General features: G+C 49.8%; 53 protein-coding genes (1 of these 53 running past the window's edge). 28 read left to right on the top strand and 25 right to left on the bottom strand.

Translation table 11 applies throughout. The features are described from left to right. The coding region (locus tag A3844_RS33155; protein ID WP_208619398.1) for a hypothetical protein at positions 1-204 on the bottom strand (204 nt) is incomplete at its 3' end. Positions 205-524: 320 nt separating this feature from the next. Between A3844_RS33155 and A3844_RS20805 the strand changes: the two genes are divergently transcribed. Then, positions 525-935 carry a GNAT family N-acetyltransferase gene (locus A3844_RS20805; protein ID WP_074108355.1) on the top strand — a complete coding sequence of 137 codons (411 nt, stop codon included), beginning with the start codon at positions 525-527 and terminating at the stop codon, positions 933-935. Positions 936-1,121: 186 nt separating this feature from the next. Then, entirely contained in the window at positions 1,122-1,970 is an 849-nt protein-coding gene (locus A3844_RS20810) for a GNAT family N-acetyltransferase (protein WP_074108356.1), read from the top strand. Here A3844_RS20810 and A3844_RS20815 read toward each other — a convergent pair. Continuing rightward, positions 1,938-2,825 carry a helix-turn-helix transcriptional regulator gene (locus A3844_RS20815; protein ID WP_143192118.1) on the bottom strand — a complete coding sequence of 296 codons (888 nt, stop codon included), beginning with the start codon at positions 2,823-2,825 and terminating at the stop codon, positions 1,938-1,940. The two genes, A3844_RS20810 and A3844_RS20815, sit on opposite strands and share 33 nt — an antisense overlap. Positions 2,826-3,171: 346 nt before the next feature. Between A3844_RS20815 and A3844_RS20820 the strand changes: the two genes are divergently transcribed. From A3844_RS20820 to A3844_RS20835, 4 genes are all read left to right on the top strand, one after another. Further along, entirely contained in the window at positions 3,172-3,675 is a 504-nt protein-coding gene (locus tag A3844_RS20820; protein ID WP_074085883.1) for a sigma-70 family RNA polymerase sigma factor, read from the top strand. Further along, positions 3,668-4,858, top strand: a complete 1,191-nt coding sequence (locus A3844_RS20825; protein ID WP_074108357.1) for an anti-sigma factor — start codon at positions 3,668-3,670, stop codon at positions 4,856-4,858. Before A3844_RS20820 ends, A3844_RS20825 begins: the two co-directional genes overlap by 8 nt. 125 nt (positions 4,859-4,983) lie before the next feature. Then, positions 4,984-5,490: a metallophosphoesterase family protein gene (locus A3844_RS20830; protein WP_074100762.1), complete on the top strand. Its 507-nt coding sequence runs from the start codon at positions 4,984-4,986 to the stop codon at positions 5,488-5,490. A 34-nt stretch (positions 5,491-5,524) separates the two neighbouring features. Then, on the top strand, positions 5,525-6,238 hold the full coding sequence (locus A3844_RS20835) for an HAD family hydrolase (RefSeq protein ID WP_074108358.1): 714 nt from the start codon (positions 5,525-5,527) through the stop codon (positions 6,236-6,238). A 99-nt stretch (positions 6,239-6,337) separates the two neighbouring features. On the opposite strand, the gene A3844_RS20840 is transcribed toward A3844_RS20835, so the two are convergent. Further along, positions 6,338-7,447, bottom strand: a complete 1,110-nt coding sequence (locus A3844_RS20840; RefSeq protein WP_074108359.1) for an FAD:protein FMN transferase — start codon at positions 7,445-7,447, stop codon at positions 6,338-6,340. 249 nt (positions 7,448-7,696) lie between these two features. On the opposite strand from A3844_RS20840, the gene A3844_RS20845 reads away from it, so the two are divergent. After that, positions 7,697-8,269 (top strand): TetR/AcrR family transcriptional regulator, encoded by a 573-nt coding sequence (locus tag A3844_RS20845; RefSeq protein WP_074085878.1) that lies wholly within the window; start codon positions 7,697-7,699, stop codon positions 8,267-8,269. Positions 8,270-8,371: 102 nt separating this feature from the next. Then, the gene (locus A3844_RS20850) at positions 8,372-10,465 is read left to right on the top strand and encodes a YhgE/Pip family protein (RefSeq protein WP_074108360.1); all 2,094 of its coding nucleotides are present in this window, start codon (positions 8,372-8,374) and stop codon (positions 10,463-10,465) included. 119 nt (positions 10,466-10,584) lie between these two features. On the opposite strand, the gene A3844_RS20855 is transcribed toward A3844_RS20850, so the two are convergent. Then, complete coding sequence (locus tag A3844_RS20855) at positions 10,585-11,517, bottom strand: glycosyltransferase family 2 protein (RefSeq protein WP_074108361.1); 933 nt, start codon at positions 11,515-11,517, stop codon at positions 10,585-10,587. Between the two features lie 285 nt (positions 11,518-11,802). Between A3844_RS20855 and A3844_RS20860 the strand changes: the two genes are divergently transcribed. Together A3844_RS20860 and A3844_RS20865 are read left to right on the top strand one after the other, a co-directional pair. After that, positions 11,803-13,089 carry a glycosyltransferase family 4 protein gene (locus tag A3844_RS20860; protein ID WP_074108362.1) on the top strand — a complete coding sequence of 429 codons (1,287 nt, stop codon included), beginning with the start codon at positions 11,803-11,805 and terminating at the stop codon, positions 13,087-13,089. A gap of 239 nt (positions 13,090-13,328) precedes the next feature. Next, positions 13,329-14,051 carry a DsbA family oxidoreductase gene (locus tag A3844_RS20865; protein WP_074085874.1) on the top strand — a complete coding sequence of 241 codons (723 nt, stop codon included), beginning with the start codon at positions 13,329-13,331 and terminating at the stop codon, positions 14,049-14,051. Between the two features lie 154 nt (positions 14,052-14,205). Here A3844_RS20865 and A3844_RS20870 read toward each other — a convergent pair whose 3' ends face one another. The 9 genes from A3844_RS20870 to A3844_RS20910 form a co-directional block, all read right to left on the bottom strand. Beyond that, the gene (locus tag A3844_RS20870) at positions 14,206-15,786 is read right to left on the bottom strand and encodes an oleate hydratase (RefSeq protein WP_074085873.1); all 1,581 of its coding nucleotides are present in this window, start codon (positions 15,784-15,786) and stop codon (positions 14,206-14,208) included. Positions 15,787-15,936: 150 nt separating this feature from the next. Beyond that, complete coding sequence (gene dhaS, locus A3844_RS20875; protein WP_074108363.1) at positions 15,937-16,518, bottom strand: dihydroxyacetone kinase transcriptional activator DhaS; 582 nt, start codon at positions 16,516-16,518, stop codon at positions 15,937-15,939. Between the two features lie 59 nt (positions 16,519-16,577). Then, complete coding sequence (locus A3844_RS20880; RefSeq protein ID WP_074085871.1) at positions 16,578-16,973, bottom strand: hypothetical protein; 396 nt, start codon at positions 16,971-16,973, stop codon at positions 16,578-16,580. A 28-nt stretch (positions 16,974-17,001) separates the two neighbouring features. Beyond that, on the bottom strand, positions 17,002-17,517 hold the full coding sequence (locus tag A3844_RS20885) for a hypothetical protein (RefSeq protein WP_074108364.1): 516 nt from the start codon (positions 17,515-17,517) through the stop codon (positions 17,002-17,004). Positions 17,518-17,704: 187 nt separating this feature from the next. Further along, on the bottom strand, positions 17,705-18,730 hold the full coding sequence (locus tag A3844_RS20890; RefSeq protein ID WP_083606947.1) for an RluA family pseudouridine synthase: 1,026 nt from the start codon (positions 18,728-18,730) through the stop codon (positions 17,705-17,707). 106 nt (positions 18,731-18,836) lie between these two features. After that, positions 18,837-19,022 (bottom strand): CLC_0170 family protein, encoded by a 186-nt coding sequence (locus A3844_RS20895; protein ID WP_074108365.1) that lies wholly within the window; start codon positions 19,020-19,022, stop codon positions 18,837-18,839. A 17-nt stretch (positions 19,023-19,039) separates the two neighbouring features. Beyond that, positions 19,040-20,260 (bottom strand): Ger(x)C family spore germination protein, encoded by a 1,221-nt coding sequence (locus A3844_RS20900; protein ID WP_074108366.1) that lies wholly within the window; start codon positions 20,258-20,260, stop codon positions 19,040-19,042. After that, the gene (locus A3844_RS20905; RefSeq protein ID WP_074108367.1) at positions 20,257-21,354 is read right to left on the bottom strand and encodes a GerAB/ArcD/ProY family transporter; all 1,098 of its coding nucleotides are present in this window, start codon (positions 21,352-21,354) and stop codon (positions 20,257-20,259) included. Before A3844_RS20905 ends, A3844_RS20900 begins: the two co-directional genes overlap by 4 nt. Beyond that, positions 21,302-22,957 carry a spore germination protein gene (locus A3844_RS20910; protein WP_083606948.1) on the bottom strand — a complete coding sequence of 552 codons (1,656 nt, stop codon included), beginning with the start codon at positions 22,955-22,957 and terminating at the stop codon, positions 21,302-21,304. Before A3844_RS20910 ends, A3844_RS20905 begins: the two co-directional genes overlap by 53 nt. 110 nt (positions 22,958-23,067) lie before the next feature. Here A3844_RS20910 and recQ point away from each other — a divergent pair, with 110 nt between their 5' ends. Continuing rightward, entirely contained in the window at positions 23,068-24,903 is a 1,836-nt protein-coding gene (recQ, locus tag A3844_RS20915; protein WP_074108368.1) for a DNA helicase RecQ, read from the top strand. 15 nt (positions 24,904-24,918) lie between these two features. Further along, positions 24,919-26,874 (top strand): B12-binding domain-containing radical SAM protein, encoded by a 1,956-nt coding sequence (locus tag A3844_RS20920; RefSeq protein WP_074108369.1) that lies wholly within the window; start codon positions 24,919-24,921, stop codon positions 26,872-26,874. Between the two features lie 221 nt (positions 26,875-27,095). On the opposite strand, the gene A3844_RS33775 is transcribed toward A3844_RS20920, so the two are convergent. The 6 genes from A3844_RS33775 to mnmL form a co-directional block, all read right to left on the bottom strand. Continuing rightward, a complete protein-coding gene (locus tag A3844_RS33775) occupies positions 27,096-27,179 on the bottom strand; it encodes a putative holin-like toxin (protein WP_256701671.1) in 84 nt (27 codons plus the stop codon). A 170-nt stretch (positions 27,180-27,349) separates the two neighbouring features. Next, positions 27,350-28,312, bottom strand: a complete 963-nt coding sequence (locus tag A3844_RS20925; RefSeq protein ID WP_074085863.1) for an alpha/beta fold hydrolase — start codon at positions 28,310-28,312, stop codon at positions 27,350-27,352. A 125-nt stretch (positions 28,313-28,437) separates the two neighbouring features. Next, on the bottom strand, positions 28,438-29,406 hold the full coding sequence (locus tag A3844_RS20930) for a type I phosphomannose isomerase catalytic subunit (RefSeq protein ID WP_074108370.1): 969 nt from the start codon (positions 29,404-29,406) through the stop codon (positions 28,438-28,440). A 45-nt stretch (positions 29,407-29,451) separates the two neighbouring features. Beyond that, a complete protein-coding gene (locus tag A3844_RS20935) occupies positions 29,452-29,844 on the bottom strand; it encodes a VOC family protein (protein ID WP_074108371.1) in 393 nt (130 codons plus the stop codon). After that, positions 29,845-30,450: a tRNA 5-(aminomethyl)-2-thiouridylate-methyltransferase MnmM gene (gene mnmM / locus A3844_RS20940; RefSeq protein WP_074108372.1), complete on the bottom strand. Its 606-nt coding sequence runs from the start codon at positions 30,448-30,450 to the stop codon at positions 29,845-29,847. Next, entirely contained in the window at positions 30,450-31,406 is a 957-nt protein-coding gene (gene mnmL / locus A3844_RS20945; protein ID WP_074101569.1) for a tRNA modification radical SAM protein MnmL/YtqA, read from the bottom strand. Before mnmL ends, mnmM begins: the two co-directional genes overlap by 1 nt. A 312-nt stretch (positions 31,407-31,718) precedes the next feature. Between mnmL and A3844_RS20950 the strand changes: the two genes are divergently transcribed. Then, positions 31,719-31,901 (top strand): hypothetical protein, encoded by a 183-nt coding sequence (locus A3844_RS20950; protein ID WP_074085859.1) that lies wholly within the window; start codon positions 31,719-31,721, stop codon positions 31,899-31,901. A 247-nt stretch (positions 31,902-32,148) separates the two neighbouring features. Then, positions 32,149-32,865 carry a tRNA (guanosine(46)-N7)-methyltransferase TrmB gene (gene trmB, locus A3844_RS20955; protein ID WP_074108373.1) on the top strand — a complete coding sequence of 239 codons (717 nt, stop codon included), beginning with the start codon at positions 32,149-32,151 and terminating at the stop codon, positions 32,863-32,865. 136 nt (positions 32,866-33,001) lie between these two features. Here trmB and A3844_RS20960 read toward each other — a convergent pair whose 3' ends face one another. Beyond that, positions 33,002-34,117 carry an MGDG synthase family glycosyltransferase gene (locus A3844_RS20960; protein WP_074085857.1) on the bottom strand — a complete coding sequence of 372 codons (1,116 nt, stop codon included), beginning with the start codon at positions 34,115-34,117 and terminating at the stop codon, positions 33,002-33,004. A gap of 56 nt (positions 34,118-34,173) precedes the next feature. Further along, entirely contained in the window at positions 34,174-34,701 is a 528-nt protein-coding gene (locus A3844_RS20965) for a phosphatase PAP2 family protein (RefSeq protein WP_074085856.1), read from the bottom strand. A gap of 406 nt (positions 34,702-35,107) precedes the next feature. Between A3844_RS20965 and A3844_RS20970 the strand changes: the two genes are divergently transcribed. From A3844_RS20970 to rplT, 4 genes are all read left to right on the top strand, one after another. Further along, positions 35,108-36,349, top strand: a complete 1,242-nt coding sequence (locus tag A3844_RS20970; protein ID WP_074085855.1) for a glycosyltransferase family 2 protein — start codon at positions 35,108-35,110, stop codon at positions 36,347-36,349. A gap of 286 nt (positions 36,350-36,635) precedes the next feature. Beyond that, positions 36,636-37,133, top strand: coding sequence for a translation initiation factor IF-3 (gene infC, locus A3844_RS20975; protein WP_020427376.1), 498 nt, complete (start codon positions 36,636-36,638; stop codon positions 37,131-37,133). A 57-nt stretch (positions 37,134-37,190) separates the two neighbouring features. Then, entirely contained in the window at positions 37,191-37,391 is a 201-nt protein-coding gene (gene rpmI, locus A3844_RS20980) for a 50S ribosomal protein L35 (RefSeq protein WP_036696104.1), read from the top strand. Between the two features lie 32 nt (positions 37,392-37,423). Further along, positions 37,424-37,783, top strand: coding sequence for a 50S ribosomal protein L20 (rplT, locus tag A3844_RS20985; RefSeq protein ID WP_038587257.1), 360 nt, complete (start codon positions 37,424-37,426; stop codon positions 37,781-37,783). Between the two features lie 152 nt (positions 37,784-37,935). Here the strand turns inward: rplT and A3844_RS20990 are convergent, their stop codons facing one another. Next, positions 37,936-38,478 (bottom strand): acyl-CoA thioesterase, encoded by a 543-nt coding sequence (locus A3844_RS20990; RefSeq protein WP_074085853.1) that lies wholly within the window; start codon positions 38,476-38,478, stop codon positions 37,936-37,938. A gap of 301 nt (positions 38,479-38,779) precedes the next feature. On the opposite strand from A3844_RS20990, the gene A3844_RS20995 reads away from it, so the two are divergent. The 5 genes from A3844_RS20995 to A3844_RS21015 all read left to right on the top strand — a co-directional run bounded on the left by A3844_RS20995 (position 38,780) and on the right by A3844_RS21015 (position 44,216). Next, complete coding sequence (locus A3844_RS20995; RefSeq protein ID WP_074085852.1) at positions 38,780-39,856, top strand: BMP family lipoprotein; 1,077 nt, start codon at positions 38,780-38,782, stop codon at positions 39,854-39,856. 184 nt (positions 39,857-40,040) lie between these two features. Next, a complete protein-coding gene (locus A3844_RS21000) occupies positions 40,041-41,579 on the top strand; it encodes an ABC transporter ATP-binding protein (RefSeq protein ID WP_074085851.1) in 1,539 nt (512 codons plus the stop codon). Then, positions 41,572-42,648: an ABC transporter permease gene (locus A3844_RS21005; RefSeq protein ID WP_074108374.1), complete on the top strand. Its 1,077-nt coding sequence runs from the start codon at positions 41,572-41,574 to the stop codon at positions 42,646-42,648. Before A3844_RS21000 ends, A3844_RS21005 begins: the two co-directional genes overlap by 8 nt. Continuing rightward, entirely contained in the window at positions 42,649-43,599 is a 951-nt protein-coding gene (locus A3844_RS21010) for an ABC transporter permease (protein ID WP_074101559.1), read from the top strand. Between the two features lie 272 nt (positions 43,600-43,871). After that, a complete protein-coding gene (locus A3844_RS21015; protein ID WP_074085848.1) occupies positions 43,872-44,216 on the top strand; it encodes a hypothetical protein in 345 nt (114 codons plus the stop codon). On the opposite strand, the gene A3844_RS21020 is transcribed toward A3844_RS21015, so the two are convergent. Then, a complete protein-coding gene (locus A3844_RS21020) occupies positions 44,213-44,674 on the bottom strand; it encodes a GNAT family N-acetyltransferase (RefSeq protein ID WP_074085847.1) in 462 nt (153 codons plus the stop codon). The two genes, A3844_RS21015 and A3844_RS21020, sit on opposite strands and share 4 nt — an antisense overlap. A 586-nt stretch (positions 44,675-45,260) precedes the next feature. Between A3844_RS21020 and ilvB the strand changes: the two genes are divergently transcribed. From ilvB to A3844_RS21045, 5 genes are all read left to right on the top strand, one after another. After that, positions 45,261-47,009: a biosynthetic-type acetolactate synthase large subunit gene (gene ilvB / locus A3844_RS21025; RefSeq protein ID WP_074108375.1), complete on the top strand. Its 1,749-nt coding sequence runs from the start codon at positions 45,261-45,263 to the stop codon at positions 47,007-47,009. Continuing rightward, positions 47,006-47,494 (top strand): acetolactate synthase small subunit, encoded by a 489-nt coding sequence (gene ilvN, locus A3844_RS21030; protein ID WP_074085845.1) that lies wholly within the window; start codon positions 47,006-47,008, stop codon positions 47,492-47,494. Before ilvB ends, ilvN begins: the two co-directional genes overlap by 4 nt. A gap of 182 nt (positions 47,495-47,676) precedes the next feature. Then, positions 47,677-48,669, top strand: coding sequence for a ketol-acid reductoisomerase (ilvC, locus tag A3844_RS21035; RefSeq protein WP_074085844.1), 993 nt, complete (start codon positions 47,677-47,679; stop codon positions 48,667-48,669). Positions 48,670-48,783: 114 nt separating this feature from the next. Then, positions 48,784-50,325, top strand: a complete 1,542-nt coding sequence (locus A3844_RS21040) for a 2-isopropylmalate synthase (RefSeq protein ID WP_074108376.1) — start codon at positions 48,784-48,786, stop codon at positions 50,323-50,325. Between the two features lie 349 nt (positions 50,326-50,674). After that, entirely contained in the window at positions 50,675-54,355 is a 3,681-nt protein-coding gene (locus A3844_RS21045) for a collagen binding domain-containing protein (protein WP_074108377.1), read from the top strand. A gap of 121 nt (positions 54,356-54,476) precedes the next feature. Here the strand turns inward: A3844_RS21045 and A3844_RS21050 are convergent, their stop codons facing one another. Together A3844_RS21050 and A3844_RS21055 are read right to left on the bottom strand one after the other, a co-directional pair. Beyond that, complete coding sequence (locus A3844_RS21050) at positions 54,477-55,607, bottom strand: response regulator (protein WP_083606949.1); 1,131 nt, start codon at positions 55,605-55,607, stop codon at positions 54,477-54,479. Between the two features lie 19 nt (positions 55,608-55,626). After that, a protein-coding gene (locus A3844_RS21055; RefSeq protein WP_167374715.1) for a hybrid sensor histidine kinase/response regulator crosses the window boundary here: on the bottom strand, positions 55,627-57,671 show its 3' portion. 1,039 nt of this gene lie beyond the right edge of the window; the window shows 2,045 of its 3,084 coding nt (coding positions 1,040-3,084); its start codon lies beyond the right edge, outside the window; it ends in the stop codon at positions 55,627-55,629.

Raw genomic sequence — 57,671 nt, forward strand, 5'->3', positions numbered from 1 at the left:
TGTAAAGGAGCAAGAAACGGCGTCCACCTCCTGAGAGGCCGAACGAAGGAATGTAAGGGCAAAGACCCCGCGTGACATGGGAGGGTAAGCCGTCAGGAGACAGGTGTGGATATCCAAAGTGCGATCACAGAACGTATCCTTGGGTTGGGGATGAATCCCCCGCTCTCTATTCCCGCCACCGGCTTCACCAGAAAATAATGTCATCCTTACATGACTTCTCCAGCTCTCAATCTGTCTATGGCTGAAAATCTTAGAACGAGTGAGTAAACAAGAGTATTTATTAATTTATAGTGGGAGGACTATATAGGTAACTTCCCATTTACTTATTATACGTACTTCCCAATTACCTAAGTATTATGGTTTTGGCTGCTTTTACCGTGAATTGCAATTGGAGTTATGAAGGTAAGAGGACATTAAACTAACGGGCAGCATAGTTTAATTAAAGTCGTTATTTATTGTCCGTGCTTAACTGTGTTCTGTTAGAATGCCATTAGATACTAATGTGGCATAAAGGAGGAATAAAGTTGAGGATCGTTTTTGCAACTGACTCAGACTATGAATACATACGAAACCGTGACCCTCATATTTCAGAGAGCTTAATACTGTCAAAAATAAAGGGAAATGAGGTATACATTCTTCGTAATCCGGATGAAAGTAATATCGGATGGATGAGGTATGGATATTTTTGGGACAACACCCCTTTCCTGAACATGATTTGGGTTGATGAACAATATCGAGGCAAGGGGGTAGGAAAGCAAGTTGTCTTTTTTTGGGAAGAACAAATGATACAAAAAGGCTTCAATCTGGTTATGACGTCCACTCAGGCTGATGAAGGAGCCCAACATTTTTATAGAAAACTAGGCTACCAAGATGCAGGATGCTTAATACTTGATACACAACCTTTGGAAATACTCCTCACAAAAAACTTAATCTAACGGGAAACGATCGCTCAATAATACGTTATGTAAAATACACGCAAAGTAACTAAAAGAACGAAGTAAGTACAATGCCAGAATACTCACGCATTCAAACTTATTTGAAGGGTAATGAGAATAACTATAATAAAGTAATTGACCAAATAAAGAAAAGCCGAAACCACTGGAAGAGAGGAATGATAAAACATGATAGAACTAAAAACAAATGAGTACTACAAGATAAGTCATCTTATAGCTCATAAAGAAGAAGAATTTATTTTTGTCTTTGTTCAATCTGTTATTGATCTTAATCAAAGAGGAACGATATTCGTTAATAATTTTGACAATCCCACTGCCGGATTAGTTGCTTGTCGTGGGGGGAAGTATTATCTTTTTGGAGATGAAGAAGATCAAACTTTCAATCGCTCCTTGCTTGATTTTTTATCCAATCCCGATAACCACGCTAATTTTTATGATTTATATTTTTCTTCAAGTACTTGGCTCTCTATTATTAAAGCCCCATTGAATGACAATACAGTAGAGTTAAGAAGAACCCATTATATTTTTAGTGACACTACAACAGCCCCTGATGAACAACATGTTCAATCTGGAGCATTCCCTTTAACGAGAATTAATGAGAAGTTATATGAAAGATATGTAAAGGAAATTGATGATTCGTATGCCTTGCTTTGGGATTCAGCGGAGGTATATCTTGAAAGAGCATTTGGTTACTGTTTTTTGAATGAATCTGGTTTTGTAAGCGCATGTAACACCTTCTATTTGGGTGGAGGGTATATTGAACCAGACATAATTACACTTTCAGATTACAGGAAACAAGGTTTGGCTCTTACTCTGTGTCAGGAATTTATTAAACAAAGTAGGCAACGTAAGTTAATTCCTTATTGGGATTGTGATTCTGGTAATAATGCATCTAACCAGTTGGCTAGTAAATTAGGCTTTAATAAAGTTGGGGAAGTGCCGATATTATGGTGGCATGAAAACAAGCAAGTCATTTCAAATTATTTAATAAATTATAACTACAACAGTTTGGGGTAGTACCAGCGTAGCTGTCATCAGGGGCAAGGCCGCTTCAAGAAATTCCTTTAATTTGTGCTTTGTAGGCGTACCCGTGACAGGCGTATAGATACAGAAATGAAGGTCCGTATTGCCGTTCAGTCTGACGAAGGTGTTGATTTCAAACGCCAGCTCGCCTGCCCGATGGTTCAGGATGAACCGGCTCGCCTTTTTCTGCTGGATGTCGTGCAGCCGCCACAGGGTGCCGAATTCCTCGCATTCTTCTGCCAAACGTTCGACCGTATCCCTGAACCAAGCGTCACCTGTATGACGATCGTAATACGATCGAAACACCGCCACGGAGTTTGATGCAAATTCTCCCCAGTTCAAAATATGATTGCGGAAATACGGGTTCACGAAGAATATCCTTATGAGGACGCGTTCCTGGTCGGACATCGACTGAAAGTCGGTGATGATCTCACAAGCCGCCCGGTTCCACGCGAGCACTTCCGTTCTGTCATTGGCGATAAAAGCCGGGTAAGCCACTTGGTCGATAATGTCTTGCCACTCGGAATTTACACTATCCGTCCCCGGAGGAGGCACATCGGGCTTCTCCGAACTCCACAATTGGAGCAAATGCAGCCGTTCATCCGGGGATAATTGAAGCGCCCTTCCGATGCTTTCAATAACTTCCTTGGAAGCCGCCACCTCCCGCCCTTGCTCCAGCCATGTATAATAAGTGACACTCACTCCGGCTAGTATGGCAACCTCTTCCCTCCGAAGCCCCGGAGTTCTCCTACGGCCGAACGAATTCGGAATCCCGGCTTGTTCAGGCTGAAGGCGTTCCCTGCGGGACTTCAGAAATTCGCCCAAGACCTTAAATCTGCTGCTTTCCATAGAAATGTCAATCCTCCTTGACCTCATCATGTGGTGCCCTTCGACCGTTCAGACATCTTGACACTACTCATTAATAGCATCGAACTTCGCTTGGCAGATGACACTGAGCTAGCCGGTAATCTCTCGGATGCCTCGTTCATGCGGTTTGGATATGCTGAACCTCATGCTGCCAACCTTATTCTCTAGAAAAGCGATGGTGAATCAAATGATATCGTTCCCAAAACCACTTATTCCAACAAGTTCCCCGGTCTTCGCCCCGTTAGTCTTTAGGATGATTTTTCCTGATATGGAGGCGAAAATGTAACTTTTGGCGAATTCATACGTGGATAGGGTAAGGGGGGAGGGAATGGAGCCGAATTCGCTGGATGAGCTGTATCAGATCTATGTTCAGGATATATACATCTATTTGCGCTCCCTTTGTCATGATCATCACCTTGCCGAGGATCTGATGCAGGAGACCTTTTACCGTGCCTATCTGTACCTGGAAAACTGCCCGGAAGATAAGATAAAGCCCTGGCTGTTCCGTGTTGCGTACAATGCTTTTGTGGATGATATGCGTAAAGCGAAGAGGAGCATCATTACAGATGCGGATTATTTCAATAAGCTGGTCCACCCGGATACTACAGAGGGAACGCTGCTTCGTCAGGAACGTTTGGAGGAGGTAGCATTGTCTGTAGACCAGCTTCCGGAGAGGCAGCGTCATGCGCTTTTGCTGCATGAAGTGCATGGAATGTCTTATTTTGAAGCGTCAGAGATCATGGCGATCGGACTGTCCCAATACAAAATACTCGTATTCCGCGCCAGACAAACGCTGCGTGAAGTGGAGTGGAGGAGGAACGGCAATGAGTGAGGAGTTCAAGGAGAAGCTGCGGAAATACAGTGAAGGCAAGCTGCCGGAAGCAGAACGCAAAGAAATGGAGCACGAGCTGGAGAAGCTGGAGGCATACCAGGTCTATCTGGAGGAGCAGATGGAGCAGGAGGATCAGCCACCCGGGTGGCGAAAAGAAACCCTTTCCCCTCAGTCAGCTCCGCCGCCAGGCAAGGCCAAAAAAATAATCCGCCGGGGTAAATGGAAAGCGCGGATTGTAAATACGTTTACCGTGCTCGCGGCACTTCTGGCTTTTATGATCATTAGTACCATAATTACTACACTATTCTATAGCACAGGTGACCGGACAGACATCTACCGTGATGTTGTGTCCTCCGCCATAGCCGTCTCCCGGCCCAATACGATAGTAAATCTGAGTGCAAACGTCAAGAACCTTTTTAGAATGGAGTTATCTGGAAGGCTGCAGAAGCAAATCGGCGGGGAGCAGGTGGATGCCGGGGAATATACGCAGAATTATCTTTTCGGGTTGTCCGGTCCAGGTATGATGAATTGGACGGATATGAGGAACGCCGGGAATTATTATTTCTATTACCCGGATAAGGCAGCGGGCTCCGGCGGGGGAGTGGATGACCGTGCAGAGTGGACGAAGCTGCAAAAGCTTCCCGAAGGCACAGTGGCCGAAGCCTACTTGTCTTTCGATCAATTGTTCACTACAGATACGCTGCTGAAAAAGCTTGAACCGCTGAATCTGCTGCCTGTGTGGTTTGCTGCCGATATCGGCCCGATGTCCGGAAGCGCGGTTGCCACTGCTCCACTCGGGTTCCCTTACATGCCCATGTGGCATGAGTCTGATGCGAAAGTTCTGCAGGAATCCAAGGAAAAGACAGGCTGGTTCAGCAGCGTGAGCTCCAGAAGTGTGGCGTATCCGTCCGTTGAATCCTACGGGGATGGCAAACTGCGGGACGAGAACTTCATCAAGACGCTGCAGCTTCTGCAGCAGCATAACTCGCTCACCCTCAAGGCTGCCCCATTCCTCCAATTGGACGGAGCGCTCAGCTATCTGCAGAAGCACGGAGTTCAGCTCTATGGAGCTGTTGTCACCGGACCGGTAAAGGAATTGTTAAAGCTAAAAGAGGAACCCTGGGTCAGCCATATCCGTATCGGGGAAGTGCGTCTATGGAACTGGCGGGACCGGGGGAAATGAACAGTTGATATAAGCCGTTTCTGCGCTTTATGAAATCCTCACTGTAACTGCTGTACTTGCTTCTCGATCCTACAGATCGTACAATTATCTGAAAATTAGGTTTCGCAGATTAGGAGCTGAAGCAGATGAAGGTAGGAGTGGTATCGGATACGCATCTCTCAAGCAGAGCCAAGGGGCTGCCATCCGTGCTTATGGAGGAATTCAGCAAGGTGGATATCATTCTCCATCTGGGCGATTGGGTGTCGCTGGAGATTTATGATCTTCTGGCAGAGCTGGCCCCGGTGGAGGGGATCGCCGGCAATAACGACGGAGGAGAGATAATCAAGCGGTTCGGGGAGCGCAAGGTCGTTACGCTCGAAGGCAAGCGGATCGGAATGATTCATGGACATGCCCCCTATTCGCGCAAGGGAACCGACGGCAATGCGCTGCTTGCTTTTGAAGGAGAGCAGGTAGACTGCATTCTCTTCGGCCATTCGCACCAGCCGCTGCTGCGGCAGGAGGGTGAGATACTGCTGTTCAATCCCGGATCACCTACAGACAAGCGGCGGGAGAAACAATACTCTTTCGGCCTCCTCGATATTGAAGAAGGCAAAATCAGCGCACGCCATATTTTCTACGATTCTAAGGAATAATTACATTTGTGAAAAGAAAGTTAGGAGCGTTAACGTGGATAACAGCAATGGGAAGCTAGCCATATTTTTTGATCTGGATGATACACTGTACGACCATCTGGTGCCTTTCCGGGAGGCGGTGCGCGAGGTACTGCAGCCGGACGAGACCTATTTGATCTATGCGGATCTCTTCTACAAGGTAAGACATCATAGTGATTTGCTCTGGCCGAAGTATCTGCGGGGCGAGCTTGCGTTAGAAGAAACGCGGGTGCGGCGGCTGGAGCTGGCTTTTGCGGAATATGGCATAGAACTGGAACGCGAACAGGCGGTGAAGATACAGGCAGCCTATATCGGCCGACAGTACAGTATTAAGATGATTGAGGGCGCGGCTGAGCAGCTTCAGCGGTTCATCTCCCTCGGCCACAAAGTAGGCATCATTACGAACGGCCCGCAGGACCATCAGATGAGCAAGCTGCGCGGACTCGGCGTAGACAAGCTGATCCCTGAGAATATGATCTTTATCTCGGATGCGGTTGGACTGGCTAAGCCAGACCCGGCAATTTTTGCCCATGTGAATAAGGTAACAGGGACAACGGCCGAGCATTCACTCTACGTAGGAGATACGTGGGATAATGATGTGGTTGGTGCGCTTGCGGCAGGCTGGAAGGTGTGCTGGTATAATCCCCGCGGCCGTCAGCCGGGAACGGAGCATAAGCCAAGCCATATTTTCACCAGTTACCGGGAATTCAGCGAGCTTCCATTGATTTGAATCCCCATCCTTATATACTATACGCAGCAAAAAGAAAGCGGCGGAGCCCAGGCTCTGCCGCTTTTGCTGTTATCTGCTGATTCTACTAACAGGTGATATTTAATTGGCAAAAGTGTACGTAGGATCAGTCAGCTGCAATCGATCCCGCAGTCCCGAGGTCGCGTAAATCTTGTTGTCGTCCGTGATGAAGAAGGCATCGATTTTTTCCGGCAGCGACTCAAGATATTTCATGCCGTCCTTCAGACCCATGAGAAACACCCCGGTGGATAGGGCATCCGCATCCGTTGCATTGGGGCTCATAATCGTAATGCTTTTCAGCCCGTTCTGGGATGGGAAGCCAGTACGCGGATCAAGAATGTGATGATAACGCACACCATCCTGTATGAAGAAACGTTCGTATACACCAGAGGCGTCGATGACTTCGTCAGAAATCTTAATGGTTCCCAGCTGCGTACCCCGGCTCTGGTCAGGGTCCTGCAGACCAATGTTCCATGGAGTGCCGTTAGGCTTGTTGCCCAGGGCAATAATGCTGCTGCCCCCAAGGTTGATCATCGCGCTGTCCAGACCCTGCTTTTTCAAATAATCTGCAATCCGGTCGGCTGCATACCCTTTGCCGATCCCGCCCATATCCAGCACCATGCCTTCTTTGGCCAGCTTAACCGTTTTCGCGGCATCGTCCACAATTACATCTTTATAGTTGGTCAAGGCTTTGGCTTTGTCGATATCCGCCTGAGGTGGAACCGATTCTCCGCCGCTGCCGATATTCCAGAGATCTACAAGCGGACCGATGGTCGGATCGAACAGCCCATTCATTTTTTCGGCATATTTCAGCGACTGCTTGACAATATCCAGCGTTTCATCGGAGACAACAACGGCTTCTTTACCAGCAGCTTTATTCACGGCATATAGTTCTCCACCTTCTTTAGTCCGGCTGAACTCTTTATCCATGCGCTCCAGCATTTGCTGAATGTCATCCATATTTTTCTGTTCTGCCTTGTCGCCGAACACCTTGATATTCACGACAGTATCATAAATATAAAACGTCTGCTCCAGGGATTTCGTTCCCCCATCCGTAGCAACCTTTGCACCGCCGGAGGTTTCTTTGGGACTGCTGTTCTTGTCCTTATTATTGCTGCAGGCTGAGACAGCAAGAGCCATGACAATGACGAGAGCGAACAGGACAAGTGCCGATTTTTTGTTCTTAAACATATTCCACCATCCATAAAGTTAGTTTCTTGATCACATCTTTTTTATCATACCCCAGATATGGAGGCAATGGATACTTATTTCATAACATTTTGGGCATAAGAAATAGATGAGATTCATACACCAGAGTGAATTTAATTAAAATTGTTGTCATTTGGGCGCAGACATGTTAAATTGTTTTATGACCGACTGACCAAAATAAAAATTTAGTCAAAATTAGACTGATTCTTTAGAAGGAAAGGAGCTTGAACCATGTCCATCGACCGCAAAGCATTAATCCTGCAGGCGGCGACAAAGTCCTTTGTGCAGTTTGGCTATAAAGCCACGACTATGGATCAAGTGTCCAAGATCGCCAATGTAGGTAAGGGTACGATTTATACCTTTTTCAAAACCAAGGAAGAGCTGTTTGAGGAAATTCTGGACAAGGCCTCCCAGGAGCTGACCTCGGTTATGAACCGTTTGGCTTCAGAAGATCACACGTTTACTCAAAAGCTGCTCAATCTGCTTGACTCCATTTTGGAATTCCGCTCGGACCATGAGCTGTTCGTCAAGCTGGCGCAGGAGGTGCGCGATATCGGTACCGTCCAGGCACTTGAAGGGGTCAAACGGATGGAGGAATATGCGCTCGATTTTCTGCGGCAACAGATTGAGCGTGCCATCCAGCGGGAAGAAGTGAAGCCGTGTGATCCAAGTGTGGTGGCGTTTATGATCCTGCGTTTATATCTGGCTTTGACTACTGAATGGAACAAAGGGCATGAGCCCCTGGACAAAAACCGGATTAAGGAGCACATGATTTTGTTTATTTCGAAGGGTATTCTCGTGTAGAAGCCAAGCCACCCGGCCTGAAAAGGCTATTTTTTTCCGATAATAATGATTGATTGTGAAAATTTTCATGAACTTACAAAAAAGAGATAGAAGGTGCCGGCAATGAAAGCTATTACTGTATTTCTGAAGGATTTGAAAATCCTGGTGACGAAGCCGATGCTTGCGCTCACTTTGCTGGGTGTTGCGGCATTGCCGATGCTGTACAGCGGTTTTTTGGTCGATGCTTCATGGGACCCCTATGGCAATACGGGCAAGCTGCCTGTGGCCGTGGTCAACCAGGATAAGGGAGCTGTCTACGAGGGCAAGACCATGGACGTGGGCAAGGATTTTGTCGATGAGCTGAAGGATAATAGTGATTTCAAGTGGGATTTCGTTGATGCGGCTGAAGCGGAGGATGGCATGGCCCATAACCGCTATTATATGACGGTTACTATTCCTGCCAACTTCTCGGAAAATGCGACTACCTTAACCGAGGATCATCCGGTCCAGGCAGAGATTGTGTTCGAGCCGAACAGTGATTATAACTTTGTGGCCGGGCAAATCGGCATCAGCGCGATGAGTAAACTGAAGTCGAAGCTGTCTACCCAGATTACGGCGGCGTATACCCGAAGCATGTTCGAGCAGGTAGACACGATCTCTGAAGGCCTTGGGAATGCCGGCGGCGGTGCAACCGAGCTTAAGGACGGAGCAGGGAAGCTCACTAACGGGCTGACCACGCTTAAGACCAATCTGAACAAGCTTGCCACAGGCACTTCTGAGCTGCAAAGCGGACTGAAGCTGCTGTATAACGGGGCGGGTAGTCTGAATCAGGGCTCAGGCACGTTGACTAAAGGGACGACGGACCTTGCTAGCGGCTTAAGCCAGCTGGCCAAGGCCCAGCAGCAGCTGCAGGATGGTGCTGTGAAGTCACAGAACGGCGCGGCGCAGTTAAAAGAAGGACTGCTGGCTTCGCAGAATGGCAGCAGCCAACTCAAGGAGGGGCTGACTGCATCCGAAGCGGCCAGCAGCCAGCTTGCTGCCGGTGCAGATCAGGTCGCCAAGGGGCTGGAGCAGATGATGGCGGCTACACCCGGCCTGCAGGAGAGTGAACAGTTCCAGCGGCTGCTAGCCGCAAGCCGTCAGGTTGCCGCGGGTAGTCAGCAGCTGCACACCGGGCAGGCACAACTGCTCGCCGGCAGCACGCAGCTGGACAAGGGACAGCAGCAATTGGCCCAAGGCGCCACACAGCTCAGTGATGGCGGTGCTCAGCTGGCCGCAGGAATGCAGGCCTTCGGCAAGAAGCTGGATGAGGCTAGCAGGGGCGGAAGCAAGCTGGCTACCGGGGCAACGGCGCTCAACAAAGGCGCGTTGCAGCTGAAGCAAGGACTAACCAAGCTGACTGGAGGTGTGGACGGTCTCTCGGAAGGCGCCGTCAAGCTGAATGATGGGGCGGGCGAACTGAAGGACGGTGCAGGCAAGCTGGCCAGCGGCAGCGGTGAGCTGGCGCAGAAGCTGAATGATGCTGCAGCAGACACCTCCAGTGTGAAATCCGGGGATAACACCGTGAATATGTTTGCTGAACCGGTGAAGCTGACAGAGAAGACCGGTCACAAGCTGGATCACTACGGACTGGGAATCGCTCCTTATTTCTTATCGCTAGCCCTGTTTGTGGGGGCGCTCGTGTTCACCACTGTGTTCTCGCTGCGGGACTCGAATGTGCCGGGGGCTTCGCCGATGGGCAGATTCGTCAGCCGGACGCTCACCTTCGTAATGGTAAGTATTCTCCAATCGGTTCTTGCCGATATAATCTTGCTATATGGTCTGAAGCTGGAAGTTCAGAGCGTTCCCCTCTTCTTCCTGTTCTCGCTGATTGTCAGCTTCACCTTCACCATGATTGTGCAGGCCTTGGTTACCTGGCTGGATAATCCAGGGCGTTTCCTGGCGATTGTCCTGATGATCTTCCAATTAACCTCAAGTGCAGGCACCTTTCCGCTGGAGCTGCTGCCCAACTGGATGCAGAAGGTCAATCCTTGGCTCCCCATGACGCATAGCATCGTCGGTTACAAGGCGATTGTCGGCACCGGTGACTACGCGCTGATGGGACAGCAAATCATATATTTGCTTACCTATGCTGTAATTTCCCTAGTGCTTACATTCCTGTATTTTGCCCGCCAGACCAAGCGTACCACAGCTGCTCCGAAAGAGCTGACGGCTTGAGCAAAGGGAAGCACAGAACCACAGCAGACATGCAAGCAGGCATACAGGAAAAACTCCCGCCCCTGAAGAAGGGGAACGGGAGTTTTTCCTGTATTATTTAGAAATTAAGATTTATTCTGTTAGTCCAGCATATATTCGCGGTACTTATCCTTACGGGGATTCAGTACAAAGAGAATGCCGCTGACATAGCCTGAAACTGCATTGAAGTTGCGCTTCAGCGTAAACTTACCGGTAAGATAAGTCAGTGTCCACAGCAGCGCGGCGTAATTTTTCACCGGAGCTTTGCGCAGATTCAGCAGGTAATAATGATTGACCGCCGTCGCCCGTGCCACACGTCCTGCTTTGTCGCGGGAGCTTGGAGACTCATGGTGGGTGATTTTCATATCCGGGTTGATTACAAGCTTGCCGTACTTGCTGGCCAGATGACACATATAAATATCGTCAGCCACAGCATAGCTGGTCATCCAAGGATAAGGTTTCATGTCTTTAAGAGCCGAAGCGCGGAATGACATATTGCAGCCATGGAAAAAATCCGTCTCAAAGGTGTCCCGGGTTTCTCCCCAGAGCAGCAGGGAGCCGGCAAGGGTGCTGGCAGACAATCTGCCTGGCGAAGCCGACATTTGGAAGGTCAGCAACCCGAGCAGTTTGCCGGATCTGCTGCTGGCCATGCCTTTGGCCATGCCGCCTACACCGACGATCGACTTGTCCGCCGCGTAGGTATCCAGCATCCGGCGGATGTACAGCGGATCATCCAGTTCGGCATCGTCGTCGAAGCTGAGCAGAATGTCTCCGTTAATGAGTCCGAGTGCCTCATAACGGGACAGCCAAACGCCGGGTTTGGTTTTGCGGTAATAACGCAGCTCTGCCTGAGGCATCCGGTTCAGTACTTTGCGGAAATACTCCAGGACAGACTCTTCAATATCACCATCGTCCACAATCAGCAGCTCTATCGAGACATCTTCGAGTTCGGTCTGCCTGCCGATGGACTCAATGCACAACGTAAGATCTTTGATCCGGTTGCGCGTGGGAATGACTATAGACACATCATGCATGCCGCTGACTCCTTCCGGGACGCCTTAGCGTCCGCTTAACGAGAATATAATGCACCGAAAGTTCTTGTTGCTCTAAGTTTACCCCCCTTCAGGTAGGCCGTATATACCACTTTCGTTTACTTTTTTTTATAGCGTTTGCGATTATAATTATTAGGAAATAAGTTGCATTTGATTTTAAGTAATATGAACTATGCTTACAAAACTTTAAGCCTATGCTTCCTAAGTTAGTTTTGCGAAGTGCGTTCAAGGAGGCTTATCCTATCAAAACTTTAAGGAGGAGACGTTATGCATGTCGGGATCTTTATGCATACTAATTACTTTGAAGATTTCTTCGTGAAGGGCCTGGGTCTCAGTGAAGAGGAATATGTAAGTTCGTATCATAACGATTTTTCATTCGATTATGCGCGTCTCTTGCACACCAAAGGCATCCGTACCACTATTTATAACTTCACCCGTGTCGGTGATGAGGTCAGAACTTACCAGCATGGCATGGTGGATTGCACGGTTAAATTCATCCCTGTAGGGAGACTTTATAAAACGTACTGTCTGATCCCGCACTCGCACCGGACGCCCATTGGTAAATTTATCTCCCAATATATCTCTACCATTCAAAAGGATCTGGCCGGGATTCTGCGCGGGGATGGGATCAATCTGATCTATGCCCAGGAATATGCTTCCGGACGTTTTGAACGGCTGGCTTCAACGGCCAAGCAGCTGAACATCCCCATCATAGCCGCATACCACGGAGGCAGCATTCATAAATGGATATTGCCAATCAAAAAACATACGCTGCACAAGGCTTCCTTTCTGACTACACTTAATGAGGATGAGCAGAAAAGCATGGTAAGCCATTTCCCGCACATCGCGGACCGGATACGGCTGCTGCCGAACTTTGTGAATTCGGCGATCTTTTACAAGCGGGACAAGGAAGAGGCAATGACGGCGCTTGGCCTGGACCCGGACAGCAGATATATTATCACCGTAGGGCGATTGTTCGAGCATCAAAAAGGACATTCTCTGCTGGTTCAGGCCATGGAGCAGTTGCGTTCCATTCCGGGCCTAAAGGTGCTGATCGCCGGCGGCGGGCCGGATGAGCAGAGCCTGAAGGCACTGATTGCTGAAAAAGGTCTTGAGGACCGTATGATTCTTCTCGGTACGATCCGCAACAAGGAGGTCCTGGCCAGCTACTACAGCATTTCCGAGCTTTTCGTACTGCCTTCACGGTATGAAGGGCTGCCGCTGGTCATTCTGGAAGCTGGTGCCTGCGGGCTGCCGACGGTTGCCTTTAATGTAATGGGGGTACGCGGGCTGGTGCAGCATGGGGTGAACGGCCTGCTTGCTGAAGGGCTGAGCCCGTCCGCACTCGCTGCCTCACTCGATACGTTGCTAGCCAATCCGGAGCTGCGTGCAGAAATGGGGGAAGCCGCCTTGCAGATCGTCCGCTCTGACTATTCTGAGGAGATCATCGGTGCCAGGCTGTATAATTTGCTGCAGGAGAGTCTGGGGCTTGACCCTTTGCCGGCCCAATTTGGCGGGGACGGCTTTGCAACGAAGCTGAGCACCCCTGTCTGAACAGCCCGAATACAACGTGGTAACGTGTGTAGAACCTAATATAAACTGATCCTACAGCGCTCTGCGCTCCGCAAAGAATGCCGGCAGGCTTTTTGCGGAGTGAGGCGCTTTTTTGCGGATTCGGTACATATTTGGAGAAGGTAAGGCCGAAGGTGTGAAATATACTTGTAATTTTCGGTTTTTAACTATACAATTGTAAGTGACAAATATTTAGTTACTTAACTTTAGGAGGAATCCCTATGAGAATAGATGTATGGTCCGATAATGCCTGCCCGTTCTGTTATATCGGCAAAAGACGACTGGAGAACGCATTGAGCCAGTTCGAAGGCCAAGACAAGGTAGAGGTGGTCTTCCGCAGCTTCCAGCTCGATCCGAATGCTCCGGTTCAGGCAACCATGGATATTTATGATATGCTGGCTGCCAAATATGGCATGACCCGTGAGAAAGCGATAGCGACGAACGTTCAACTCGCAGAACAAGCCAAAGGGGTTGGTCTGGATTTCAACTTTGATATCGTGCAGAATACAAACACGTTTGACAGCCACCGTTTAGGCCACTATGCTGCCGCCAAAGGCAAAGGTCCCGAGATGTCCGAGCGGCTGCTGGCGGCTTATTTTACCAATGGGCATAATTTGGCAGACCGTCAGGAGCTAGCTTCCCTGGCTGCCGAGGTTGGACTGGATGCTGCAGATGTAGCGGCTATGCTGGAGACAGACGCTTATGCCGATGCGGTGAACACTGATATTGCGGAAGGACAACGGCTGAATATCACAGGCGTACCTTTCTTTGTCTTCAATAATAAATATGCCGTTTCGGGCGCTCAGCCGGGGCCGGTATTCTCCGAAGTATTGGATACAGTCTGGGCTGAAGAGAAAAATACACCTGAGCTTCAGGTTGTCGGTAAGCCCCAGTCCAAAGCAGCAGATGCCGAGGGCTGTGACGACGGCTCCTGCAGTATCTGATTTTGAATACCCGACCGAAACCAGGGCATCCTGTCTTGGACCGGATGAATGAATAGTGCTTACATGAAGCTGCACAAAAGCCCCCTCCCGTTAGAAATGGCTAACGGTGAGGGGGCTTTTGGATGAAGGGAAAAGCAACGGCTACGGTCAGCAGTTATCTGAACGAAGTCACAAAGCTCGTAAACAACGTCCGCACATCATAGTGATGCTGCTTGATCGGTTCCACAGGGCGGTTCACACCCATCAGCGTGTACACGGCAATTCTGGCGGCCCGGACGGAGTATTCCTCGGTGAATACCACGTCGTCCGGGATCTCGCAGTATTGGCCGACAAAGGCGAGGTTGGTTGACCCCGCTGGAACGACCTGCGGCCGGTCGCTGTTCAGCCGCGGCATGAACTGGGAGGTAATGTATGGCATCATGCAAGGGATACAGCTCACGGTAGCCATGATCTCTTCCTTGTGCGCTTCGAAATGAAGGTGGCCGATCAGCTCCTGCATAATTTCTTCCCCGGTACAGTCGCACATTCTCTTTTTTACGAAATCGCCGACCTTGTCCGGATACAGCCCGTAGCCCCAGAATACCTTGACATGCTCTGGTTGATTGCGGAAATGTGGCTGGAACGCCAGCACCACAGACATGAACCAGCTGGAATCCTTGAAGGTGACAAGAGCGCCTGTACCGGCCCGGTTGCGTGTGAACTTTTCCATCAGATCAAAGAATGCCGAGTCCTGGAATGTTACGGTGAACGATTCCCATTTCGAGCCGTCCACATGATCGTCGAAAGGGGAGGGATTGCCGAGACCCGGTTTCTTGGCGGCGATGTTCTCCCATAGCTTCCAGGAGCTTCCCTTGCCGTTCAGGCCCGGAGCGGTTGTCATCGAACCGAGGCTGGAGCCTTCGGTCATGGAGCCGTTCGTAATGATTACGCGGTCTTCTTCGCCAATCTCGATGACATCCGGAACACCTTGGCGCAGCACATGCATTTTCGTAACTGTAATGCCTTCGCCGTCCTTGAAATCCAGATCGGTGACTGTACATTTTAGGGTGAAATCTACGCCAAAAGGCTCAAGGTACTTGTGCAGCGGCAGAATAATGGAATCATATTGGTTATAAGGAGTACGGGTGACTCCTTCAAGCGTTTGAATGCGCGGGAATTCATGCATGAAGCGGATCATGTATCTTTTGAATTCAACCGCACTATGCCAGGGCTGGAAGGCGAACGTCGTTGCCCACATGTACCAGAAATTCGTCTGGAAAAAATGAGGACCGAACCAGTCGTTGATCCGTGCCTTGCCCATTTTGTCTTCGGGAGTGATAATCAGCTTGCCCATAGCCAGACGGTCCGCCATGTCGAAGCCCATCGATAGTACATCCTCGACTTCACCTTCCCGGTTAATCAGACGGGCATTGGAGTGTGTAGGGTTGGCATCATCGAATGCTGTAATTTCCTCCCGCAGCGATTGCCCCGGATGGTCGATCGAAGGAATGGTGCTCAGGAGCTCCCAGAGATTCTCGTAGGTTTCATCGTTCAGCATCCGGCCGCCCCGGATGACATAGCCTTGTTCACCGCTGCCCGAACCGTCATTGCTGCCGCCGAGGATTTTCATCTCTTCAATAATGTGAATGTTCTGTCCGGGGAAGTCGCAGTCTCTGACGAGGTAGGCCGCACCTGCAAGGGATGCAATACCGCCGCCGACAAAATAAACCTGGCTGTTACCGTACTCTTTTTTCACTGTGAGTCGCCTCCATAGGGTTGCTGTTTGCTGTTGCTGTCCCTAATGTAAACCAAGGCTGACGCTGAGGGTATGGTCAAAAGTCTGCAAGTGTATGAAATTTGGTCACTTGAGGTAAAGTGTAAGGTTTTCCGACGGAAATCGCCTCTCTTAGAGATCGGTAAGACCGTTTCCACTCGCATATTGATGCAGCGCTTTGGCAAAGTTCCCCTCAATGAGCACACTGAGCTTATCGATGATCACCTTCGGCTCTTCCTTCATGCCGCCGCGCATCCACTGGATCACAAGTCCCGTAAAAGCCAGCGTATAGAAATTGGCAATAAACCGCTTGTCCTCACCGCTAACCTCCAGGTCACCCGCGAGTTCTTGAATAACCCCCATAATCAGGTCATTCGTCACTTCATACAGATACGCATCGAGATGTGTTCGGCCCAGAGAGTCCAGCGTATTGCAGCAAAAGGCTTTATTGGCTCCTATATAGCAAAAGATCCGGTAAAACCCGTCCGTCCACGTGCTGTAACTGCGGTACTGGGCGATGCTCTCCACAGCTTCTGTCTGATAAATCCAGCCCAGCAGCTCAAAAATATCCTGGAAATGATAATAGAACGTCTGACGGTTCAGCCCACAATCATCCACTAGATGCTTAACGGAGATTTTGTTCAGCGGGGCATGCTCCATCAGGGCTTTCAGCGAATGGGCAAGGGCTTTTTTGGTCAGAAGGGAATTGGACATGGGCTACCCCCTTATCATGTGGTCCTGATGGTTGACAAAGCTTCGTTGTTCAAAAGGAATTATGCGCCGTGCCTGCGTCTGGCCAGCCAATAAACCCCCTCCGTGAGCAGGCCGGCCGCAAAGCCTCCAAGGGTGAACATGGCAAACGTGAGAAAGCCCGCCAGATCCTCCCATCCGGACATTTCCCGGTAGGTGTAGAAGATCATGAGTCCCAGCCCGATCAGAATCCCTGCCGTGGTAATCAGCCACACCAGCCTTGCGCCGAGCCAGCCGGAGCCGTTCACCATGATGGACACGCCGAGCGCAAGCACGGCATAACGGCCGAGGAGGAGAGCACTGAATTCCTTGTCCAGCAGGATAAAACGGTGCAGAGTCAGCAGCAGCCACAGAAGAAGGGCATAGACGGGAAACCAGATGTACCAGCGGTTGCTTTTGGCGGTTGGCAGGAAACTCATGAACCCATCACCTCATTTATAGGAATATTTAGATGTCTTCCAGCTCCTCAGCGCTTTGCAAAAGAAACTTTAGAAGATTGGGGATATCCTCCATTTGATCTTCGGTAATTTGTCTCTTGAACTGCAATTCGATGCAGTTGTTGTACGTATCGCTATCCTGTCCGTAAAGGTAACTCAGGGATTGAACAGGCTGGAAATCAGGTCCCCAGATCGCGGAGAGGACATCCTCAATCGCCGGACACTGGACGTTAACATCCTCGATTTCCAAATAGAAGCGCAAAAGAAGGCCGCAGCCGGGATCGCTGCCCGGAGTTTCCAGAATTTCATCACTGAGCTCCTTCACAGAGGAGAGCAGCACCACCTCGGAGGTGACATTTCTGCCATCGGTCAGCTTGAAGGACAGGCTGAACTCCCGGGACATCAACGCGAGGTTCAGGAGATCGGTCCGGTCTGTTATCACTAGAATGCCGTCCAGATTATCGTAGTCGTAGAGCTGGTTTTCAAAAGCAATTTTAATATTGTCAAAGACAGTAGGATGGAACATGAATGGCACCTTCTTATGTTTCTCTATATTGTATCATGACGCCAATTGCTGCGAAAATGTTGCTGGACCAGAGGCACGCCCTATGCCGAATGAAAGGGGTGCTTATCCCACTGATCAGCCGGATAAGCACCCCTTTAAGGATGAATGGAAGCATTTAATCCTGTCCATTTGCGGTTCGTAATAAACTTTAGTTCGTTGGTGCAGGTGCAGAATATTTCAGGAACGTCTTCGGGATGGCACTCTCAAAGGTGAGCAATTCTCCCGTGGTCGGATGTACAAAGGAGAGCACGCGGGCATGCAGTCCAAGCCGGCCCACAGCTTTGGTCTCTGCACCGTATTTTTTGTCGCCGGCAATCGGATGTCCGATATCGGACATGTGCACACGGATCTGATTTTTGCGTCCGGTCTCCAGGTGCACCTCCAGCAAAGAGAAGTGACGGTTGGCCTGAATAAGCTTGTAGTGGGTCACGGCGTGCAGGCCATCCCCTTCATGGGGGCTGGAATACATTTTGAGCGTCGAGGTTTCCTTCAGCCAGGAGCTGATGGTTCCCTCCGGTTTTTTGACAACACCTTCGACAAGAGCTACATAGGAACGTTCCTTCACCGTGTCTTTCCACGTATTCTGCAGCATTTGCTGAAGCGGTTCACTCTTGGCAAACATCATTACCCCGGAAGTGTCGCGGTCCAGCCTGTGTACCACAAAGACGCGGTTTTGGGGGTTGCTAAGGCGTACATGCTCCATCAGTTGACGGTAGGCGGTCAGTTCATTGTCTTCGCCGGTGGCGATGGACAGCAGACCCGCATCCTTTTGAATGACAATCAGATCGTCATCCTCATGCACAATCGTCAGTCCGATCATTTCCTTCACCTGGGCCGGCTTTTCCTGGTCAATGGTAACGGTCTGGCCGGGGTGCAGCTGGAAATTATGTTTGGTCACTGCCTTGCCGTTCACAGACACCTGCCCCCGGGAGAGCATAGATTTGATGGAATTTCTTCCACGGCCTGTAACGGTCTTCAGCAGAAAAGCCAGCAGCTCGGCAGGTTCGGCCACTGTATACGATTTAACTGGAGCGGGTGTCTTGGCTGTGGCCCCCGGCTTGCCGCCCGTTTTGCTATTAGAGCTTCTTATGCCGGACTTAGGCTGAACCTTGGCGTTCGTTCCCGGCCTCGCGCCGCGTTTGGAACTATCTTTGGGATTTCGTCTTGTATTCATGGAAGCATTCTCCGTCCTCTAATAATGTACTCCTCAATATACCATGAGCAGTTAAGAAATACTACGGAGCGCCGGGAGTGGGGTTCATCAGGCTGCTGTAGGGCGGCTATATCATCATAATCCGCCAGGCGACGACGATTAAGGCAATACCGGCAAAGCACCATCCCAGTGCGGAGGCGTATTTTTTTTCCCTTACCCATCCGCTGGATTTGTAGATATTCCGGTCTACAGTGAGCAGCATCAGTGCGGAGAACATCGCAATGGCGGCGGAACTGGAAAATAGACTGACCATGAGCAACTCCCCGTTTCCTAAGTCTTTTTAAGTCCGACTCTCCGCAGGTGCAGTGTGAGGTTGAAGTCCACGGTAATGCTGCCGTAGAGCTCTTCCCAGTCACTTTTGTTATGAATGTGCTGTCTCCAATACTCAGGGTGGTGGGCGCGGATAATCTCTCCCATTCCAAAAATATCGGCATGATCCTTCTGGGTCTGCCGTATCAGTCTTCCGATCACACCCTTCGCATTCCTTTCGAATTCACGCTCAATCTCATGCAGTCTTGCAGTGGAATCGGCAGGCTTCTTGCCGTTATAGTGCTCATCCAGATCCCCTTCAAAGTTAATATCAAAGGATAGCACCGGCTTGCCGTCCCGGATGAAGCTGCGGGCCTTGGTGTAGCGCTCATTAATTTTGGTCATGACCATACCGAGCTCCTTCGTCTTGAAAAGGGTAGAGTAGCCGCCTGGGTCCATTCCCTCAACGGCCATGAAAGCGCCGATTTCAAGCGGCTGTGTAGTGTTGATCATTTTGCCCTGGCTGAAATACGCCAGACCGTTAATCAGAATATTCTCTTTGTTGCGGAGCGCCACATAAGGAAGATAGGCGCTTTGTCCCCATTTGGAATCTGCCGACCAGTAGGTGCCGATATAATCCGGGGGGAACTTGCCCGAGGTTACCGCTTTCTCCATCATGGAGAGCACATAGAGCGTGGGCACGCGCTGCAGCGGAGGCTTGACATCCATGAACTGCGAGGCACGTCCTTCGGACACCAGCAGCCAGGTCCTGCGCCGGACTTCGGGATTGCGCCGTAGATAGTCATCCAGATCGTCCATTCTTCCCCGGGCGATGTCTTGGCTGATGACGATCACACGCAAATGCACGAGATACCGGGGGTCTGCGATCTGCTGCTGCAGATTGTTCATGGCATCATCAAGCGAATGTCCAAGCACCGTAACCACCCACACCGGGCTTATCTTTCCGTCCTGGCTTCCGCCGCTGCCCGGGCCCAGCGGGACCCGTCCTGGAACAGCAATCTGTGCTGTGATACTGATCATTTCCTTCGGCATTTCAGTATTCTTAAGATGGGTGACCTGTTCTTCCTCAGCTGCCTTTTCGGGCGGGGCGGTATCAATGGATAAGCCCAGCACCAATGCCCGGTCCTCAATTTCAACCTGATCCCAGCATCCGGCAAGGAAGAGACTGATAACGGCAGCCGGCAATAATACCGAGCCTATTTTTCGCAGCAATTTATTCATGACAGGCCCCTCTTTCCGGAGCGGCGGAGCCAATAGACCGCCCATAGCAGCATGGGGTAGCCAAGCAAGAGGAGCATGGAGACATTCCCCAGCATCAGTGACCAGGTATAGGTCTCAAAGACATTCTCCGGAAGCAGGGCGATCACAAAAACAAAAGGAAGCACGGCGCTTGAGGTCATCCGCTGATCTCTCAGACCCAGCAGATTCTGCAGGAGATAGGATGCCAGGTAATAGGTAGTGTAAATTGAGGTATATACTGAAATTACCCATATGACAATAAATAGGGCATCCAGCCGTTCCAAAAATCCTTCGCCTATTGCCGCTGATCTGGCGGTTTCCAGCGTGGGGTAAATCAGCAGTTTGGTTTCCTCTGCACCGAACAAGCCTATGCATGCTAGAGCAATCAGCCAATAGACAGCCCCCGATACAAAAATGCCAATGGCCCCTGCACGTACCGCCTGCTTCGGCAGCTTCATGAAAGGGATCAGCAGCGTAATCACAAAGGAGCTTTGGAACAGGTAGCTGGCTTCAAGCGCGCCTTTCCAAAATGAGGCTGTAGGAGCCGTTAGAACAGGCTGCAGGTTCAATAGGTCAACATTCCTTAAGGAAATCAGAATGGTTACCAGAACAGAGCCGATGATCAGCGGCAGGTAGAAGAAATGAATGTAGGAAAACTTGATGATATTCCTTCTGGCTGACAGCTGACAGATTAGCAGCATCAGAAAAATGGTTGCTTCGATCGGTGTTTTATTGAATAAAACACTGGTAGCGACATCTCCAAACTGGCGGGCAGTAAGACCGGTAAGCGTCATGAATATGAGCCATATGATCAAAGTGAAGAACATGGCCAGCGGGCGGCCAATTAATCGGCGGCTGAATACAAACAGCGATTCTGTAGAGAAACGGCGGCATAAGGAGGCGAGCAGCCAAAAGCTGAAGAAGGAAACCAGAACGCCGGTGAGCGCCACAAAAGGCCCGGCACTATTTCCGGCAACGGCCATGTAGCGGGGAAAGCTGAGTAACCCTACACCAATGATTGTGCTACTGATTACGGCTGCCGCGCGCAGGGTCGTGATCTGTCGGGAATCGTTCACCGGTCTCCCCTCCTTCTTGAAGAATCTGGTCTATATAAGTTCCAGGTACAGAGTCCGGAAGTTTAGTGCTGTCCTGGGTATACAAAAAACTGGGCCGCCGGCGCATCCACCACAAAGGCGCCCTCACCAGCGTATCCTTCCAATCCCGCCATTTGCCGGGGATGTACGGTGACATAAACGGGACTCCGAAGGATTCGAGGAATAACAGATGATTGATAATCAGGATCGTACCAATCATTACACCGTAGAGTCCGAACATTCCGGCAAGAAGGACCAGGGGGAATCTCAGCATACGCAGAGCAATCGCGGTGTTATAAGCCGGGGTGGCAAAAGAACCGATAGTGGTCAGCGCGACAATGACCACAGTGATCGGACTTGCCAGTCCCGCTGATACCGCAGCCTCGCCGATCACGAGCACGCCCACAATGGAGAGGGCCCCGCCAATCATCTGCGGGAGGCGGATCGTGGCCTCCCGCAGCACCTCCATGGATACCTCCATGATCAGCACCTCCAGCACAGCCGGGAAGGGAACGCCGGCCCTCCCCCCGGAGATGGCTACTGCGAAATCTGTAGGCATCAGCTCCGGATTAAAGGAGATTACGGACACGTACAAAGCCGGGAAAAACAGGGAGAAAGCAAGTGCGATCAGTCGGATCATCCGGATGAGACTGCCCATAATAAAACGTTCCGTATAGTCATCAACCGTTTGGAAGAATTGGTTGAATAAAGCCGGAACAATGAGTGCAAAAGGAGAGCCGTCCACCAGGATAGCCACCCGGCCTTCGAGCAAAGAAGCTACTGTTTTGTCCGGCCGCTCCGTGCTCTGAACCTGCGGGAAGGGGGATAACGGCTGGTCTTCAATAAATTGTTCAATATAGCCTGCATCGATAATCCCGTCAGTATGAATAATTGAAATTCTGCGCATCACCTCGGCTACGAGCTTCGGGTCAGCCAAGTTGTCCAAGTAGCACAAGGCCACCCTGGATTGGGTTCGGGTCCCGAGCGGACTGATTTCAATCCGGAAGTCCGTACTCTGCAGCCGGTAGCGCAGGAGCGAGAGGTTGTTCTCAAGCTTTTCCACATATCCTTCCCGCGGGCCCCGGATCACTTGTTCCGTCTGGGGCTGCTCTACACTTCGGATGTCGATCTGCCGCATATCCAGCATTAGAGCTTCGCTGGAGCCTTCTATCAGCAGAATCAGCTGGCCCTTGACGATTGCGGGAGGCAATGCGGACAGGTCTTGTTCTGTGGTTCCTTGTGTGACTTGTACCGCTACATTCCAGATATAATGGGACATATCAGCAAGCTTGTCCGGCATTCCGGGATGACCGGCAGAACGGTCCATGAGCGGTTTAAGAATGTATTCCTGAATCTGCTCCTGATTGACCAGAGAGGAGAAGAAAATAAGCGCCGCCTCATATCTGCCGAACAGCAGAAAATCACGCACGACAAGATCTCCGCTTTGGCCGAGCCGGTCAAGCAGATCTTCCTTATTTTCTTTCAGGCTAAGGCTTATCTTGTCATTGCCGGGAACGGGAGTCACGGAGGAGGGCTGATTTTGCTTCTGCATATATGAAGCGTATTTCTCTTTCCAAGCTTGCATTCGGCCGCCTCCTTTGGGCTGACAGTTTGGAAGATCACTATAAAGTGTTGGTTAGTAGAGGGTTTTTTATGTAAACTAAAGATAGAAAGTCTTAAGGAGTTATGATAGAGATGAAGATGCAAGCACCTACCATGGAACAGGCGCAGGCTGAACTGCAAAAATATTACGGCTATCCCGACTTCCGGGAAGGCCAGAAGAAAATTGTCATGAATTTGCTGGAAGGCCGCGATACGCTGGGAATTATGCCGACGGGCGGGGGGAAATCGATCTGCTATCAGGTTCCCGCACTGCTGCTGCCGGGACTTACCCTGGTCATTTCACCGTTAATCTCGCTGATGAAGGATCAGGTGGATGCGCTAACCACAGCAGGAATTCCAGCCGCATATATCAACAGCACACTAAGCGGCAAAGAAGTGAATGATCGCATCCGCGCTGCACGCCGGGGCGAGCTGAAGCTCCTCTATGTGGCTCCTGAGCGGCTGGAGCTGGACTGGTTCCGCCTGGAAATGGCCGGACTGTCTATCTCTTGTGTTGCAGTGGATGAAGCACACTGTGTCTCCCAGTGGGGACATGACTTCCGTACCAGTTATCTGGCAGTCTCCCCGTTCGTAGAGGAGTTGCCGGAGCGGCCGATTCTTGCGGCTTTTACCGCAACGGCTACACCTGAGGTGATGGAGGATATGGTCCGGCTGCTGCGGCTTCGTCAGCCCGGGGTCTTCATGACCGGGCTGGGCCGTGACAATCTGGCCATGTCTGTGCTTCGCGGGGAGAATAAACGCGAGTTCGTGATGGACTATACCGCGCGGCACTCTAATGAACCGGGAATCGTGTATGCGGCTACGCGCAAAGAGGTTGATGACCTCTATCAGCGGCTGCAGGCGTCCGGTGTCGCCACCGGGCGTTATCATGCGGGAATGAATGATCAGGAGCGGGCAGAGAGCCAGGAAGGGTTCCTCTACGACGATATACGCGTCATGGTCGCTACCAACGCCTTTGGGATGGGTATCGACAAGTCGAATGTACGTTACGTCATCCATTACAATATGCCAAAGAATATGGAAGCCTATGTGCAGGAGGCGGGCCGTGCCGGACGGGACGGAGAGCCCAGCCAGTGCATTCTGCTCTTCAGCGCCCAGGATATTATGACGCAGAAATTCCTGATTGAGCAGAATCCGCAGGACACGGACCGCAAAGCCAATGAATACCGCAAGCTTCAGCAGATGATCGATTACTGCTATACCACCCGCTGTCTGCGCAGTGCCCAGCTGGATTATTTCGGCGAGGAGCATGGGGACAAGCCGTGCGGAATCTGTAGCTCTTGTACGGATGAACGGGAATTGGTAGATATGACAGTGGATGCCCAGAAGATTTTCTCCTGTATCCACCGCATGCGCGAGCGTTACGGCGTGGCCCTGGTATCCTCTGTGCTGAAAGGCTCACGTAATCAAAAGGTGCTCCAGTACGGCTTTGAGAATCTGCCTACCCACGGGGCGATGTCCAGCCGTACGGAGAAGGAGATTACAGAGACCATCAATGTAATGATCTCAGAAGGTTATCTGGCATTATCGGAGGGGCAGTATCCTGTTGTACGGCTGCAGCCTCTGGCTGCTGAAGTGCTGCGCGGCCAGCGGCAGGTACTGCAGCGGGTGGCCCGTCCACTCCGTACCGGAGGTGCATCCGGTTCGCGGGACCGCAGCCGTGTCCGCGATCTGTCGCCGTCGGCTGTCAATGAGACGGTATTCGAGCAGCTGCGCCTGATCCGCCGCGAGCTGGCGGGGCATGAGCATGTGCCGTCCTACATTATTTTCAATGATGCGACCCTTCGCGAGATGAGCGTGGTTTGCCCGCAGACCGAAGCGGAAATGCTGAGAGTCAAAGGGGTCGGCGAAGTGAAATACCGGAAGTACGGCAAGCCCTTCCTGGAATTTTTTCAAAATGAAATGTAAAGAAGGTTATGAGGCATGAAAATCATCCTGGCCACATTAAATGCCAAATATATTCACACCTCGCTGGCGATCCGTCTCCTGAAGGCATACAGCGAGCATGAGTTTCAAGATATTCATTTGGCAGAATACACCATCAAAGATCCCGTGATGAATATCGTGTCAGACCTATTCCAGAAGAAACCGGATGTGATTGGTTTTTCCTGTTATATATGGAACATCGAGGAGACCGTTAAGCTGATCGGGATTCTTAAGCAAGTGATGCCGGAGATCAAGATTGTGCTGGGCGGGCCGGAAGTATCGTATGAGCCGCTATACTGGATGCAGCGTGAGGCCGGGATTGATTTTGTAGTGAACGGGGACGGGGAAGAGACCTTCCATCATTTACTGCAGGAATTGCGGGATGACCACAAGTTCCATTTTGTCTACGGGGCTGCCTACCGCAAGGGCGAAGAGCTGATCGTCAATCCGCCGCGTCCCAAAAGCGATCTCAACACTCTGCCGACGCCACACCGGTTCCCGGATGATCTGCCGGATCTCGGCAAGCGGATCGTTTATTTTGAGACCAGCCGGGGCTGTCCGTTCAACTGCCAGTTCTGCTTGTCCAGCATCGAGGTGGGGGTGCGGTACTACGATATTGAACGGGTCAAATCCGATCTGCTCTATCTGATTGAGAATGGTGCAAAAGTCATCAAATTTCTCGACCGCACCTTTAACATCAACCGCAATTATGCCATGGAAATGTTCCAGTTCCTGATCGACAACCATCAGGGCTGTGTATTCCAGTTCGAGATTACGGCCGATATTATGCGTCCAGAGGTACTGGACTTTCTGGCGGAGAATGCCCCTCCGGGCATCTTCCGGTTCGAGATTGGCGTGCAGTCCACCAATGATGAGACGAATGAGCTGGTCAAACGCCGGCAGAACTTCACCAAGCTATCCCGTACCGTCATGAAAATCAAGGCCAGCGGCAACATCGATCAGCATCTCGATTTGATAGCTGGTCTACCGCAGGAGGATTACTCCACCTTCCGCAAAACCTTTAACGATGTATTTGCCATGGAGCCGGAAGAGCTGCAGCTCGGATTCCTCAAAATGCTGCGCGGCACCGGCCTGCGCGCCCAGGCGGCCAAATACGATTATACGTATATGGAGCACGCTCCTTATGAAATACTCAGCAGCCACGTGATGCCTTTCTCTGACATCATCCGGCTCAAACGGCTCGAGGATGTGCTGGAGAAATATTGGAACAGCCACCGGCTGGATCATTCGGTCAAGTACCTGATCCGGCATGTGTTCCCATCTCCGTTCGATTTCTTCCAGGAGTTTGGCGACTATTGGGAGGAGCGGGGCTGGCAAAAGATCGGGCACCAGCTGGAGGATCTGTTCATCCGGCTGCATGCTTTTCTGACGGACCGCGGAACGGATTCCATGGAAGTAATCACCGGGCTGATGAAACTGGATTATTTCCTGGGCCACAAATATAAGCCACGTAAAATCTGGTGGGATATCACGCTGGACAAATCCGACTGGTCCCGTTATATGAAGGAAATCACCAGTCGTCCGGAGCGCCTGTCCGCCAAGCTGGCAGAGGCGGGATTCAGCGAGCGGGAGCTGCAGAAGTTCACAGTGCTCGAAGTGCTGCCATTCCGGCTGGATGCCGTGCTGGATTCGATTAGCGGACTGCGTTTTGATCCTGTGGCTGCTGAAGCTGAAGGGGCCGGGAAAATAGACGATAGCACGCTGGGGAACCCCCTTGTAACGGGTGGCGAACAGACAGGCACGGCAGCTGCTGCAGTGCAGACAAAACCAGCGGATCTGGCAATGGATACCACGCCGCCGCTTGCTGCTGCAGACAAGAGTTCCGTTGCTCTGGCGGAACCCTTGGCGCATACCGCCGGAAGCACGCTGCTGATCGTCATGTACCAGCAGGACGAGAGCCAGCGGGCGCAGTACTATTCACTGCCTTTGTAGTCATTCTGTCTCTTGATGCGCCAGGAAAGGGGAGTTTCGGAAGGGAGGCCCGCCGGAGAGGATTGCCCGGCAGGTCTTTATGTAATAAAATGGATTGTGCTTAAATAAAGTAAAAAAGGAGCTGTGTCATCAGCACAGCCCTGGTGTACAACCACTGCTGTAGAGCAGCCGGTCGTCTCATCTTTTGTGGTTTGGAGTAGACCGTTACCTTCCGGGGCGGTCTATTTCTTTTTAATGTAGCCTAGCAGAGCCAATAGGAACATACCGAACATGAACATCAGGGTAATAGCATCTTTTACGTCCATTACCGTCACCTCCTCTTATAGGAGAGGCGCCTACTGCTCATGAACAATGTTGTACAAGAAAATCATATCACATTCTGCATGTTAAAAAATGGATCATTAGTAGATTTATAGCGGAAAAATACAAAGACAGGCTTTCCGGAACTGACGGAAAGCCTGTCTTTTATAGTATGCTAATGAGCAGCGGGTTGAAGCAGCAATGATTCTGCCGGCAGGTGGCGTACAAGCCAATCCAGCACATCCGAAGTTACCTCATCCCGGTTCACTTCGTTGAGCATTTCATGCCTGCCTTCGGGATACAACTTGAATTCTACATCGGATATTCCATGCTCCTGGTAGATTCCGGCCAGGCGGATCACACCTTGACCGTTCATGCCTACAGGGTCTTTGGCTCCCGCAAATAAATATACGGGCTTATTCTTGCATAGTGTAAGCAGAGTTTCCGGGGAATGGATATCCCGCAGCAGCCGGAAAAAATCGCGGAAGAAACGGGTTGTGCAGACTGCTCCACAGAAAGGATCAGCTATGAAGAGGTCTACTTCCTGTGAATCACTGCTCAACCAGTCAAAAGCAGTTCTTACCGGGGCGAAGGAACGGTTATAAGGGCCGAAAACAATCCCGTTCATCAGAACACTGCGGTGGCGCATCCCCTGCAGCCTGGACTGCAGTCCGGCAAGCGACTCTCCGAGCCGAAGCATACCGCGCGGCCCGTTCGTACCACTCAGGATAAAGCCGGTATAGACTTCGTGGCCATCCTCGCACATTAGCTTCTGAGCCAGAAAGGAGCCCATGCTGTGGGCCAGAAGGAAGATTGGCAGGCCCTCATGCCGGGATGAGGCGATGCCGGCTAGCTGGAGCAGATTACGCCGCATCCAGTAAAAGCCGTCCTCACCTGTATCACCGAGTAAATCGATCCGGTCTGCGGTATGCCCATGGCCCCGGTGGTCATTGGCATACACCGCATAACCTGCTCCGGTGAGTGCCGCTGCAAACCGTGCATAGCGGGCAGCCGTTTCACACATGCCGTGGGCAATCTGGACAATCCCCCGCACCGGAGCCTCCGGCTCCGGCAGCCATTCATAGACATGAATGGCGACCCCTAGCGGATCAGTCATCTTAAAGCTGTTCTCTCTCATACCGTTCCTCCTAAAAGTTTTGTGAGCAATACTTCTTGGAGATGCCACGTACAAAACTGACTTCGTAAGCATAGGCCTAAGCTTTGTGACCTTCTGCCTTAATCATATGCCGGTCCAGGCATGGCTTATGGCAGATACGAACGGAGCACGGTGGAGTGGCCTTCAATTCCGTAGGCACCCAGGGTGGACGGAAGCAGGTAGCATTCTCCGGCGGAATAAGGCTGGGAGCCGCCCTCCCAGGTCAGATGCCCGCTGCCTTCGCAGACCACGAGGATTGTGAAGCTGTCTGGAGTGGTAGAGAGGTTCCACTCTCCGTTAACGACCCCTTTTTCTACAATAAAATAAGGGGACGCGGCAATCTGCAGCCACTCTCCGGCTACAGCCCCATCGGTCTTCATGGAAGTGGCGCCAGCGCCTTCATATGCAGTCACGTTAAGCGAATCCTCAATATGAAGCTCACGCGGCTTGCCGTCCAGACCCGGACGGTCGTAGTCGTAAATCCGGTATGTAGTGTCGGAGTTCTGTTGAATTTCCGCTACAACCACACCGGCGCACAATGCGTGAACGGTTCCGGCAGGGATGTAAAAAGCGTCCCCGGCCGAGACGGTGATTTCCTGCATGCTGTCCATCACTTTGCCGCTTTCCAGCGCCTCGCGCAGACTTTCGCGGGTTACACCGTCTTTGAGGCCGTAGATGATTTTGGCGCCTGGTTTGGCATCAAGTACGTACCACATTTCTGTTTTACCCAATTCTCCCTTTGGCAATCCTTCATACTCATCCGTAGGATGTACCTGCACCGACAAATTGTCGTTGCAGTCCAGGAGCTTGATCAGGAGCGGAAAACGTCCGCCTTCCTTCGGGCTGCCCTTGCTTCCGAACCATTCCTGTCCGAATTGCTCGCGAATCTGATCCAGCCCTTGACCGGCAAGCTCTCCATTTAGCACAGATGAAGTACCGTTCGGGTGGTCGGCGATCATCCAGCCTTCGCCAATATGCCCTTCAGGCAGCTCGAGACCGAATTTCTCCAGGGCCCGGCCCCCCCACACGCGTTCTTTGAACTCCGGCTGAAATTTTAAAGGATAAGGCTTAGTCATTTCTTCATCTTCCTTTCCAAGTTATAAAATAATGTCCTGCTTGGTTTACCTGGTTCGTGTGGATTCAAAAAACTCCAGCTTTTCTTCGTCTGGCCCGTCAAAAAAGAAATAGCGGCAGCCGTTCGCAAGCATCGAAATGCCAGTCAAAGCGGGTATGCCGAGTCCGGCAATTCTCCTGTGTTCTTGCTCAATATCATCCACCGTAAAGGCGGCATGACTGACTCTACCCTCCTGGGGGAGGCCTTCAAATGCCCGTTCAATCAATTCTATCTCCACACTGGACTGGCCAGGGAAGCTTAGAAAAGCAAGACGGATCTCGTCTCCTGGCTCTCCCAGAATGTTCTGAAGGGTCAAACCGATGACCTCCTGATAAAATTGCAGCGAACGCTCCAGGTGGTTCACTTTAATACCAATGTGCTCGATTTTGGTTACGGCCACTTACAGATCAGCTCCTTTTTTCTTCTCGACTGCCAGCGTGTAGGGGGCGGTAGCCCGCTGCAGCTGGCGGTAGACAATTGCTTGTGCCTGCTGGGACGGAAGGGCCGCCGCCCAGGCTTCCACCGCGGCGGCTTCATGTTGGCCGCCTTCATGGCCGGGGTAGAGCACGGCTGTGATGATGCCGCCCGGCCGCAGCAGTGCAAGGGCGGTATCCAGCGCGGCCAGCGTGCTAACAGGCTCGGTGATGATCGTCTTGTCGGCATCGCCCGAGGGCAGATAGCCGAGATTAAACATCACCGCAGAGACCGTTCCGCGCCAGTCCGGCGGAACGGCTTCTGCCATGGCTGCATGGCTGCGCAGCAGCAGCGTTACGGGAGACAGCGCCGGCTGCGCGTCCTCCCGGACCAGCCGCAGGCGCTCTTCGGCCAGAGCCAGCGCGGCAGGCTGAATGTCGAAGCCGTACACCCCGCCGCGCGGACCGGCCGTTTTGGCGAGAAACAGCGTGTCAGCACCAGTGCCAACGGTAGCATCAATGGCCCGGCCGCCTGGCTGCAGGCGTTCCTCGGTTAATTTATGAGCAAAGCTAAGGACAGACATAAAGCCCATTAGCTCTTCCTCCAGTATTTACCTTGCCAGGTATCGCGCGCAATCAATTCATCATCAATGGCGTTCAGTACTTCCCATTTCTTCAGGCTCCACATCGGTCCGACCAGCAGGTCGCGCGGAGCATCTCCGGTCAGCCGGTGCACAATCATCTCCGGCGGCAGGATTTCCAGAGAATCGGCAATAAGCTTCACATACTCGTCCTGCTCCAGAAAACGCAGCAGTCCGGCTTCATATTGCTTAACCATTGGCGTCTTGCGCATCAGATGCAGCAGATGAATCTTAATGCCCTGCACATCCATGTTCGCAACCGCAGATACCGTCTCCAGCATCATCTCATGGGTTTCCTGCGGAAGACCGTGAATAATGTGGGTACAGACGCGGATCCCATGACGGCGCAGCTTCTGGACAGCTTCAGTATAACACTGGGTATCATGTGCCCGGTTAATCAGCTCCGAGGTAGAATCATGAATGGTCTGCAGGCCCATTTCGACCCAGAGATAGGTGCGCTGGTTCAGCTCCGCCAGGTATTCGACCACATCATCCGGAAGGCAGTCGGGACGCGTTGCGATGGAGAGGCCGACTACGCCCGGCTGCTGCAGAATCACTTCATAATACTCTCTAAGCTCCTCTACTGGAGCATAGGTGTTCGTATAGGCCTGGAAGTAACCGATATATTGGGCATTCGGCCATTTCAAGTGCTGCCTGTCCCTTACGTTATTGAACTGGGTGACCAGATCGTCGCGGCGGCTGCCGGCGAAATCCCCGGACCCTCTCGCGCTGCAGAAAGTGCAGCCTCCTTTGGCGATGGACCCGTCGCGGTTCGGGCACGTAAACCCGGCATCGAGCATCACCTTGAATACCTTGGCGTCCAGTTGCTCGCGCATTTCATAATTCCAGGTATGGAAACGTTTATCCCCCCACAATAGTGGAGAGGAGGTTTGTAAAAGGTTAGACATGGGTACTCCTTTCTTTACAACATAAGGATTTATATATTTCAAGCCATACATCATCCTTATATTTCTAACAGAGATAACACCGTTTCAACTTAACCTTTCTATTGTATCAAAAATCAGCGGTGAACGTAACATTCAGGCCTCTGCAAATACAGCGGAAAATAGGCTGGAATAACAGCGCTTTCATCTTGATATTGCTTACATAGTATGTTATATTTAGGGTGTAAAAACACCGCTGCAGCAACCATAATCTCTATTTCTTGAATTCATAATTTCGTGTCGCAAGGTCCATAATAAAACCAAGAGGTGATCACGATGAATTCTCAAACGGTTTATGCCGAAGGAAAAGGCTCCATTGACGTGCAGCTGACTCCCGACGAAGCGCTTGCGCTTACGGGTGTTGAATTTAATGGCAATCACAAGATCAAGACCGAAGCACAACGCAAGATCCGCAGTGCCTTTGAGAAGAGATTTGATTTTCAATCTCCTCCAAGGTAGACTATTAGCAGCATGAAAACATGGACCCCAATTCCAAATATATCAAAAAGGAATTCTCTGTCCGGCCGTATCCAGGCCAGCGGAGAATTCCTTTTTGTTTGAATCGTGAGAATGTTTAAGCTTCGCGTTGTTCACTATTCTTTGGTTTCTGTCTGCTTTCTTGTTAAAATCCCTTTACTTTTGCGGGTAAGTTCGGCACAATATTGCAAGTGACAGTGTTTGTATCAGAGAAAGCGGAGGAAAACTTATGCGTTTACGCGGAAGAAAAGGAATACGTGAAAGTCTGGAAGGACAGACCGATCTGGTCATCCTGGATCCACGCAGCCTGAAGGGGCGGTGGTCTGAACTGTTCGGCAACGATCATCCTATTCATGTAGAGTTTGGCATGGGCAAAGGACAGTTCATCAGCCAGATGAGCTTCAAATATCCGGATATAAATTTTATCGGCGTTGATATGTATGATGAGCTGATCCGCCGTGCGGCTGAGAAGGCCCGTGCAGTCTGGGAACCGGCTGGGCAGGAGACGCCACCTAACCTCAGAGTGGCGCTTGCCAATATTAACTATGCAGAGGAAGTATTTGCCCCTGGAGAGCTTGAGCGCATCTATTTGAACTTTAGCGATCCGTGGCCTAAGGGCAAGCATGCGCGCCGCCGGCTGACCCATCCGCGTTTTCTCGACAAATACCGCGGTCTGCTCAGTCCGCTTGGCGAGATCCATCTGAAGACGGATTCGCGCAGCCTGTTTGAGTTCTCTCTGAATGCCTTTGCCGACTATGGTCTGCAGATGAAGAACATCTCTCTCGATCTGCATCCGGACGGAGTGATGAACGAAGAACAGGTTATGACAGAGTACGAAACCAAATTTTTTGGCCGGGGTGTCAATATTCACCGCTGTGAGGCGATTGTCGGTGCAGAAGCGCTGGAACGCTATCAAGCAACGCGATTGGACAAATACCGCCTGTAATCGGATCTCAGTGGCGAAGAAGATTGACTTCACAAGCGGGTCTGTACACAAAAGGGCGGTCCAGTGAAGAATATCTGGACCGCCTTTTTTGCTTCATGAACGGCATGATTGCCATAGATTCAAGTTCTTGCCCTGGCTATTCCAGCATATCAATAATGCTTTGGGCGCTTTGCATGGGATGGAAGCGGTCGATCTCCTTAAGCAGGCTTTGGCGTTCGGCTTGTACCTCGTCATAGCTGTACAGCAGCCGTTTCATCCATCCGTCTACCACCTGAAGTGAAGAAATGGGTTCGCCCAGACCAGCTGCCATGAAATAACGGCAGTTTTCTTCTTCCTGCCCGGGGAGCGGATCATAAAACAGCATAGGAATTCCCTTAGCCAGACCCTCGCTGCAGGTCATTCCGCCCGGCTTGGTAACCAGCAGATCAGAGATTTCCATCAACTTGTCAATTTCACGTGTGAAGGCGATCAGCGAAACGTTGGGGTGACTGTACAGTGGATTCTCCCGCATTGCATGAAGCAGCTTCTCGTTTTTACCCAGGCAAAAAATTATCTGCACCTTGTCCCGCCAGCCGGCCAAAGCTTCGTTAATGACCTCGTCGTTCATCATTCCCCAGCCGCCGCCCATAACCAGAACGGTCGGCATGTCCTGAAGAGTGAACTGCTTCAGAATATCCGCTCTGCCCGGATGCTCCCAGAAGTTCGGATGAACCGGCATACCGGTGACCTGGATTTTGGCTGCTGAGACGCTTCGGCCGCGCAGCTTGGCTTTGACCTCTGGAGTAGAGACCAGATACCGGTCAACTTCTGGACTGATCCAGGTCGCATGGGCGTCGTAATCGGTTATGACGGTGATCAGGGGTGCCTTGAAGGCCGGATCGAGCCGTTTGAGGCGGGAAACGACGGCACTGGGAATGAAATGAGTACAGACGATAATGTCGGGCCTCAGCTGCTTTACAATATTTTGTGTATGTGTATAAAATATGCGGTGCAGGGCAAGTGTGGTAAGACGATTGAATGATTTCTGGTGACGGTACACATATCCCATCAGCTTGGGTTGGGAGGTTACCGTCTTACGGTATGCTGACACAATCAGAGGCGCCATTTTGGGATTCAGAAAGCTTCCAAGCTCAAGCACCTTTGTTTGCAGATTAGGCGACAATTTACGCAGGCTGCTTGATAGCGCGTAAGCCGCTTGCGTATGCCCTGCGCCAAAACCTTCAGACAGCAATAGTACTCTCTTTTTACGCAATGTATAATCCACCTGTTTTCGTGAATGGTATTCGCCGGTTTAGATGATCTCTGACTTTAGAACCACAAGACAACTGTACCTGCTGCGACTCCGGAACCAATTACTGCACCTGCAAAAACGTCTGACGGATAGTGCAGTCCGAGATAAATTCGGGAAAATCCGACAATGCAGGCCAATGGCAGCAGTATGACGGTCAGAGCAGGAAAGGCCATCATGTAAGGCACTGTAGAAGCGAAGATAGCAGTCGTATGGCCGGAAGGAAAAGAATGATCCTTAAGCGGATTGTGAAACGTATTGGTGCCCGGGAGCGCCAGATACGGCCGCATACGCGGATAGAGCTTTTTGGCCACAGCAACAGGCAGATGGCTGATAGCCAGGGCAGTCAGAGCCTTAAGCCCCGCAGTTCTTAAAGGCTCAGGGGACAGCGCCCAGATCAGCAGATTAATGCCAATGGCGCTTGTGGCTCCACCCAGATGGGTCAGATAAAAAAGCCAGAAGTTCAGGACAGGATGATGCAATCGTCCGTTAATCCACTTGAACATGCGCTGCTCCAAGAGATGCATTTTCATAAACAGATGTCTCATATCTTGTCCCTCCGATAGTCCGGCTGATGATCATAGTCGCAGCTGCAGTAATCCGGTCTATGCCATAAAGCTGTCTTTATCATACTTTTTTAAGGTAGTCCATTTCAAGGAAAAAGCTCGGGTTCGCTCGGAAATTGCCAGTTTTGACTTCATCACCACTTACGCCTTACAATGATTCAAGCAGGCGGAACGCGTTTATAAGGTAACAGAGAAAAAGAGGAGCCGAAGACAGAGGCATCCGGGCCTTATCTTTTGACGTGATACACATACAGGCAAGCCTGCCTTAGCAAAAAGGGAAGCCATAGGTCTTACTGTAAGGGATGCAACAAAAGGGTCAGCAAGAACGTTAGCAATGCCAGAGAGAGAAAAAAAGAACATCAAGATTGAAAAGGGGGCATCAAAGGTCATGACAGACGCACTGTTTGTTACGCTCCAAGTGATCTTGGCGGCTATCGCAGTCTATCAGTTTACGTTTTCGTTATTTGGACTGCACAAGAAAAGGAATAAGGCTCACTTCACTCCGCAAAAATCATTTGCTGTACTGGTTGCCGCACATAACGAGGAAGAAGTCGTCGGCGCTCTGATGGAGAATTTAAAACAGCTTAATTATCCCCAGGAACTGTACGATGTATTTGTCATCTGCGACAACTGTACGGATGGTACAGCAAAGATTGTAAGGGAACACGGCATGAATGCCTGCGTCCGTACCAACAACAACTTGCGGGGCAAGGGCTTTGCTATTGAATGGATGCTCAAGGAACTGTGGGCCATGCCGCGGCAATATGATGCCGTCGTTATGTTCGATGCCGATAATCTGGCTCACACAGAATTTCTGATGGAGATGAACAATGATCTCTGCTCAGGCGCACGCGTTATTCAAGGCTATATCGATACGAAGAATCCGGAGGATTCCTGGATCACTGCCGCTTACGGTGTATCCTACTGGTATATCAACCGGCTCTGGCAGCTGTCGCGTCACAATCTCAATATGGCGAACTTCCTTGGTGGAACGGGTATGTGCTTCGAGACCAATCTGCTTAAGGAAATGGGCTGGGGAGCGACAAGCCTTGTAGAGGATTTAGAATTTACTATGCGTAGTGCCTCTAAGGGCGTCTATCCAAGATTTAATTACGACGCCAAGGTTTTCGACGAGAAGCCACTGACATTCAAGGCTTCCTCAAGACAGCGGCTGCGCTGGATGCAGGGTCACTTTACGGTGGCTCGCCGTTATTTCTTTCCTTTGCTGTGGCAAAGTATTAAAGAACGGAGTCTTACGAAATTTGACCTGGCTCTATATGGTGCCAATGTCTACATCGTGCTGTTGACGTTCTTGATGACCGCGGTCATGTTTATCGACAACACCATGTTTGGAGGCCCGCATATAGCCAACATCTATGGGCAGCTGCCACTGTGGCTTAGTTACTTTGCGGTTGGCGCCAATATTCTAACCTTCCTGCTCGCGATGGCGCTGGAGAAGGTTAAGTTCAAGAAGGTATATCTGTATTTGCTGGTCTTCCCGATCTACCTGATCTCTTGGTACCCCATCACGTTCTATGCGTTCTTTACGCAGAACAACAAGCAGTGGAGCCATACCAAACATACGCGTGTCGTACGGCTTGAGGAAGTACAGAGCAAACAGGTTTCTTAACAAAGTTTTTTCTAGAAGAAAAGATATTACAGCTGTTGACACAGTGTGCATAGTGGTGTATAGTATTCAAGTATGCAAAACATAGGGATTGCAAGCAGAAGCACCGGCTTCTCACCTGACTGGCTATAAGCCAGCTGGTTTTGATCTCAATGCTTTATGGATGTTATAATTCATGAACGTTGATCAAACGGGGTGTCGGGAGTTACCGGCACCCCTTTTTTATGGAGAACCGCAGAATTGATTTCCCAAGTAGATCCGGAGGTGGAGTATTATCAGTAAGGAACATATGATCAATGATGAAATTCGGGCCAAAGAAGTTCGATTGGTTGGAGCGGAAGGCGAACAAATCGGCATCAAACCGATCCGCGAAGCGTTGCAGATGGCGATTGATCTTAATCTGGATTTAGTCAACGTAGCACCGCAGGCGAAACCGCCAGTATGCCGCATCATGGATTACGGCAAGTTCCGTTATGAAACGCAGAAGAAAGAGAAGGAAGCACGCAAGAACCAGAAGATCGTGGACATTAAGGAAGTTTGGTTCCGTGCTAACATTGAGGAACATGATTATCAGACCAAGTTCCGCAACGTTATCAAGTTTCTGGGTGAAGGCGACAAAGTGAAATGCTCCGTGCGTTTCCGCGGACGTGAGATTACACACGCCAGCATCGGTCAGAAGATTTTGGAACGTGTAAAGAGCGAAGTTGAAGATATATCTGTTGTAGAACGCCAGCCTAAGCTGGAAGGCCGCAGCATGATTATGATCTTGGCTCCCAAAGCCCAATAAATTTGGAGTCACTTGCACAGCAATTTGGCGCCGCATAATATTCAAGGAGGAAACACCATGCCTAAAATGAAAACTCACAGCAGTCTGAAAGGCCGTTTCAAGATCACCGGAACTGGCAAAGTACTGCGTTACAAAGCTCACAAGAACCACTTGCTTTCCCACAAATCCAAACGCGCAAAACGCGTATTGAACGGCAATCCGGTTATGGCCCCTGGGGACGTAAGACGCTTGAAACAAGGACTCGCTAACTTGAAATAGTTTTATCACACATTTTTGGGAGGTTTATTAATATGGCAAGAGTTAAAGGCGGATTTGTAGTTCGTCGTAGACATAAAAAAGTATTGAAGCTGGCAAAAGGTTATTTCGGTTCCAAGCACCGCATTTTCAAAACTGCTAACGAGCAGGTAATGAAATCGATGGTTTACGCATACCGTGACCGTCGTCAGACGAAACGTAACTTCCGCAGACTGTGGATCGTGCGTATCAATGCAGCAGCCCGTTTGAACGGACTGTCTTACAGCAAGCTTGTATTCGGCCTGAAATTGGCTGGAGTAGAAGTGAACCGTAAGATGCTGGCTGACCTGGCAGTAAACGACCTTAACGCATTCAACTCCCTGGCTGTAGTAGCCAAAGAGAAGATCAACGCGTAATTACTTAGAAGTAACCGAAAAGCACCGCCTGCGGGACATCCCGTGTGACGGTGCTTTTTTTTGGGCCTTGCAATGGGTTTACAGTTACTAGAAGAGAAGATCAAGACTTCAAAATGCGGGTTGGCTCAGAGATGGTTAGTCCTCCGCACTGCTCACTCCCAGTACTTGGTTGTGCTCAGCTGGGATGCCAACAGCTTGCTGCTGGTTCTTCTGATCTTGCGCAGTTCGGAACGCTGATCTGCAGAAGCGCTGATGAGCTTTTCCTCATCGGTTTCGGCAATGATTGCGGGTACCAGTGCCGGCGTGCCGTCTTCATGCACGGCCACAAAGGTAAGGAAAGATGTAGCGGCAACAGCGCGTTCGCCGGTATACAGGTTCTCTGAAATGATTTTGACGAATACCTCTATACTGGTTCTGCCTGTCCAAGAGACAAAGGACTCAAAGCATACTGAATCGGTGGGTCTTATAGGCAGGAGAAAATCTACAGAGTCCGCAGAGGCGGTAACTACATTAGTCCGGCAGTGACGCATTGCTGAGATGGATGCGACTTCATCAATCGTACTCATTAACTTGCCTCCGAACAGCGTCTTGTGATTGTTAACATCATTCGGGAATACACGGCCTGTTTTGAACACGCGGGATTCTCGGCAGTATTTGAAATCCGGTGCAGCTTGGGGTTGGTTTTGATCATCCATTTTTCAGTACTCCCTTTTTATAGAATATGTAAACATTCATGATAATAGAAAACACATATCCGTGCAATAATATTTATATGTGCTGAAGATAATCAGGCGATTCGAATATTTCTGACATGGTTTGAGTGTTTTGTTGACACGTAATGTAACAGTAAACGGTTTCTTGTGAAAAAATGCAAATTATTATTGACCTGAGGTCATTTATAGACTGGATTTTAGGGTTTTTACCAGTTATAATTTGATCTAATGGTATGTCCAAGAACACAGAAGACATCCAATTTCTTAAGGGGGATCACACTCAATGAAAAAGGTTTACCAACTATCTCTTGTTATGTTGCTTGCGTTCACTGTCATTCTGGCAGGCTGCGGAAAGAACAATAACAACGGCAATGCAGCAAGCAACGCTGGAACAGCAACCAATGCACCAGCTGAAGCAACAGCAGCACCAACGGATGCTCCTAAAACTGACGTCAAAGTCGGTCTGGTTACTGACGTAGGTGGCGTAAACGACAAATCGTTTAACCAATCTGCTTGGGAAGCTCTGCAGGCCCTTCAAAAAGAAACCGGTATTGATATCAAATATCTGCAAAGTAAATCCAATGCAGACTACGAGCCAAACCTTAATCAATTCGTTAAAGGCGGCTACAACCTGACTTGGGGTATTGGTTTTGACCTTGGCGATGCTGTTAAGAAAGTTGCAACTGAGAATCCGAACGCTAATCTTGCGATTATCGACAGTGTGGTAGATGCTCCTAACGTAGAATCCGTTACCTTCTCCGAAAATGAAGGTTCCTTCCTGGTTGGTGTAGTTGCAGGTCTGACTACAAAAACCAACAAAGTAGGTTTCATCGGCGGTATGGAAAGCCCAGTAATCAAACGTTTTGAAGTAGGTTTCGTTGCTGGTGTAAAAGCTGTTAACCCTAATGCAACAGTAAAAGTTACTTATGCAGGTGCTTATGACAAGCCGGATGTTGGTAAATCTTTGGCAGCTACCCTGTACAATGATGGCAATGACATCATCTTCCCTGCTGCCGGCGCAACTGGCAACGGCGTATTCAACGAAGCTAAATCCCGTAACAAAGCAGGCGGTGCTAAAGTATGGGTAATCGGCGTAGACAAAGACCAATCCCTGGAATTTGGTGATGATGTAACTCTGACTTCCATGATCAAACGTGTTGACGAAGCGGTTAAGAAAGTTTCCCAGCAGGTTGTTGACGGAACATTCAAAGGCGGCAGTACAACTGTACTGGGTCTGAAAGACAACGGTGTAGGCCTTCCTGAAACTTCCAAGGCTAACGTATCGGCTGAAATTCTTGCCAAAGTTGATGAATACAGCAAAAAAATCATTGATGGAACAATCAAAGTTCCTACCGAGTAAGACTGACTTGATGTTTCTTGCCTTACAATAATGAACAAGGAACAAGGCCGGTTATTGAGCTGGCCTTGTTCCTTGTTAGTGGAATGTAACATGCAATAACTTAGACAGAGCTGTACCGTCCTTCATAGGACGGTACAGCCGTGTCTACAAGGAAATATATATATTCTGTGATGAGGGTGATTCCATGAGTGCTGCGGCTCCTGTCGTAGAGTTGAAGCAAATCACAAAACGCTTTCCCGGTATCGTTGCGAACGACTCCATCAGTCTTACGCTCGAAAAAGGAGAAATTCATGCACTGCTAGGTGAAAACGGAGCAGGCAAATCCACCTTGATGAACATTGTCTTCGGATTGTATCAACCCGATGAAGGCAGCATCGAAATCGACGGGAATCCGGTTATTATCGATAACCCCAATAAAGCGATTGAGCTTGGCATTGGAATGGTTCACCAGCATTTCAAGCTTGTAGAGCCTTTTACGGTAACTGAGAACATTGTTCTTGGTATGGAACCGAAAAAAGGTCTTAAAATCGACTATAAATCCGCTGCGGAGCAGGTTCGCAAGCTATCGGAGCAGTACGGTCTTCAAGTCAATCCCAATGCCAAGATTTACGACATTTCGGTTGGTATGCAGCAAAGGGTAGAAATTATGAAGACCCTGTACCGTGGTGCGGATATACTTATATTCGACGAGCCTACCGCTGTGCTTACGCCACAGGAAATTACCGAACTGATGGCGATTATGAAGCGGCTCGTTGCAGAAGGCAAATCCATCATTTTGATTACGCATAAGCTTAAGGAAATCATGCAAATTTCCGACCGGGTTACTATCATCCGCCGGGGGAAAGTTATTGATACTGTGAAGACTGCTGAGACGAATCCGAATGAGCTGGCTGAAAAAATGGTAGGACGCGGTGTAACCTTCAAGGTAGACAAGCAGCCTCCGCATATTGGCGGAAGTGTACTCAAGCTGACGAATGTCAGCAGTAAGAGTAAAGATGGCGTATCGGTACTGGACGGTCTCAATTTTGAAGTGAAGGCTGGCGAAATCCTCGGTATTGCAGGAGTGGACGGCAACGGACAAAGTGAGCTGATCCAGGCAATAACCGGCCTGCGTAAGATTGATTCCGGTTCTATTACCGTATCCGGCAAGGAGATTGCCAATCTGAGTCCACGCAAAATTTCTGAAATGAATGTCTCCCATATTCCGGAGGACCGTCATAAGCATGGGTTAGTGCTGGACTTTACAGTTAGCGAAAATATGGTGCTGGAGACATACTATAAGAGCCCGTATAATCAGAATGGATTCTTGAACAAAGAAGTCATCGATAAGCATGCCGAGGATCTGGTCAAGCAGTTTGATGTACGAACCCCCTCTATTGAGAACAAAGCACGCTCTTTGTCAGGCGGTAATCAACAGAAAGCGATTATTGCGCGGGAAATAGATAAAAATCCGACACTGCTGATTGCGGCCCAGCCTACCCGCGGCCTCGATGTCGGTGCGATCGAATTTGTGCAGAAGCAACTGATTGCTCAGCGCGACCAAGGGAAAGCGGTATTGCTGATCTCTTTTGAACTCGATGAAATTATGAATGTGTCCGACAGAATTGCCGTTATCTATGAAGGCCAGATTGTCGGTGAAGTATTCCCGCAGGATACCAATGATCAGGAACTGGGTCTGATGATGGCGGGAAGCTTGAAGCGGGGAGGCCATACGGATGTATAGACTCAAAAAAATATTTGCGACAGACAGCTACATTGTTCCTTTAGTCGCAATCGTGATGGGCTTCCTGGTTGGGGCTGTAGTTATGCTGATCGGCGGATACGATCCTATAGCCGCATACTCAGCGCTGTTCAAACGTGTATTTGGCAGTCCTTATGACTTTGGTGAGGCCATCCGCGAAATGACACCACTGATGTTCACAGGACTTGCAGTAGCCTTCGCCTTCCGTTCGGGGATGTTCAATATCGGTGCGGACGGACAAGTGCTTATTGGAATGACAGCAGCTTCTGTTGTTGGCATTAAGCTAGCCGGAACCTTGCCGAATTTCTTGCTGGTTCCGCTAGCAGTTATCATTGCTGGAGTCTGTGGCGGTCTTTGGGCAGGCATTGCCGGATATCTCAAGGCAAAACGCGGAATCAACGAAGTTATTACAACAATTATGTTGAACTGGATTGCACTGTTCCTGTCCAACTATATTGTCAGAACATTCTTGCTGCTTCAGGGGCAAAACCGTTCTGAGGATATTCCGGCCTCGCTGTCCATGACATTTCTAAACTCAATGTTTGATAATGCACGGATTCACTGGGGGACTGCAATCGCACTTGCAGCAGCAGTGTTCTTCTATGTCTATCTGTGGAAAACCAAACAGGGATACGAAATGCGCGCCGTCGGCTTGAATCCGCATGCTGCAGAATACGCAGGTATGAATGTTGGCCGCAATGTCATCAAGGCCATGTTCATCAGCGGTGTTTTTGCCGGTCTGGCAGGTGCAGGAGAAGTGCTTGGTGTATTCCATTATCAATCTGTATTTGCGGCTTCTCCAGGTTATGGTTTTGACGGTATTGCCGTTGCGCTGCTTGGTCTGACCCATCCACTCGGAGTGATTTTGGCTGCTATTCTCTACGGTAGTTTGACTTATGGATCTGCAGGTATGAGCTTTGGAGCGGATGTTCCTCCTGAACTCATCCGAATCGTAATCGGTTCAATTATTTTCTTCATTGCGGCACAAGGAATTGTGCGCTGGGTGCTTAAACCGTTCTACTTCAAGCGCAAGAAAGAGAAGGTGTTATAGATGGAAGTATTAGGCCAATTGCTCAATACAACGCTCGTTTTTTCCACAGCGCTGATTTTTGCCGCCCTCGGTGGCATCTTCTCTGAACGCTCCGGTGTCGTGAACATTGGACTTGAAGGCTTGATGATGTTTGGTGCCTTTGCTGCAGCTGTAGGCGGATATTATGCACAGGATGCAGGTATGGGTGAATGGGCTCCATGGGTCGGTGTAATCTGTGCTATGGTGGTCGGGGTGCTTGGTTCACTTATTCATGCGGTAGCATCGATTACGTTCAAGGCAGATCAGACGATCAGTGGTACAGTTATAAACTTTCTGGCTGCCGGGAGTACGCTTTATGTAGTTAAACTGATTTTTGAAGGAGCTGGCGAAACACCGTTGCTGGACGGATTTAGTAAAGTGCCTATCCCTGGGCTCTCCAAAATTCCGGTTATTGGTGAAGGGATTTTTAATTCCTATCCGACGACTTATCTTGCGATAATCCTGGTTATTGTCATTTATTTTGTGCTCTTCAAGACTCCATTTGGCCTCCGCCTCCGTGCAGTCGGTGAACACCCAAGTGCGGCGGATACGCTTGGTGTCAACGTAAACCGTATGAGATATATCGGCGTAATGCTGAGCGGGCTCTTGGCTGGTATTGGCGGGGCCACCATCACACTTACGACAACAGGCACCTTTGCGCACAACACGGTTTCCGGTCAGGGCTTTATCGCCATTGCGGCGATGATTTTTGGGAAATGGAATCCACTTGGCGCGTTCGGCGCTGCCGTATTCTTCGGGTTCTCTCAAGCAATCCGCAACTATGTGCAATTGTTCGAGTGGTCTAAGGATATCCCGCAGGAATTTATCTTCATGATTCCTTATGTGTTAACGATTATTGTTCTAGTCAGTGCTGTTGGCCGTTCTTCGGCTCCGAAGGCATTGGGTGAACCTTACGACCCTAGCAAACGTTAATTTTGATGCAGTGTTTGCTGTATTGATCAAAAAACGCATTTCCGGTATGATCGGGAATGCGTTTTTTTTGTTGAAATTCCACGAAAAGCCGGCAGGGACAGGTGTACAGGCGAAGCACGCTAGACTCGAATAGACTGTTGTGAAGAAAACAAGTTTTGTTCGAAGCCAATCAGGAAGCCTATGCTTACAAAACTTGAGTTTATGCTTTCGAAGTTAGTTTGTACAAAGTGAACTCTGGAAGCCTATGCTTACAAACTTTTAGGAGGGATAATATGGCACAGCCGGTTACAAAGAGACAGGTGATGAAGCTGGTAGGCAAAAATATTGTCGCAGTGAAAAAGGATGGCACGAAAGTAACGGGCAAGCTGCTCCGAGTTTCAGGCAGTCGTCTGGTACTACAACGGATCACCGGTAAAAAAGTGCAAACCAAGGCCTTGATTCCACTGGTGCTGTTTGATTTGCTGGCCATCGGTACAGCACCCTACGCTTATGGCGGAGGTTATGGTTATGGTGGTGGAGTTCCGGGGCCTTACGGCGGACCTGGAGCCGGACCTTATGGCGGATACGGACCTGGCTACGGACCTGGTTACGGCGTCCCGCCGATTGGTTTCTTTTAAGCTCTGATCCTGCCAGCTAAAGGTTTTTCGAACTCGTAGCAGAAGTTTTGCGGCTGATAACGGGCTACGCTGTAGCCCAATTTTTGATAAAAGGAAATGCCCGGCACATTGCCGATGTCCACAGAAACTTTGGCCCTCTGGCACCCACGTGATAGTGCAAACCGTTCTGCTCTATCCATGAGCATATTCCCCCAACGTTTGCGTCTCGCGGCAGGGGCTATAGCCAGCATGTCGATATAGAGCAAGTCTCCATGCAGCATGAAATGAACGAAGCCCAGCGGATTACTTTCGTAATCTGGACAAGCGACAAGGGTAACCCCTTGACCCAGACGCCGGGGCAGATCTTTTCGGACCTGGTTGATTACCGTCTGCGGAAGATGCGATAATGGAACCAGCTGTTTCTCAATCAAGTCAAGAATGACAGTATCATCCTGCTTGGGTCTGCGGTAACGAATCATAAAGCGCCCCCTTCACGCATTGTCGTACATCATATGCCCAGAGGGGTGTGGGCGTTCCGGCAAGAATAGAACAACGATTTATGACGATTGCAGAAAAGATGGGTATTGACTAACCGTGTGAGGAATCATATAATGTGTCTAAACATTTAACGAACATACATGCATCGGCAATGATGAGGACGAAGTTTTAAGGGCTCTTTTGCTCAGAGAGTGAGAGGAATTGCTGCAACCTCCACCAGAATCCCTTATATACGAGCTCACCTCGGAGCTGTTTCCCTGAAAGGTCTATCGGCAAGAGTGGTGGAATTATTAGGGGGAATCGTTTGGTCCGCGTTAGGGACTTCAGGTTACAGAGATTTGGGCCCTGCCTACATCGATGGATTTTTGTATCCTGATAAGGTGTTGCATCGTGAGATGCAATGCAAACATGGGTGGTACCACGGAAGATCAACCTTTCGTCCCTCACGCGCTGTCTTCTGCGCGTGGGTGGCGAAAGGTTTTTTTGTTGCCAGGAACATTATCGGCCGTATATAGGACGTTCTGTCATTTGCATAATGAATGTTAACTATCGAAGGGAGGAATACTGATGAGCGCGCAAATACCGGAAGTACAGTCTATAGAGCAGTTACGTGAGAAATGGAAAAATCCCGAGGTGATTACGGGTTCCGAAGTGCTGCTGCGCAGTCTTGTATTGGAAGGGGTAGATACCGTATTCGGATATCCGGGCGGTGCCGTATTGTACATCTACGATGCTCTTCATGGCTTCACCGATTTCAACCATATCCTGACACGGCATGAGCAAGGCGCGATTCACGCGGCTGACGGCTATGCCAGAGCCAGCGGTAAGGCGGGTGTGTGCATAGCAACCTCGGGACCAGGAGCAACCAATCTGGTAACAGGTATTGCCACCGCATTTATGGACTCCGTTCCACTGGTAGTAATCACAGGTAATGTCTTTTCCAGCCTGATTGGAACGGACGCTTTTCAGGAAGCCGATATTACAGGCATAACCATGCCGATTACAAAACACAGCTATTTGGTACGTGATGTTGAGGATCTTCCGCGTATCATTCATGAAGCATTCCATATCGCAAACACCGGCCGCAAAGGTCCGGTACTGATTGATATTCCGAAGGATGTGTCGGCTGCCAAAACTCTGTTTGCTCCGGCCAAACAGCAGGGCGTCAATCTTCGCGGCTACAATCCGCGCACGGTTCCGAACAAGCTTCAATTAGATAAGCTGGTCCGCGCAATTTCATCTGCAGAACGTCCAATCATCATTGCCGGCGGCGGTGTCATATACTCCGGGGCTCATGAGGCCATGTACGAATTCGTAAAGCGGACAGAAATTCCAATCACCACAACATTGCTGGGTCTGGGCTGTTACCCGAGTGCAGAAGAGCTGTGGATGGGAATGCCGGGTATGCATGGTACTTACACGGCTAACAATGCCATTCAGCAATGCGATCTGCTGATTAATATCGGTGCCCGGTTCGATGACCGTGTGACCGGCAAGCTGGACGGTTTCGCACCAAAAGCGAAAATTGTTCATATCGACATTGATCCGGCTGAAATCGGTAAAAATGTATCGCCAGATATTCCGATTGTTGGTGATGTGAAGACGGTACTGGAAATGCTGATTCCTGAAGTAAGCCGTGCCACCAATGCCGATGCCTGGAGAACGCAGATTGCCCAGTGGAAGCTGGATTATCCGCTCCGCTACAACGATTCCGATACTGAGCTCAAACCTCAGTGGGTCATCGAGATGATCAATGACACCACTAAAGGTGAAGCCATTGTAACTACAGACGTAGGTCAGCATCAGATGTGGGCAGCTCAGTATTACAAGTTCAATCATCCGCGTTCATGGATCACTTCCGGTGGACTTGGAACGATGGGATTCGGATTTCCGTCGGCAATCGGAGCACAAATGGCATATCCGGAACGGCTGGTAGTCTCCATTAACGGAGACGGCGGCATGCAAATGTGTTCACAGGAGCTTGCGATCTGTGCGATCAATAAGATTCCGGTTAAAATTGTAGTGATCAACAACCAGGTTCTGGGGATGGTCCGCCAGTGGCAGAACCTCATCTATGAGAAGCGGTACAGCTATACCGACCTTGCAGGCAGCCCGGATTTTGTAAAACTGGCTGAAGCATACGGGGTAAAAGGATTACGGGCAACAAACAAGGAAGAAGCAGCCACTGCGTGGAAAGAAGCACTCGAAACGCCGGGACCCGTTCTGGTAGAATTCGTTGTTCCCAAAGACGAGAATGTCTACCCGATGGTAACTCAAGGGTCAACCATCGATCAAATGCTGATGGGGGATGAATGACAGTGATGAAACATACGATTGCTGTGCTTGTGAATGACCAGCCGGGTGTGCTGCAGCGGGTGTCAGGCCTGTTCGGCCGCCGTGGCTTCAATATTGAGAGCATCACCGTCGGGCAATCCGAAGAAGTAGGCCTGTCCCGGATGGTGATTGTAACACTGGGTGACCAGCACACTCTTGAGCAGATCGAGAAGCAGCTCTACAAGCTAATTGATGTAATCAAGGTAGTGGATCTGGGCTCTAAACCAATGGTAGCCCGCGAGCTCGCGTTGATCAAAGTCAAAGCGGAACCGGCTGAACGTCCGGAAATCATGGGTGTTGTTGAGACTTTCCGCGCTTCTGTGGTGGATATTGGTACAACCAGCCTGCTCGTACAGGTAGTTGGAGATACCCAGAAGATTGATGCAATGATTGAGCTGCTCAAGCCTTATGGCATCAAAGAGCTGTCCCGCACAGGAGTTACGGCAATGATTCGGGGCAATGCCTGATCGTTATATTTCACAGCTTTAACGGATTACTGCTTGTTTGCATTAATTTGATAAGATAAGGGCAAGGCAATTCCCGCGAAAGAGCGGGGGCTTGAAGAGCAGCCTATCCAACCCTAAGGAATGAAGGCTCTTGAAGCACCCGCTCTTTACGATGGGTCCCAAATTAAAGGAGGATATTGACAATGGCAGTGACAACGTACTATGAACAGGATGCAGAACTTAGTGTACTAAAAGGGAAGACAATTGCAGTAATCGGGTACGGCAGCCAAGGGCATGCCCAGGCACAGAACCTGCGTGACAGTGGTCTTCAGGTTGTCATCGGCCTGCGCGAAGGCAAATCGTTCGAAACCGCCAAAAATGACGGCTTTGAAGTATTGCCGGTAGCTGAAGCAGTATCCCGTGCAGATGTTGTACAAATTCTTATGCCGGATGAAACACAGGCATCCGTATATAAAAATGAAATCGAACCAAACCTCAAAAACGGTGCGGCTCTGATGTTCTCCCACGGCTTCAACGTGCATTTTGGCCAAATTGTAGCTCCTAAGGATGCGGATGTCCTGCTGGTGGCTCCAAAATCCCCGGGTCACATGGTTCGCCGTACTTATGTTGAAGGCTTCGGCGTTCCCGGCCTGATTGCAATTGAACAGGATGCAACCGGCAATGCTCAGGCTATCGGCTTGGCTTATGCCAAAGGCATCGGCTGTACACGTGCAGGGGTTATCGAAACTTCGTTCCGTGAAGAAACCGAAACCGACTTGTTCGGCGAGCAGGCCGTTCTGTGCGGTGGCGTATCCGCGTTGATCAAAGCAGGGTTCGAGACACTTACCGAAGCAGGCTATGCTCCTGAAATGGCGTACTTCGAATGTCTGCATGAAATGAAGCTGATCGTTGACCTTGTATATGAAGGCGGACTTGCAACCATGCGCGATTCCATCAGTAACACTGCCGAGTACGGTGATTATGTAACAGGTCCTCGCATCATTACAGATGAAACCAAAAAAGCGATGAAAGAAGTGCTCAGCGATATCCAACAGGGTAAATTCGCCCGTGACTTTATTCTTGAAAATCAATCCGGCCGTGCCTTCCTGACAGCCACCCGCCGCAACGAAGCTGCTCATCCGGTAGAAGTAGTCGGCAGCCAGCTGCGTGAAATGATGCACTGGATTAAGAAATAGTCTCATATACTTCAAACGAAGAACGTAATATAGTGTGATTCTCAGATGCGGCCGTGTTTTTTGCGGGCCGCATTTGAGGGTTTAAGCACAATCTTTTTCAGGAGGTGCTCAGCTTTGCGGAAAATATATGTGTTCGATACGACGTTGCGTGACGGCGAGCAGTCGCCGGGCGTCAATCTCAATACACGTGAAAAGGTAGAGATTGCGTACCAGCTGGAGAAGCTGGGGATTGACCGGATGGAGGCAGGATTTCCTGCAGCGTCACCCGGAGACCTGGCCGCGGTAAACGCAGTAGCGCGAGCCGTGAAGAATGTAACTTTGATTGGCCTCTCCCGTTCCAGAGAGAGCGATATTGATGCAGTTAAAGAAGCGCTTCAGGGAGCGCAGGACCCCTGCATTCATCTTTTCCTGGCGACGTCACCGATTCACCGGCAGCATAAACTCCGAATGGAAAAGGCACAGGTTCTGGAGACTGCACGTGCTGCCATCCGTTATGCCAAGAAATATTTCTCCAAGCTGGAATTCTCACTGGAGGATGCCGGCCGCACTGAACGTGACTTCATGGCTGAAATGGTGGCGATGGCGATTCGTGAAGGTGCGAATGTGGTCAATATTCCCGATACTGTCGGTTATCTGAACCCCTCGGAATATGGTGCAATCTTCAAGTTTCTTAAGGACACTGTACCGGATATTGAAAAAGTTCAGCTTAGCGCCCATTGTCATAATGATTTGGGAATGGCTACAGCGAATACGCTGGCTGCGATTCAGAACGGTGCTGATCAGATCGAAGGTACCATCAACGGCATTGGCGAACGCGCCGGGAATACAGCTATTGAAGAGGTAGCGCTGGCGCTGGAGACACGCAGTGAGTTTTTTGATGCCAAGACATCGCTTGTACTTTCTGAGATCGCCCGTACCAGCCGTCTGGTCAGCAAGCTGACAGGCATGGTTGTTCCAGGCAACAAGGCGATTGTCGGTGCTAATGCCTTCGCCCATGAATCCGGGATTCACCAGGACGGCATGCTGAAGGAGAAAACCACTTACGAAATCATGACACCTGAAACCATCGGGCTCAAAGAGAGCAAGCTGGTGCTGGGCAAACATTCCGGCCGCCATGCATTCCGCGAAAAGCTCAGTGATCTGGGCTATGAGCTCTTGGAGGAAGAACTGAATACTGCGTTTGCCAAATTTAAGGATCTGGCAGATAAGAAGAAGGAAGTATCCGATGAGGACATTCTGGCGCTGCTGGAAGAAAAGCTGACCGATACTCCGGAAGTTTTTAGTCTGCAGACGATTTATGTCACTTATGGCAATGAGGCCACTCCTGAAGCCAAGGTAATCATTAACGGGCCAGACCCGCAACCGATTGTTGCGGTTGCTGAAGGCAACGGGTCAGTAGATGCGATCTATAATGCCATTGATCAGGCGACAGGGGAGGAAGTTACGCTTGGTGACTACTCCATTAAGGCCGTAAGCCGGGGCAAGGACGCGCAGGGTGAGGTGCACGTGGTGTTGTCACAGGGAGAGGTTGCCGCGCAGGGCCGAGGACTCAGCACAGATATTCTGGAGGCGAGCGCCCGTGCGTATCTGGATGCGCTCAACAAGCTGCTGGAGAAACGTAAGACGTATACACAGCGTGATCATGCGCAGTTGTAACCCATAAGACTTTTTATTTAGTGTAATTTTTGAAGCCATTCCTTCAGTAGAGTCCTCTCTGCTGACCGGATGGCTTTTTTTGTGCTGCAGTATTCGAATGATGTTACAGATAGCTCAGTTGCCCAATGAGTATGCTGGAAAGTATCAGCGTTTTATCAGTGACTTTAGTTACTATATATAATGTTATCTGTGATATTAACTCTGAATTTATTGTCGTTTTTGTGAAAAAACAATCGAAAATAGAGAAATATATATCGGTTTGTACATAGGCTGTTCAGAAATTGTTCATGCGTGAAGATTACAGTTAAGGCTGATATCTTACTCGGGGAGAAGAAGGAGACAACTGGTAATGAATAAAAAAAGAATGGCAGTCATACTTAGTTTACTTATCATTTTCATACAAGGGGCTTACAGCTTTGGCTTCAACACACAGGCCAACGCAGCGGAAATAACCGACAATATCATCACCAGTGTAACTATGGACGTGTATGACAATGGGGTTCCCGTAACAGACGTTGTCTATAAGCAAGGGGCTGAAGTGAAGCTTACCTATACTTGGGAGCTTCCGGATTCAACGTATAAAGGCGGTGATACATACAGCTTCGAGTTGCCTGACAAGTTTGTGCTTGCAAGTGATATTAGCGGAACTCCTCTGATGTTTGACGGCGTTCCACTAGGTCATTTTGATGTCCTGAAGGGCAGCCCGAACAAAGTGGTTATGACCTTTAACGATGACATTAAAAGTTATTTCGGTGTACACGGTTCCTTTACCATTAGCACCAAATTCGATAAAACTAAATTTACGGAAACGACTGTCCAGCAGATTGTGTTCCCGATCAACGGAGGCAATCAGACGGTGACGCTTACGTTCATTCCTGATGTCACCTCTCCCATTGCTAAGAGCGGAGTTCCAACCGGCTCCAACAAGGATAACATAAACGCCAAGCAGATTATTTGGACTGTAGACGTGAACAAAGTATTGTCGAGTGTCCAAGGAGCAACGGTTACCGATACGATTCCTGCCGGCCTGGCGCTGGTGGATCCGCTGGACGTCAAGGTGTTTAACCTTAATGTGAAGCTGGATGGTTCCGTCACACAGGGAGCGGAGCTCGATGCTTCGGGTTATGCTGTAACGACACCTTCCGGCAAGTTGAATGTTGCTTTTAATGATTCAACGATCACGGGGGCATACCGTATCCAATATACTACGGACATAACGGATGCTGCCAAGACGAGCTTTACCAATACTGCAGTCTTCAGCGGTTCAAACCAGGCGGGGGTTACAGCATCAGCGACAGTGAGCGTATCGCAGGGTACCTTTTTAAAGAAATCGTCCACCGATTATAATCCGGCAACACAGGTAACGTCCTGGGAGATTGATTACAACTATAATGAGCTTCAGCTTGCCCAGGCAGATGCTGTGCTGAAGGATTATTTTAACAACACGCAAGAGCTCTTGCCTGGTTCACTGCAAGTCTTCCCGGTTAATTTCCTGACCAGCTCAAGCGGCACCGCAGGAACTACTGAGGCTACCAATTATACAGTGAGTGCACCTTCGGTCCCGGTCAGTGGGCAAAATGGATTCGAGCTTAAATTTACCAGCGATATCAGCGGTGCTTACAAAATTAAATATCAGACTAGAGCCATCAACCGTGTAGAAGATAATACAACAATCATTAATTCGGCTACTTCCGGAACTACTACCGTAACAGGTACCCGGGACATCGGTCAGGTAATCATCAGCAAAAAAGTAGCGGATTACAACTACCTTACCAAAACCGTCTCATGGTCTGTAACCTTAAATGCCGACAGCTATCCGATGGATGAAGTGGTGGTTAAGGATGTATTCACGTACAAAGGGCTGAAAATTGTTCCTGACTCAATTGTGGTTAAAAAGGGGTCGGCTGCGACTACCACAGGTTATACCATTCAAAACCTGGATGATACTGCCGGATTTGACGTGGTATTCAACTCACAGATTACAGGACCGTATACAATTACTTATGATACGTATTTTGATAACAACTGGCTTAGTTACAACTGGTTGAGCACAGCAGCCAAGTTTGAGAATAAGGCAACGGTGAACTGGAAAGATCCCGGTTCCACAACAGTGAAGACTAAGACGGTAACTGCAGCCTTCGATCCGAATGCGTCGGACAAAGCGAACGGCTTCAAGAACGGAGCCTACAATGCGGTGAGTAAGGAAATCACCTGGACCATTGGCGTTAACTACAACCGCAATCCGCTGGCAAATGCCAATGTATCGGATGTGCTGCAGAGCAATCAGCAGTATGTGCCGGGTTCGGTAGAGGTCTATAATCTGAGTGTTGCCAAAAACGGCGACCCCTCCAAAGGCACTAAGCTGGTACTGGGCGTAGATTACACCGTGGCTTATACGGAGAGCAGCAAGCTGCTGCAGGTGAATTTCAAGAATGATATGAATTCGGCCTACTACATCATTTTCAAAACAAACCTCCAGGGACAGCTCGTTGAGTCACCGACCATTGTCAATACCGCCAATCTGTATAGTGGCACAACGGCTCAATCCAAGGATTTGACGGCTTCACTGACGATTCCTAAGGGTGGAGAATATGTGACAAAGAGCGGAACGCAGAGCAATACCAAGATAAAGTGGACTATTAATATCAACAACAGCCTGTCTTTCATCGAAGATGCAACGGTTACGGATGATCCAAGTGACAATCAGATTCTGCTGTCTGATTCGTTCAAGCTGTATCCGACAACGGTAAATGCAGGCGGCGATATTACTAAGGTGACAACACCGCTGGTGAAAGGAACAGATTATGATCTGGTCATCAGCACGGATGGGAATACCGGAAAACAGCAATTTGTGCTTACATTTAAAACAGATATTGAGAAGGCCTACATTCTTGAATATGAGTCACTAATTGTGGCTAACAACAATGATAAAGTATCCAATAGTGTGCAGCTCAGCGGCAACAACACGACCACAATCACCAAACAAAGCAGTAAAGAGATAACAGTAGCTCTATCAAGCGTAGATGCAGTGGGAACCGGAACCCGCAAGACACTGAATGTTGTAAAAAAAGATGCGGCGGATCAGGCGCTTCTGAGCGGGGCAACCTTTGCCCTGTACCGCAAGTCAGGTTCGACGGAAGTACTCTTTAGTCAGCTGACGACAAATTCGAACGGAGCCGTTGCCTTCAATAATCTATGGCCCGGAACCTATGTACTTCAGGAGGTTGCCGCTCCAGCCGGGTACGATCTCAATCCGACTAAGTTTGCTGTAACCTTCAATTCAACAACGGAAACAACGATGACGGTGACTGACAATAAGATAGCGACGCCAACACCGACAGCAACGCCTACAGCATCACCGACAGCAACGCCTACAGCATCACCGACAGCGACGGCTACAGCATCACCGGCAGTGACAGCTACAGCATCACCGACAGCGACGGCTACAGCATCACCGGCAGTGACAGCTACAGCGTCACCGACAGCAACGCCTACGGCATTACCGACTCCGCTGCCGACACCTACAGCGTCTGCCACACCTGTACCGTCTACCACGGCTGTGCAGGCATCGGCAACACCAGCAGCCACACCGGGCCAGCCTGTGGTAAGCAGTACGCCTGCTGTTCCACAAGCCACTAAGGCTACTACAATTGTTGATGTTCCAATTCAAGGCGAAATCCCGCTGGGCGGCATTCCAAGCATTGGAGACAAGCCGGATCATGGAACTGTTACTATTACTCCAGACGGTAAATGGACCTATACACCGGATTCCGGCTATATTGGAAAAGATAAATTTACGATTGTTGTAACGGATGAAGACGGCAATGAAGAAGAAGTTGTCATTGAGGTAGGGATCGATGATGTACCAAAAGGTACAGTAACCGATACAGCGGATAAAGCAGATAACGCGCTGCCCGCAAAGCTTCCACAGACCGGAGAGAACAGTCCGCTTCCGCTTTATCTGACAGGCGGAGGTCTGATTGTACTGGGAGTTCTTCTCGCCAGAAGATTCAAGACACGCATTAAATAGGGAAAATAGTAGACGGCCGCTGATTGAGAGAATAGGTTGCACAATTACACCAAAGACACCCGGAGCTTCCAGGTGTCTTTGGTGTTGTATTTTAACAAAATGAGTATAGGAAAAAGAGATGTTATATGCTGAGATTAATATGCTTCCAGTGCTTGTACCATCCTATGATATGGGGCGGCAGCTCAATGTTCAGCTCACGATTCAGCAAGTCGCACAGCGTGTTGTATTGCTGTTCTACCGCTTTTCGCTCACCCATACTGTCATAGACTTTCATGAGGTCCAGATGGGCTTGCTCGGAATAAGGCTGGAGCAGAACGATCCGCTGATAGGTTGTGACGGCTGCAGAAAGCTTACCGATCTTGACAAAAAATTCAGCCAGGTCGGTGGCATGATGCAACCAGATGGTGCGCAGCCGCTGACGCTCGCTTTCGGCCCATACATAGCCATAATCCCCTAAATAATCACCAGTGTAGAAATCTAATATCTGTTGATGCTCCGTATAATTCTTTTCGTTAATTACAGGCAGTAACAGAACGCTCTTCTCCCATTCTACAGTATCAATCAGCAAGCCTCCTGTTTCGAGTACATAGCCTTCATTGGCACTGTTGATCTGGAGCTCAATTCCCGCCTGCTTCAGGCATTGCCGCACCTGATAAATCGTGGTGTAGAGCAGAGTGGAGGCTTTTTTATAATCCAATTCAGGCCATAGCCATTCGATCAGATAATCCTTGCTGATAAAGCGGTTCCGGTTATGGAACAAATAGGCGAATACTTCTTGGGCCTTTAAGGTACGCCAGCGAATGCTCTGTAACGGCTGCCCGCTGAGCTCAAAGCGAATCGACTGCATACAGCGGAGCATAATCCTGGCTGGGTTCTCCAGCACTAGTTGAGCCTTGGCCGATTCCAGGCGCTGCACTGTCTTTTGCAAACGGTCACGCCGCACAGGCTTAAGCACGTAATCAAGAGCATTCAGCTCAAAAGCGTCTACAGCATAATTATTATAGGCGGTTACAAACACAATGCTTGCCCTGGGACAAAGATTTTGCATAAGCTCAGCTACCTGCATACCGTTCATTTCCGGCATTTCTATATCCAGAAAGATTACATCAGGGTCTAGGCTTGGTGCTGTACTGAGGGCTTCTGCCGTGTCTGTAAAAGCACCGGTAACCGTAACTGTGCCCAGTTCTTCCAGCATCAGCTGCAATTTCATAAGCGCCAGCCGTTCATCATCTACCAGCAGGGCTTGAATCATAACTGATTCCACCACCTCATTAAGTATTCTTTGGCTCTGCTCCCGGAGAAGTCTCCGACTTGCTGAAAGGAATAATGAAGCTGACTACAGTACCCTTAAGGACTGTGCTATCGATAGTCAGTCCACGGCCATACATTCGCATCAGCCGTTTGTGGGTGTTCTGCAGCCCGATTCCCCGTTCAGGTTCAGGGGGCCCGGTAAGCAACTTGGCTAGAAGCTCTGCACTTATCCCAATGCCGTTGTCGGCAATAGTGACTTCAGCGCCTTCTCCAAGCTGTCTGACGGAGATCTCTACCCGGCCGCCTTTGGCACGATTCAAAATTCCGTGTCTGACCGCATTTTCCACGAGAGGTTGAATCGTTAGAGGAGGAAGCAGGAAATGGAGCTCCGACTCCAGTGACCAGGCGATTTCCAGACGGTTCTCAAAGCGTGCCTTTTCGATATACAGATAAGCCTTGACCAGCTCCAGCTCACGTTCAAACGGGACTAGCGGTTCGGCATTGAGGAAGTTAAAGCTTAACCGCAGGTAGGTGCTGAACGCATCAATTAGTTCACTCATTCTTCCTGTATCAAAGGAGGCCAGCGCTGAAATGGAATTTAGGGTGTTGAATAGAAAATGCGGCTGAATTTGCGCTTGCAGATAAGCGGCCTCTACGCGGAGCTGCCTGGAGACGGATTGTTTCAAATCAGTTAAAAAACGAACCCGCATCCGCAGTTCCATAGCATTCACCGGTTTGCTTACATAGTCATTAGCTCCAGAGACGAACCCGGTATAGATATCCTGCGGCTGGTTGCGGGCTGTAAGAAGCAGAACCGGCAGTTCCGTGACCAAGAAACGTTCACGTATCCTCCGGGTAAGCTCATATCCAGACATCCCAGGCATCATTACATCCGAAATGACCAGATCCCATGATTCCTCATCCAGCAGCAGCAATGCTCCCTGTCCGGTGGTAACGGTTTTGATATCATAATCATCGGCGAGAAGAGCGGTGAGTATCTTTAGATTGACAGGATCATCATCTACCGCGAGAACTTTGGACTTGGAGATTCTGTCAGAATGACCCCTGCTTTGATCCTGAACCTGCACATATAGAACCGGCGCTACTTCTCCGGCTTCGGGAAGGAACACATCGTTATTAACAATCGTCCCTGCCGGCTCATCAGCCAATTGCAGAGTAAAGGTGAAGACCGAGCCTTCATGTGGGCTTGAAACTACGCTCAAGCTTCCCCCGTGCAGCTGAACAAGCTCTTTGCAGATGCTGAGTCCAAGACCGATCCCCCCGCCCATGGCGGTCATACTGGAATCACCCTGCTCATAGGGATCAAACACTCTGCGCTGTGTTTCCTGATCCATTCCGATTCCAGTGTCCATAATATGAATACGGGCCGTTTGCTGGTGAATATCCGCATACACGCTGACAGTGCCCTTCTCTGTATATTTAACGGCATTTTGCAGAAGATTGAACAGAATTTGAATAATTCTTTTCTCATCTCCAATTACCTTTGGAAAGTTTTGTGGAATATCCATCTTAAGCGCTATGGGTTTTTCCCCAGTCATAAAACGCAGCATGTCCACTACTCCCGAAGCCGCGGATTGAATGTGGAGGCTTTGCAGCTTCAATTGGATATTGCTCTCGCGAAGCTGTGACAGATCGAGCAGATCGTTGAGCAGCAGGGACATGCGGCGGCCGACGGTGATCAGAAGTTTCAAATCCTCGGCATTCTGCTTATGCAGAGTGCTTTTATCGCTGGATAACACCGCTTCAGCAATATTTATAATGCCGTGAAGCGGATTTTGCAGCTCATGTGAGGTATTGGCCAGAAAGTCATCCTTTTGCTTGATAGCCCGCTGGAGGCTTTCGGCCAGCTTGGCTGTATGCTCCGCATTCCAGAAGAAGCGGCGGAACCAGAACGTGGCAAAAGCCAGAAAGGCAAAAATCAGATCAAAAGGATAGAAACTGAGCCCTAACTCGGTATTGTTTTTGACTGAACCCCATACCGTGCTGCTGATGATACTGGTTATGGCCAGGAGCAGAAAGATCGTCCCGTCCTCATTTCGTATGA

The organism is Paenibacillus helianthi (genome assembly GCF_001909055.1).
GTDB lineage: Bacteria > Bacillota > Bacilli > Paenibacillales > Paenibacillaceae > Paenibacillus_AQ > Paenibacillus_AQ helianthi.

Coding starts and splice junctions, on each gene's coding strand:
- A3844_RS20810 (WP_074108356.1), top strand. CDS start 1,122: ATGATAGAACTAAAAACAAATGAGTACTACAAGATAAGTCATCTTATA.
- A3844_RS20815 (WP_143192118.1), bottom strand. CDS start 2,825: ATGGAAAGCAGCAGATTTAAGGTCTTGGGCGAATTTCTGAAGTCCCGC.
- A3844_RS20820 (WP_074085883.1), top strand. CDS start 3,172: ATGGAGCCGAATTCGCTGGATGAGCTGTATCAGATCTATGTTCAGGAT.
- A3844_RS20825 (WP_074108357.1), top strand. CDS start 3,668: ATGAGTGAGGAGTTCAAGGAGAAGCTGCGGAAATACAGTGAAGGCAAG.
- A3844_RS20830 (WP_074100762.1), top strand. CDS start 4,984: ATGAAGGTAGGAGTGGTATCGGATACGCATCTCTCAAGCAGAGCCAAG.
- A3844_RS20840 (WP_074108359.1), bottom strand. CDS start 7,447: ATGTTTAAGAACAAAAAATCGGCACTTGTCCTGTTCGCTCTCGTCATT.
- A3844_RS20845 (WP_074085878.1), top strand. CDS start 7,697: ATGTCCATCGACCGCAAAGCATTAATCCTGCAGGCGGCGACAAAGTCC.
- A3844_RS20850 (WP_074108360.1), top strand. CDS start 8,372: ATGAAAGCTATTACTGTATTTCTGAAGGATTTGAAAATCCTGGTGACG.
- A3844_RS20855 (WP_074108361.1), bottom strand. CDS start 11,517: ATGCATGATGTGTCTATAGTCATTCCCACGCGCAACCGGATCAAAGAT.
- A3844_RS20860 (WP_074108362.1), top strand. CDS start 11,803: ATGCATGTCGGGATCTTTATGCATACTAATTACTTTGAAGATTTCTTC.
- A3844_RS20865 (WP_074085874.1), top strand. CDS start 13,329: ATGAGAATAGATGTATGGTCCGATAATGCCTGCCCGTTCTGTTATATC.
- dhaS (WP_074108363.1), bottom strand. CDS start 16,518: ATGTCCAATTCCCTTCTGACCAAAAAAGCCCTTGCCCATTCGCTGAAA.
- A3844_RS20880 (WP_074085871.1), bottom strand. CDS start 16,973: ATGAGTTTCCTGCCAACCGCCAAAAGCAACCGCTGGTACATCTGGTTT.
- A3844_RS20885 (WP_074108364.1), bottom strand. CDS start 17,517: ATGTTCCATCCTACTGTCTTTGACAATATTAAAATTGCTTTTGAAAAC.
- A3844_RS20890 (WP_083606947.1), bottom strand. CDS start 18,730: ATGAATACAAGACGAAATCCCAAAGATAGTTCCAAACGCGGCGCGAGG.
- A3844_RS20895 (WP_074108365.1), bottom strand. CDS start 19,022: ATGGTCAGTCTATTTTCCAGTTCCGCCGCCATTGCGATGTTCTCCGCA.
- A3844_RS20900 (WP_074108366.1), bottom strand. CDS start 20,260: ATGAATAAATTGCTGCGAAAAATAGGCTCGGTATTATTGCCGGCTGCC.
- A3844_RS20910 (WP_083606948.1), bottom strand. CDS start 22,957: ATGCAAGCTTGGAAAGAGAAATACGCTTCATATATGCAGAAGCAAAAT.
- recQ (WP_074108368.1), top strand. CDS start 23,068: ATGAAGATGCAAGCACCTACCATGGAACAGGCGCAGGCTGAACTGCAA.
- A3844_RS20920 (WP_074108369.1), top strand. CDS start 24,919: ATGAAAATCATCCTGGCCACATTAAATGCCAAATATATTCACACCTCG.
- A3844_RS33775 (WP_256701671.1), bottom strand. CDS start 27,179: ATGGACGTAAAAGATGCTATTACCCTGATGTTCATGTTCGGTATGTTC.
- A3844_RS20925 (WP_074085863.1), bottom strand. CDS start 28,312: ATGAGAGAGAACAGCTTTAAGATGACTGATCCGCTAGGGGTCGCCATT.
- A3844_RS20930 (WP_074108370.1), bottom strand. CDS start 29,406: ATGACTAAGCCTTATCCTTTAAAATTTCAGCCGGAGTTCAAAGAACGC.
- mnmM (WP_074108372.1), bottom strand. CDS start 30,450: ATGGGCTTTATGTCTGTCCTTAGCTTTGCTCATAAATTAACCGAGGAA.
- mnmL (WP_074101569.1), bottom strand. CDS start 31,406: ATGTCTAACCTTTTACAAACCTCCTCTCCACTATTGTGGGGGGATAAA.
- A3844_RS20950 (WP_074085859.1), top strand. CDS start 31,719: ATGAATTCTCAAACGGTTTATGCCGAAGGAAAAGGCTCCATTGACGTG.
- trmB (WP_074108373.1), top strand. CDS start 32,149: ATGCGTTTACGCGGAAGAAAAGGAATACGTGAAAGTCTGGAAGGACAG.
- A3844_RS20965 (WP_074085856.1), bottom strand. CDS start 34,701: ATGAGACATCTGTTTATGAAAATGCATCTCTTGGAGCAGCGCATGTTC.
- A3844_RS20970 (WP_074085855.1), top strand. CDS start 35,108: ATGACAGACGCACTGTTTGTTACGCTCCAAGTGATCTTGGCGGCTATC.
- infC (WP_020427376.1), top strand. CDS start 36,636: ATGATCAATGATGAAATTCGGGCCAAAGAAGTTCGATTGGTTGGAGCG.
- rpmI (WP_036696104.1), top strand. CDS start 37,191: ATGCCTAAAATGAAAACTCACAGCAGTCTGAAAGGCCGTTTCAAGATC.
- rplT (WP_038587257.1), top strand. CDS start 37,424: ATGGCAAGAGTTAAAGGCGGATTTGTAGTTCGTCGTAGACATAAAAAA.
- A3844_RS20990 (WP_074085853.1), bottom strand. CDS start 38,478: ATGGATGATCAAAACCAACCCCAAGCTGCACCGGATTTCAAATACTGC.
- A3844_RS20995 (WP_074085852.1), top strand. CDS start 38,780: ATGAAAAAGGTTTACCAACTATCTCTTGTTATGTTGCTTGCGTTCACT.
- A3844_RS21000 (WP_074085851.1), top strand. CDS start 40,041: ATGAGTGCTGCGGCTCCTGTCGTAGAGTTGAAGCAAATCACAAAACGC.
- A3844_RS21005 (WP_074108374.1), top strand. CDS start 41,572: ATGTATAGACTCAAAAAAATATTTGCGACAGACAGCTACATTGTTCCT.
- A3844_RS21010 (WP_074101559.1), top strand. CDS start 42,649: ATGGAAGTATTAGGCCAATTGCTCAATACAACGCTCGTTTTTTCCACA.
- A3844_RS21015 (WP_074085848.1), top strand. CDS start 43,872: ATGGCACAGCCGGTTACAAAGAGACAGGTGATGAAGCTGGTAGGCAAA.
- A3844_RS21020 (WP_074085847.1), bottom strand. CDS start 44,674: ATGATTCGTTACCGCAGACCCAAGCAGGATGATACTGTCATTCTTGAC.
- ilvB (WP_074108375.1), top strand. CDS start 45,261: ATGAGCGCGCAAATACCGGAAGTACAGTCTATAGAGCAGTTACGTGAG.
- ilvN (WP_074085845.1), top strand. CDS start 47,006: ATGACAGTGATGAAACATACGATTGCTGTGCTTGTGAATGACCAGCCG.
- ilvC (WP_074085844.1), top strand. CDS start 47,677: ATGGCAGTGACAACGTACTATGAACAGGATGCAGAACTTAGTGTACTA.
- A3844_RS21045 (WP_074108377.1), top strand. CDS start 50,675: ATGAATAAAAAAAGAATGGCAGTCATACTTAGTTTACTTATCATTTTC.
- A3844_RS21050 (WP_083606949.1), bottom strand. CDS start 55,607: ATGATTCAAGCCCTGCTGGTAGATGATGAACGGCTGGCGCTTATGAAA.